At 70.0% G+C, this 55392-nt stretch carries 54 protein-coding genes (1 of these 54 only partly in view); 26 read left to right on the forward strand and 28 right to left on the reverse strand.

The window, feature by feature from the left end; genetic code table 11:
• Positions 1-71 precede the first annotated feature (71 nt).
• The 4 genes from P6F26_RS06920 to P6F26_RS06935 all read right to left on the reverse strand — a co-directional run bounded on the left by P6F26_RS06920 (position 72) and on the right by P6F26_RS06935 (position 3399).
• On the reverse strand, positions 72-956 hold the full coding sequence (locus tag P6F26_RS06920; protein WP_278027934.1) for an EamA family transporter: 885 nt from the start codon (positions 954-956) through the stop codon (positions 72-74).
• Positions 957-1140: 184 nt separating this feature from the next.
• Complete coding sequence (locus P6F26_RS06925) at positions 1141-1779, reverse strand: DsbA family oxidoreductase (protein WP_278027935.1); 639 nt, start codon at positions 1777-1779, stop codon at positions 1141-1143.
• Positions 1779-2402, reverse strand: coding sequence for an NAD(P)H:quinone oxidoreductase (wrbA, locus tag P6F26_RS06930; protein WP_278027936.1), 624 nt, complete (start codon positions 2400-2402; stop codon positions 1779-1781). Before wrbA ends, P6F26_RS06925 begins: the two co-directional genes overlap by 1 nt.
• 109 nt (positions 2403-2511) lie before the next feature.
• Complete coding sequence (locus tag P6F26_RS06935; RefSeq protein ID WP_278027937.1) at positions 2512-3399, reverse strand: LysR family transcriptional regulator; 888 nt, start codon at positions 3397-3399, stop codon at positions 2512-2514.
• 334 nt (positions 3400-3733) lie between these two features.
• Between P6F26_RS06935 and P6F26_RS06940 the strand changes: the two genes are divergently transcribed.
• The gene (locus tag P6F26_RS06940; protein ID WP_278027938.1) at positions 3734-4117 is read left to right on the forward strand and encodes a dihydroneopterin aldolase; all 384 of its coding nucleotides are present in this window, start codon (positions 3734-3736) and stop codon (positions 4115-4117) included.
• A 60-nt stretch (positions 4118-4177) separates the two neighbouring features.
• Here P6F26_RS06940 and P6F26_RS06945 read toward each other — a convergent pair whose 3' ends face one another.
• From P6F26_RS06945 to P6F26_RS06955, 3 genes are all read right to left on the reverse strand, one after another.
• Positions 4178-4366, reverse strand: a complete 189-nt coding sequence (locus P6F26_RS06945; RefSeq protein WP_278027939.1) for a hypothetical protein — start codon at positions 4364-4366, stop codon at positions 4178-4180.
• 29 nt (positions 4367-4395) lie between these two features.
• Positions 4396-4530 carry a hypothetical protein gene (locus tag P6F26_RS06950; protein WP_278027940.1) on the reverse strand — a complete coding sequence of 45 codons (135 nt, stop codon included), beginning with the start codon at positions 4528-4530 and terminating at the stop codon, positions 4396-4398.
• A gap of 299 nt (positions 4531-4829) precedes the next feature.
• Complete coding sequence (locus P6F26_RS06955; RefSeq protein ID WP_278027941.1) at positions 4830-5672, reverse strand: 3-oxoadipate:acetyl-CoA acetyltransferase; 843 nt, start codon at positions 5670-5672, stop codon at positions 4830-4832.
• A gap of 255 nt (positions 5673-5927) precedes the next feature.
• Here P6F26_RS06955 and P6F26_RS06960 point away from each other — a divergent pair, with 255 nt between their 5' ends.
• Positions 5928-6569: a L,D-transpeptidase gene (locus P6F26_RS06960; RefSeq protein WP_278027942.1), complete on the forward strand. Its 642-nt coding sequence runs from the start codon at positions 5928-5930 to the stop codon at positions 6567-6569.
• A 34-nt stretch (positions 6570-6603) separates the two neighbouring features.
• On the opposite strand, the gene P6F26_RS06965 is transcribed toward P6F26_RS06960, so the two are convergent.
• The 4 genes from P6F26_RS06965 to glpD all read right to left on the reverse strand — a co-directional run bounded on the left by P6F26_RS06965 (position 6604) and on the right by glpD (position 11858).
• Positions 6604-7248 (reverse strand): hypothetical protein, encoded by a 645-nt coding sequence (locus P6F26_RS06965; RefSeq protein WP_278027943.1) that lies wholly within the window; start codon positions 7246-7248, stop codon positions 6604-6606.
• 81 nt (positions 7249-7329) lie between these two features.
• A complete protein-coding gene (locus P6F26_RS06970; protein WP_278027944.1) occupies positions 7330-8460 on the reverse strand; it encodes an iron-containing alcohol dehydrogenase in 1131 nt (376 codons plus the stop codon).
• Entirely contained in the window at positions 8457-9941 is a 1485-nt protein-coding gene (glpK, locus tag P6F26_RS06975; protein ID WP_278027945.1) for a glycerol kinase GlpK, read from the reverse strand. Before glpK ends, P6F26_RS06970 begins: the two co-directional genes overlap by 4 nt.
• Positions 9942-10196: 255 nt before the next feature.
• Positions 10197-11858 carry a glycerol-3-phosphate dehydrogenase gene (gene glpD, locus P6F26_RS06980; protein ID WP_278027946.1) on the reverse strand — a complete coding sequence of 554 codons (1662 nt, stop codon included), beginning with the start codon at positions 11856-11858 and terminating at the stop codon, positions 10197-10199.
• A gap of 243 nt (positions 11859-12101) precedes the next feature.
• Between glpD and P6F26_RS06985 the strand changes: the two genes are divergently transcribed.
• Positions 12102-12866, forward strand: a complete 765-nt coding sequence (locus P6F26_RS06985; RefSeq protein ID WP_278027947.1) for a DeoR/GlpR family DNA-binding transcription regulator — start codon at positions 12102-12104, stop codon at positions 12864-12866.
• Positions 12867-12906: 40 nt separating this feature from the next.
• On the opposite strand, the gene P6F26_RS06990 is transcribed toward P6F26_RS06985, so the two are convergent.
• The 6 genes from P6F26_RS06990 to P6F26_RS07015 form a co-directional block, all read right to left on the reverse strand.
• Positions 12907-13554 (reverse strand): Crp/Fnr family transcriptional regulator, encoded by a 648-nt coding sequence (locus P6F26_RS06990; protein WP_278027948.1) that lies wholly within the window; start codon positions 13552-13554, stop codon positions 12907-12909.
• A 58-nt stretch (positions 13555-13612) separates the two neighbouring features.
• On the reverse strand, positions 13613-14620 hold the full coding sequence (locus P6F26_RS06995) for an adenylate/guanylate cyclase domain-containing protein (protein WP_278027949.1): 1008 nt from the start codon (positions 14618-14620) through the stop codon (positions 13613-13615).
• 226 nt (positions 14621-14846) lie between these two features.
• A complete protein-coding gene (locus P6F26_RS07000) occupies positions 14847-15461 on the reverse strand; it encodes a nucleoside/nucleotide kinase family protein (protein WP_278027950.1) in 615 nt (204 codons plus the stop codon).
• Entirely contained in the window at positions 15445-16221 is a 777-nt protein-coding gene (locus P6F26_RS07005) for an ATP-binding cassette domain-containing protein (RefSeq protein ID WP_278027951.1), read from the reverse strand. Before P6F26_RS07005 ends, P6F26_RS07000 begins: the two co-directional genes overlap by 17 nt.
• Positions 16218-17270, reverse strand: a complete 1053-nt coding sequence (locus P6F26_RS07010; RefSeq protein ID WP_278027952.1) for an ABC transporter permease — start codon at positions 17268-17270, stop codon at positions 16218-16220. Before P6F26_RS07010 ends, P6F26_RS07005 begins: the two co-directional genes overlap by 4 nt.
• Positions 17271-17366: 96 nt before the next feature.
• Positions 17367-18395, reverse strand: coding sequence for a substrate-binding domain-containing protein (locus tag P6F26_RS07015; RefSeq protein WP_430736725.1), 1029 nt, complete (start codon positions 18393-18395; stop codon positions 17367-17369).
• 159 nt (positions 18396-18554) lie between these two features.
• Between P6F26_RS07015 and P6F26_RS07020 the strand changes: the two genes are divergently transcribed.
• Positions 18555-19754 carry an ROK family transcriptional regulator gene (locus P6F26_RS07020; RefSeq protein ID WP_278027953.1) on the forward strand — a complete coding sequence of 400 codons (1200 nt, stop codon included), beginning with the start codon at positions 18555-18557 and terminating at the stop codon, positions 19752-19754.
• Positions 19755-19876: 122 nt separating this feature from the next.
• Positions 19877-21373, forward strand: a complete 1497-nt coding sequence (locus tag P6F26_RS07025; RefSeq protein ID WP_278027954.1) for a carboxylesterase/lipase family protein — start codon at positions 19877-19879, stop codon at positions 21371-21373.
• A gap of 258 nt (positions 21374-21631) precedes the next feature.
• Here the strand turns inward: P6F26_RS07025 and P6F26_RS07030 are convergent, their stop codons facing one another.
• Positions 21632-22069 (reverse strand): DUF3775 domain-containing protein, encoded by a 438-nt coding sequence (locus P6F26_RS07030; RefSeq protein ID WP_278027955.1) that lies wholly within the window; start codon positions 22067-22069, stop codon positions 21632-21634.
• A 169-nt stretch (positions 22070-22238) separates the two neighbouring features.
• Between P6F26_RS07030 and P6F26_RS07035 the strand changes: the two genes are divergently transcribed.
• Both P6F26_RS07035 and P6F26_RS07040 read left to right on the forward strand, forming a co-directional pair.
• The gene (locus P6F26_RS07035; protein ID WP_278027956.1) at positions 22239-23075 is read left to right on the forward strand and encodes a universal stress protein; all 837 of its coding nucleotides are present in this window, start codon (positions 22239-22241) and stop codon (positions 23073-23075) included.
• 80 nt (positions 23076-23155) lie between these two features.
• Positions 23156-24430 carry an MFS transporter gene (locus P6F26_RS07040; protein ID WP_278027957.1) on the forward strand — a complete coding sequence of 425 codons (1275 nt, stop codon included), beginning with the start codon at positions 23156-23158 and terminating at the stop codon, positions 24428-24430.
• 16 nt (positions 24431-24446) lie between these two features.
• Here P6F26_RS07040 and P6F26_RS07045 read toward each other — a convergent pair whose 3' ends face one another.
• Complete coding sequence (locus tag P6F26_RS07045; protein ID WP_278027958.1) at positions 24447-25250, reverse strand: CapA family protein; 804 nt, start codon at positions 25248-25250, stop codon at positions 24447-24449.
• 258 nt (positions 25251-25508) lie between these two features.
• On the opposite strand from P6F26_RS07045, the gene P6F26_RS07050 reads away from it, so the two are divergent.
• The 3 genes from P6F26_RS07050 (at position 25509) to P6F26_RS07060 (ending at position 28679) form a co-directional block, all read left to right on the forward strand.
• Positions 25509-26747: an FAD-binding domain-containing protein gene (locus P6F26_RS07050; RefSeq protein ID WP_278027959.1), complete on the forward strand. Its 1239-nt coding sequence runs from the start codon at positions 25509-25511 to the stop codon at positions 26745-26747.
• Complete coding sequence (locus P6F26_RS07055) at positions 26744-27694, forward strand: NAD(P)/FAD-dependent oxidoreductase (protein ID WP_278027960.1); 951 nt, start codon at positions 26744-26746, stop codon at positions 27692-27694. Before P6F26_RS07050 ends, P6F26_RS07055 begins: the two co-directional genes overlap by 4 nt.
• A 94-nt stretch (positions 27695-27788) precedes the next feature.
• The gene (locus P6F26_RS07060) at positions 27789-28679 is read left to right on the forward strand and encodes a homocysteine S-methyltransferase family protein (RefSeq protein ID WP_278027961.1); all 891 of its coding nucleotides are present in this window, start codon (positions 27789-27791) and stop codon (positions 28677-28679) included.
• Between the two features lie 25 nt (positions 28680-28704).
• Here P6F26_RS07060 and arsB read toward each other — a convergent pair whose 3' ends face one another.
• The 4 genes from arsB to P6F26_RS07080 are packed head-to-tail and all read right to left on the reverse strand — an operon-like array spanning position 28705 to position 32820.
• The gene (gene arsB, locus P6F26_RS07065) at positions 28705-29712 is read right to left on the reverse strand and encodes an ACR3 family arsenite efflux transporter (protein WP_278027962.1); all 1008 of its coding nucleotides are present in this window, start codon (positions 29710-29712) and stop codon (positions 28705-28707) included.
• Complete coding sequence (arsJ, locus tag P6F26_RS07070) at positions 29709-30983, reverse strand: organoarsenical effux MFS transporter ArsJ (RefSeq protein WP_278027963.1); 1275 nt, start codon at positions 30981-30983, stop codon at positions 29709-29711. Before arsJ ends, arsB begins: the two co-directional genes overlap by 4 nt.
• A complete protein-coding gene (locus P6F26_RS07075) occupies positions 30980-31978 on the reverse strand; it encodes an ArsJ-associated glyceraldehyde-3-phosphate dehydrogenase (protein ID WP_278027964.1) in 999 nt (332 codons plus the stop codon). Before P6F26_RS07075 ends, arsJ begins: the two co-directional genes overlap by 4 nt.
• A complete protein-coding gene (locus tag P6F26_RS07080; RefSeq protein WP_278027965.1) occupies positions 31975-32820 on the reverse strand; it encodes an arsenate reductase/protein-tyrosine-phosphatase family protein in 846 nt (281 codons plus the stop codon). The genes P6F26_RS07075 and P6F26_RS07080 overlap by 4 nt, the downstream gene beginning before the upstream one ends.
• A 160-nt stretch (positions 32821-32980) precedes the next feature.
• Here P6F26_RS07080 and P6F26_RS07085 point away from each other — a divergent pair, with 160 nt between their 5' ends.
• A complete protein-coding gene (locus P6F26_RS07085; RefSeq protein WP_278027966.1) occupies positions 32981-33445 on the forward strand; it encodes a hypothetical protein in 465 nt (154 codons plus the stop codon).
• A gap of 27 nt (positions 33446-33472) precedes the next feature.
• Here P6F26_RS07085 and P6F26_RS07090 read toward each other — a convergent pair whose 3' ends face one another.
• The 3 genes from P6F26_RS07090 to P6F26_RS07100 all read right to left on the reverse strand — a co-directional run bounded on the left by P6F26_RS07090 (position 33473) and on the right by P6F26_RS07100 (position 40390).
• Positions 33473-35980, reverse strand: coding sequence for a cation:proton antiporter (locus tag P6F26_RS07090; protein WP_278027967.1), 2508 nt, complete (start codon positions 35978-35980; stop codon positions 33473-33475).
• Between the two features lie 100 nt (positions 35981-36080).
• Positions 36081-39206 (reverse strand): efflux RND transporter permease subunit, encoded by a 3126-nt coding sequence (locus P6F26_RS07095; protein ID WP_278027968.1) that lies wholly within the window; start codon positions 39204-39206, stop codon positions 36081-36083.
• A 14-nt stretch (positions 39207-39220) separates the two neighbouring features.
• The gene (locus P6F26_RS07100; RefSeq protein WP_278027969.1) at positions 39221-40390 is read right to left on the reverse strand and encodes an efflux RND transporter periplasmic adaptor subunit; all 1170 of its coding nucleotides are present in this window, start codon (positions 40388-40390) and stop codon (positions 39221-39223) included.
• A gap of 198 nt (positions 40391-40588) precedes the next feature.
• Between P6F26_RS07100 and P6F26_RS07105 the strand changes: the two genes are divergently transcribed.
• Entirely contained in the window at positions 40589-41314 is a 726-nt protein-coding gene (locus P6F26_RS07105) for an FkbM family methyltransferase (protein ID WP_278027970.1), read from the forward strand.
• 65 nt (positions 41315-41379) lie between these two features.
• On the opposite strand, the gene P6F26_RS07110 is transcribed toward P6F26_RS07105, so the two are convergent.
• A complete protein-coding gene (locus tag P6F26_RS07110) occupies positions 41380-42306 on the reverse strand; it encodes an MBL fold metallo-hydrolase (RefSeq protein WP_278027971.1) in 927 nt (308 codons plus the stop codon).
• Between the two features lie 348 nt (positions 42307-42654).
• On the opposite strand from P6F26_RS07110, the gene P6F26_RS07115 reads away from it, so the two are divergent.
• The 6 genes from P6F26_RS07115 (at position 42655) to P6F26_RS07140 (ending at position 48962) form a co-directional block, all read left to right on the forward strand.
• Positions 42655-43647 (forward strand): Hint domain-containing protein, encoded by a 993-nt coding sequence (locus tag P6F26_RS07115; RefSeq protein WP_278027972.1) that lies wholly within the window; start codon positions 42655-42657, stop codon positions 43645-43647.
• Positions 43648-43840: 193 nt separating this feature from the next.
• Positions 43841-44461: a 30S ribosomal protein S4 gene (rpsD, locus tag P6F26_RS07120; RefSeq protein WP_278027973.1), complete on the forward strand. Its 621-nt coding sequence runs from the start codon at positions 43841-43843 to the stop codon at positions 44459-44461.
• Between the two features lie 287 nt (positions 44462-44748).
• Positions 44749-46170, forward strand: a complete 1422-nt coding sequence (locus P6F26_RS07125; protein WP_278027974.1) for a homospermidine synthase — start codon at positions 44749-44751, stop codon at positions 46168-46170.
• 145 nt (positions 46171-46315) lie between these two features.
• Entirely contained in the window at positions 46316-47581 is a 1266-nt protein-coding gene (locus P6F26_RS07130; protein ID WP_430736726.1) for an MFS transporter, read from the forward strand.
• Positions 47582-47588: 7 nt separating this feature from the next.
• Complete coding sequence (locus tag P6F26_RS07135; RefSeq protein WP_278027975.1) at positions 47589-48455, forward strand: 50S ribosomal protein L11 methyltransferase; 867 nt, start codon at positions 47589-47591, stop codon at positions 48453-48455.
• 180 nt (positions 48456-48635) lie between these two features.
• On the forward strand, positions 48636-48962 hold the full coding sequence (locus tag P6F26_RS07140) for a hypothetical protein (RefSeq protein ID WP_278027976.1): 327 nt from the start codon (positions 48636-48638) through the stop codon (positions 48960-48962).
• Positions 48963-49074: 112 nt separating this feature from the next.
• On the opposite strand, the gene P6F26_RS07145 is transcribed toward P6F26_RS07140, so the two are convergent.
• The gene (locus P6F26_RS07145; protein ID WP_430736727.1) at positions 49075-49272 is read right to left on the reverse strand and encodes a DUF1127 domain-containing protein; all 198 of its coding nucleotides are present in this window, start codon (positions 49270-49272) and stop codon (positions 49075-49077) included.
• Between the two features lie 402 nt (positions 49273-49674).
• Here P6F26_RS07145 and ruvC point away from each other — a divergent pair, with 402 nt between their 5' ends.
• From ruvC to P6F26_RS07185, 8 genes are all read left to right on the forward strand, one after another.
• Entirely contained in the window at positions 49675-50187 is a 513-nt protein-coding gene (gene ruvC, locus P6F26_RS07150) for a crossover junction endodeoxyribonuclease RuvC (protein WP_278027977.1), read from the forward strand.
• Positions 50184-50840, forward strand: a complete 657-nt coding sequence (ruvA, locus tag P6F26_RS07155) for a Holliday junction branch migration protein RuvA (protein WP_278027978.1) — start codon at positions 50184-50186, stop codon at positions 50838-50840. The genes ruvC and ruvA overlap by 4 nt, the downstream gene beginning before the upstream one ends.
• A 60-nt stretch (positions 50841-50900) precedes the next feature.
• Complete coding sequence (gene ruvB, locus P6F26_RS07160) at positions 50901-51923, forward strand: Holliday junction branch migration DNA helicase RuvB (protein ID WP_278027979.1); 1023 nt, start codon at positions 50901-50903, stop codon at positions 51921-51923.
• A 107-nt stretch (positions 51924-52030) separates the two neighbouring features.
• On the forward strand, positions 52031-52684 hold the full coding sequence (locus P6F26_RS07165; protein ID WP_278027980.1) for a hypothetical protein: 654 nt from the start codon (positions 52031-52033) through the stop codon (positions 52682-52684).
• A 39-nt stretch (positions 52685-52723) separates the two neighbouring features.
• Complete coding sequence (gene ybgC / locus P6F26_RS07170) at positions 52724-53137, forward strand: tol-pal system-associated acyl-CoA thioesterase (RefSeq protein WP_278027981.1); 414 nt, start codon at positions 52724-52726, stop codon at positions 53135-53137.
• A gap of 108 nt (positions 53138-53245) precedes the next feature.
• Positions 53246-53938, forward strand: a complete 693-nt coding sequence (gene tolQ, locus P6F26_RS07175; RefSeq protein WP_278027982.1) for a protein TolQ — start codon at positions 53246-53248, stop codon at positions 53936-53938.
• Positions 53938-54426, forward strand: a complete 489-nt coding sequence (gene tolR, locus P6F26_RS07180) for a protein TolR (protein WP_278027983.1) — start codon at positions 53938-53940, stop codon at positions 54424-54426. Before tolQ ends, tolR begins: the two co-directional genes overlap by 1 nt.
• A gap of 7 nt (positions 54427-54433) precedes the next feature.
• Positions 54434-55392, forward strand: partial view of a hypothetical protein gene (locus P6F26_RS07185; protein ID WP_278027984.1) — the 5' portion only. The gene runs 157 nt beyond the window's last position; only the first 959 of its 1116 coding nucleotides appear in the window; its start codon is at positions 54434-54436; the stop codon falls past the right edge of the window.

Genomic DNA, 55392 nt, shown 5'->3' on the forward strand with positions numbered 1-55392 from the left:
GGGCGCGCCACTTTCCTTGCGAGCGGTCCGGAACCGGCCGGACCGACACGCAGGGCCTGCATGGCGATCCCTCAGGGGGATGCCGCGCGCGACACGCCCTGCGCCCGCGCGGGGCGGTTCGCCAGCTGGCTTGCCAGGACCGACCCCAGGACGATGGCCGCGCCGAGGATCTGAAGCGGGCTCAGCGCCTGCCCCAGCCAGATCCACCCGAGCACGACGGCGGTGACGGGGCTCATCAGTCCCAGCATGGCGACCGAGCCGGGCTCGATCCGCGCGACGCCGCGGAACCAGATCCAGTAGGTCGCCGCCGCGCCGACAAGGCCCAGCCAGAGCAGTCCGCCGAGGTTCGCCCCCGACAGCGGCGGCAGCGCCGGTTCCAGAAACAGCGACAGCGGCAGCAGGATGAGCCCGCCCGCCGTGAGCTGCCAGGCGGTGAAGCTCAGGGCCGGAACGGACGGTTGCCATTTGCGGCTGAGCACGGTGCCGGCGGCCATGGCGGCGGCCGCGCCGAGGGCGGCTGCGATCCCGGCGGGGTCGGGCGGCGCGCCCGGCCCGAGCAACAGGAGGCCGACGCCTGCGACACCCGTGATGGCCGCAACGACCGCCGCCGCCCGGACGGGCGCGCCCAGCCACCCGCGGGCCAGCCCGATGACCATGAGCGCCTGCAACGAGGTCACGGTCGCGGCCACGCCGCCCGGAAGCTGATGCGCGGCGACGAAGAGAAGCGTCCAGAACGCCGCGAAGTTCAGCGCCCCGAGCAGCATCACGCGTCCCAGCCAGTTCCGGGGCGGCAGGCTGCGCGTGACGGCAAGAAGCAGAAGGCCCGCGGGAAGGGCCCGCAGGACGGCAAGGGTGATCGGATAGCCTTCGGGCAGGAATTCCGTCGTGACGAGGTAGGTGCTGCCCCAGACGGCGGGGGCGAGGGCGGTGAGGAGGATGTCGGCGGTGCGGGACATGGCGATGTCTCCTTGCGGGCGCGCTTACCAGAGGGGGTAAAGGGGAATGCGCGGCCGGTCCGGACGGGGCACGAGGCCGATGTCGCGCTGCATGTGGGGTGATAGCCTGCACGTTGGCCGGGGTGGCCAGCGTGCCGGGGCGCCGAGGCGCCGGAGACTGCGGAGGATCATGGGCATGCTCCGTTCACGCGACGGCGCGCAGCGCGGTGCGGATCTGCGCAGCCAGATCCTCGGCCGTGCCGTTGACGAGCCGTGCGCCTGTCTCGCGGACGACGAGCGCGGGGATCGAGCGGACCTGCAACCTTCGCGCGTGATGCCGGTCGGCCTCGACCGCCGTTCGGGTCGCGGGATCGTCGAAGATGTCCGCGAAGGCCACGGCTTCGAAGCCCGCGTCCCGTGCGGTGGCGAGGACGAGGGCCGGATCGGCCACGTTCCCGGCGCCGGACAGGTGCGCGCGCTGCAGGCGGTCGAACATGTCCCAATGCGCGTCCTGTCCTCCAAGCCGTTCCGCGGCCTTGCATCCAAGCGCGGCCGTCAGCCCGTGCGGATAGTCGAAGGGCGCGGCGCGCATCGCGTCAATGTCGATGCGAAGGGGTTCGTCGCTTGCCTGCCGGCAGGCCGACCAGTGACCGAGGATCGTTTCGCGGGCGCAGTCGGGGCTGCCCCAACGTTCCGCCATCTCGGCCGTGCTCGCCTGAAGGACGAAGGTGCGGTGGCGGATGTCGAGGTCGAACGCGGTCGCGAGCGATCGCATCCGCGAGGAGACGTTGAAGCACCAGCAGCATACGACGTCGTGGAAGAAGTCGATGGTGAGCGCGGGCATCACGCGGCCTCCCCGACGAGGTCCGCGCCGGCGAGCCGGGCGGCGATGCGCGCCACATGCGCGCCCTGGAAGCGCGCGCCGGCGAGGTCGGTCGCGCTTGGCGCGCGGGACCCGTCGGCGCCCGCGATGGTGCCTGCGCCGTAGGGGGCGCCACCGACAATTGCCTTGGCCGTGGTCTGGCCCGCGAAGGTGTAGGGCATTCCCGCGATCAGCATCCCGAAGTGCTGAAGCGGGATCTGCGTGGACAGAAGCGTCGCCTCGTGGCCGCCATGCTGCGAGCCGGTCGAGGCGAAGACCGCCGCGACCTTGCCCACGAGCGCGTTGCGCGCCCAGAGCCCGCCCGCCTGATCGAGGAAGGACTTCATCTGTCCCGCCATCATCCCGAACAGCGTGGGCGTCCCGAAGATCACGGCGTCGTAGGCCTCGAGGTCGGCGGGGGTGGCGAGCGGCGTGTCGTCATGCACGAAACCCGCCTTCCGCCGCACCTCGTCGGGCACCGTCTCGGGGACACGCCTCAGGTCGACATGGGTGCCGGGCACGCCGCGCGCGCCTTCGGCCTCGGCCTCGGCGAGCGCGCGGACGTGGCCATAGCTGGAATAGTAGAGAACGAGAACGCGGGTCATGGTGATCCTCTTGCGGTTTGAGCTTGTCGTCGCCCGTGAGGATCGCGGATGCGGCGGGCCGGAATAACCGTCCGTCCGTCACTTCATTCTTTACGCCCGTTGAAGAATGTCAGGGCCCGAGGGCCGCGCGCAGATGATCGAGGAACGCCGTCACGCGCGCGTCCATCCCGAGACGCGAGCCCGTGACGGCGAAGATCTCGGGCGCGGGAAGCTCCCACTCCGGCAGGATGCGCCTCAACTCGCCCCGTGCCTCGGGGCCGTCGGAGACGAAGTCGGGAAGCGTGCCGATGCCTTCGCCCGCGATCAGCAGGTCGCGCAGCACAAGGCTGTTGCCGACACGTATCGGCGGATCGACCTCGAGGCTCGCGGTGCCGCCCGGTCCGCTCAGGCGCCACGTCGTGAGGTGCTCGGCCAGCAGGAAGCCAATCACGCGATGGCCCGCGATGTCGTCCGGCGTCTTCGGCACGCCCGCCCGCGCGAGGTAGGCCGGCGCGGCGAAGATCCTCTGCCGCATTGTGCCGATGCGCCGCGCCACAAGCGCTGAGTCAGGCATCGCGGGCCGGATGCGGATGGAGACGTCGAAGCCACCTTCGACCATGTCGATCACCCGGTCGTCCATCGAGACGGTCAGCCTGAGGTCGGGATGGGCGCGCAGGAAGTCCGGCAGCATCGGCGCGATCACGGTCTGCCCGAAGGAGCTGGAGGCGTTGACCTTCAGATGGCCGCGAACGGTGCCCGCGCCTTCGCGGATGCGCGCCTCGACCCCCGACACGGCATCGAGGATATGGGCGGTCTCTTCGTAGTAGGTGCGGCCCGCATCGGTCAGCGACATGGAGCGCGTCGTGCGCGTCAGAAGCGCGCTGCCGAGGCTTTCCTCCAGCAGCCTGATCTCGCGGCTGAGAAGGGCGGGGGAGACGCCGAGATCCTCGGCCGCGCGGGCGAAGCTTCCGCGCTCGACGATGCGGCGGAACGCGCGCATGACGGACAGCTTGTCCATGATCTCCGGAACCTCCGTGCTTCATCCCGGCCGCTGGCGGACCTCGGGGCCGAGCGTGGCACGACCGGCATGGATCAACGGGGGCTTCGGGGCAAGCCGCAGATGCGGACCCGCCCGTCCCGCCGTTCGGGGATGCGGCTACAGCCAGCCAGCGACGACCGCCCCAGGCGACGTCCGAGGCAGGCGTCCCGATCCCGCGTTCGTCGCAGGACGTGCCGTCGCGGTCGAGGGTGTCGCGGACCCGGCGCCGCGGCCCTCGGAATTCCGAAGCGCGACGGCGACGCAGGCCCTGCGCGCGCTACCTGTGCCCGGCCCCGACCGCAGGAGACCGACCGTGACCCGCCGAAGCGCCATCGAACTGAACGACCTCGCTCTCGTGACCGATATCGGGACCTATGGCCCCGGCGACGTCGTGCCCGAGGCCCATCTTCTCGACCTCGTCCTGGCGATCGATCCGTCCCTTGTTCTGATCGCGCGGGACGGGATGGCGCATGTGTTCGACTACGACCCCCTGATCGCCGAGATCGACCGTCTCGCCCGCGACGGCCATTACCAGACGCAGGAGCGGCTCATGACGAGGATCGCGGGCGCGTGCGCGCGGCATCCCGAGATCGAGGGCGTGGAGATCAGGTTGCGGAAGTCCCCGGTCCTGGCCGGGTCGGGCAGCCTCGGCGTCCGCCTCGTGCTGGACGGCGAGGGGCTGGCGGCGCTGCGGTAGGGCGGACGCGCGGTTCGGCCGCGCGTGCCGGACGGATGTGCCCGGCACGCGCGCACCCGGTCAGAAGTCGAGTTGCAGCCCCAGCGTGATACCGTAGGTCGTGAAGAGGTTCGACCCGAGGCCATCGAAGAACACGTCCGCCGACGCGGTTATGCCGCCCTCGTTGCTGAACCTGTAGCCAACATCGACGCGTCCGCGTCCGGCCTCGGTCTCGTCGATGAAAGAGGATGCGACCGCGTCGCCGTCCACGCGCGACCAGATCCCCTGCAGGCCCCAGGTCAGAAGGTGCCCGCCCCGCTCGAGGTTCTCGCGGTGCCGGTTTTGCCAGCCGCGTCCGTCGCCTCGTAGGTCACGGTCGCCGTCACGGTCGCGTAGGTGACGACGGCATTCGCCTCGCCGGGGTCGGTGCTCACGGTGATGTCGGCAGGCACGGCTGAACGGGCTCGTCGTCGACTGGCCCGACAGGCCGATCGTGTATTGATTGTCGTTCCGCCGGACGTGCCGTCGAATTCTTACACTCGAACACTGGCAAAGATGAATGAACCGCCATGCGACACGTCGCAGGCCGCCAAGGGTTGACCCAAAGGGAGCCTTGGGGACAACCCTAAGCCCGGAAAAGAAAATCCTGAATGTCCTCAGGGGCCTTCGTGCCACAAGCCCGTGCGCCGCATCGCCCCGGATGCACCCCCGCGTTCGGCAGGCGTGGCAGACGTCACGCCGCGCGGTGCGGTCGCAGCCCGAGGATCCTGCGCGCCTCGGCCCATGTCGCAACGGGCCGGCCGTGCTTGTCGCAGATTTCGGCCGCGCGCCGCACCAGCGCCGCGTTCGACGGGGCGAGCGTGTCGCGGTCGAGGCGCACGTTGTCCTCGAGGCCCGTGCGCGCATGGCCTCCGGCGGCGATGGCCCACTCGTTCAGCACGACCTGGGTCGCGCCGATCCCCGCCGCGCACCACGGCGCGTCCTCGCCGAACAGGCGGCGCACGGTGTGGATGTAGTAGTCGAACACATCGCGATCCGCGGGCATTGCGTTCTTCACGCCCATGACGAACTGGACGTAGGGCGTGCCGGCAAGCTGGCCGCGACCGGCCATCTCGGCCGCCTTCAGGATGTGGCTCAGGTCGAACGCCTCGATCTCGGGCTTCACGTCATGGGCGCGCATCTCGGCGGCGAGCCAGTCCACGAGATCCGGCGGGTTCTCGTAGACGCGCGTGGGAAAGTTGTTGGAGCCGACGGACAGCGAGGCCATGTCGGGCCTCAAGGGCAGCATTCCGCCCCGCTCCCGGCCCGCCCCGGACCGGCCGCCGGTCGAGAACTGGACGATCATGCCGGGGCAGTATCTCTCGACGCCCTCCTTCAGGCGCGCGAACTTCTCGGGGTCGGAGGACGGGGTCTGATCGTCGTTCCGGACATGGGCGTGGACGATGGAGGCGCCGGCCTCGAACGCCTCGTGGGTGCTTTCGACCTGTTCGGAGACCGTGATCGGCACGGCGGGATTGTTGGCCTTCGTGGGCAGGGAGCCCGTGATGGCCACGCAGATGATGCAGGGGTTCGTCATGGTTTCATGCCTCCCGGCCTTGTCTTGCAGGTCGCCGATCGCAGGCCCGTCGGGCGCGCGCCTCCGTCACGCCTATCGAGTAACCGGGGATCGCCCCCGCGTCGAGCGGTCCCCGCGTGGCCATGCGCCGCCGGGCGCGGCAGGCTCGCCATCGGAACGCGCCCGCCGGAACGGAATGCGCGGCCGGATGTTCTTCCTGCGAAGCGGGTGCCGTGCGGGCGGCCCCGGCCGCCATGACCGAGCGGGAGGACGAAGATGCTGACGCGCCGCCATTTCATCGTGACAAGCGCCGCCCTGTTCTCGGGGCCCATCGCCGGCCCCGCGCTGGCCAGCGGTCCGCCAAGCGCCGCGCAGAAGGCTGCGTGGGACGCGCAGGTGACGCCGCCGAACTACGACCCGGCGACCTCGAACCCCTGGGGCCTGCATCCCCGTTTCCTGCCGACCCGCGTCGAGACGCGCGCGGGCCTTGCGCCGGGGGATCTGCACGTCGATGCGGTCGCGCGGTTCCTCTACCACATCGGCCCCGGCCGGACGGCCATGCGCTACGGCGTCGCCATCGGGCGCGGCGGTCTCTACCAGCCGGGAACCTTCAGGATCGGGCGGAAGGCGGAATGGCCAAGCTGGACGCCCACCCGCGCGATGATCGAGCGCGAGCCTGACGTCTACGCGCGCTGGGCCGACGGGATGGAGCCCGGCCCCGAGAACGCGCTCGGCTCGCGGGCGTTCTACCTCTACCAGGGCGGTCGGGACACCTACCTGCGCATTCATGGCACGCCGCAGCCGTGGTCCATCGGCACGCGCGCAAGCTCGGGCTGCGTGCGCATGGTCATGGCGCATATCAACGATCTTTACGACCGTGTGGCTGTCGGCGTGACCGCGCATCTCTACCCGGCCTGACCCGGACCCGCCGCAAGGGGGCGGACGCGCGGCCTCATCCCGCGCCCTGGATCGAGGTCACCCAGCCCGCCGACACGGTAAGCAGCGCCACGAAGGCCGCGAAGGCGGCCAGCGCCAGCACGGTTGGCCCCGAGCGCCCCGGAAAGCGCCTCGCGAGGGGCGCGAGACGCACGGAGCGCCGGATCGCCGAGACGTAGAGGGGCAGGGCGCTGACCAGCGTGGCATGGAGATAGACGCCCGAAATGTTCTCCAGAAACGCGGACCGCGCGAGCGTCGGGGCGACGACGCTCAACGCGGTCGCGGGGTCGCCGCCGAAGGACCCGAACCACCGCGCCGACAGGACGTAGATGACGCCATGAAGCGCCACGAAGACCGCGAGGCGCAAGGCGATGTCGACCGGGATCGCCAACGCCGCGTCCCGCGTCCCGTCACGCGCCTCCCGCGAGGCGTAGAGCACGAAGCCGACCCAGTTCACCGCGAAGACCACGGGCAGCCCGTTTGTCAGGACCTGCCGCAGGAACAGCCACAGTGCCGGTCCGCCCTCGAGAAGCATTCCCGCGAAGCCCGGCCTGAGCGACACGAACAGCGCCAGCAGCGGCACAAGGGCCGCGAGGCTCACGATCAGCGTGTTCCGCGCGAAGCGCAGGAACGGCATGTCGAGCGAGAACAGGTGCTGCATCAGCCTCCGGGGCGGGCGGTGGGGCCGGCCTTGGGCCAAGCCAAACACGCCCCGCCTCCTGTGTCGAGGCGCCGGCGCGCCTCAGGCCTCGGCGAGGATCGCCCTCAGCGACGCGTCATCGAGGTCTACCGGGTTCGCGGAATAGGAAGACGAGGCCTTCGCCTCCTGCGCGACCCGTGCATGGTCGGCGGCGCCGAGGCCCTGGTCGGCAAGCCCTTGCAGGCCATGCGCGGCCGACCATTCCTGGAAGGCGTCCAGGCTTTCGAACTCCTCCCCGATCCGGTCGAGCACCCAGTCGAGGCGTTCGCCGCCCGGTGTGTCTGGGCCTGCCGCGCGCCGGTTCGCCCGCAGGACGTGCGGAAGCAGCGCGCCGCAGATCGCGCCATGCGCGGCGCCCGTAAGGCCGCCGATGACGCCGGCGAAATCGTGGACGGCCCCGAGACCCGCATTCGCCAGCGCGATGCCCCCGGCAAGGCTGGTCAGCGCCATGTCGTCCCACGCCCCGTCGTCGGGCGCGTCCATGATGCGGCGCAGCGCCGACAATCCGCGCGGGATCGCGTCCCGGCAGAGCGCGTCGGTGAACGGGTTCGCGCGCCGGCTGACGAAAGGCTCGACGACCTGCGTGACGGCATCGAGGCCCGACGCGAGCGCGACGTGCCGCGGGCAGGAGGCGGCAAGGCTCGGGTCCACGATGGCGAGCGCGGGATAGAGGCGCGGGTCGCGCAGGCTGACCTTGCGGGCCGCATCGGGGATCTGGATCACGGCGTTGCGCGTGACCTCCGAACCCGTTCCCGCGGTGGTCGGTATCGCGATCACCGGCAGCGGCGCGGTGTCGAGGGGCCGGCCCTCGCCCACCACCTCGAGATAGCGCAGCGGCCCGTGCGGCGCGGGCAGCAGGGCGGCAAGCGCCTTGCCGTGGTCGATCACCGCGCCGCCGCCGATGGCCACGATCATCTCGGGCGCGAAGGGCCGCGCCGTCTCGCAGCCCGCGAGTATGCCCGGCAGGTCGGGCTCGCCCCGCGCCACGATCTCGAGGACATCGCCCCCGGCCCCGAGCGCCCGGACGAGGTCGTCGGCCGCCGCGACAGAGGCGCTGCGCACCACGAGGATGCGCCTCGCGCGCGCCAGTGCCGAGGGTGCGGCCTCGGCCAGCGTGCCGCGTCCGAAGCGGATCGCGCCGGCCGTGGCGAAACCGAAGGCGGCGACGCTCATACGCTCAGTACCGCGGTCACGGCCCGCTTCCAGCGTGTGTAGCGCTGGGCGCGCTGCGCGTCGTCCATCCGGGGCGTGAATTGACGTTCCATGGCCCAGGTCGCCGCGAATTCCTCCATGTCGGGCCATGCGCCGGCGCGCGTCCCCGCGAGCCATGCAGCGCCGAGGGCCGTCGTCTCCAGGACCTCGGGGCGGTCCACCGGGGCGCCGATGATGTCGGACAGGAACTGCATCGCGTAGTCGTTGGCCGCCATGCCGCCATCGACCCGCAGCGAGGGCTGCGCGCCCTCGCGCGCCCAGTCCGCCTGCATCGCCTCCAGCAGGTCGCGGGTCTGGTAGCCCACCGACTCCAGCGCCGCGCGCGCGAATTCGGCCGGGCCCGAATTGCGCGTCATGCCGAAGACCGCGCCGCGCGCCTCGGGGTTCCAGTAGGGCGCGCCGAGGCCCACGAAGGCGGGTACGAGGATCAGGTCCTGCGAAGTCTCCGCCGTCTCGGCGAGGCCCTGCGTCTCGGCTGCGGCCCGGATCACCTTCAGTCCGTCCCGCAGCCACTGGACCACGGCGCCGGCAATGAAGATCGACCCCTCGAGCGCATAGGTCGGCCGCCCGTCGAGCTGGTAGGCGATCGTCGTGAGAAGCTTGTTGGTCGAGGCCACGGGCGTGTCGCCGGTGTTGAGAACGGCGAAGCAGCCGGTTCCGTAGGTCGATTTCAACATGCCGGGCGTGAAGCAGGCCTGCCCGATGGTGGCGGCCTGCTGATCCCCCGCGACGCCGAGGATCGGGATCTCCCGCCCGAAGAGGTCGGCGCGGGTCATGCCGAAATCGGCGGCGCAGTCGAGCACTTCGGGCAGCATCTCGACGGGGATGTCGAAGAGGTCGCAGATCGTCCGGCTCCAGCGGCCCTTGTGGATGTCGTAAAGCATGGTGCGCGCGGCATTCGTCGCATCGGTCACGTGACGCCCGCCGGTGAGGTTCCAGATCAGCCAGCTGTCGACGGTGCCGAACGCAAGCTCGCCGCGGCGCGCGCGGTCGCGGGCGCCTTCGACATTGTCGAGCAGCCACTTGACCTTGGTCGCCGAGAAATAGGGGTCGGCCAGAAGGCCGGTCCGCGCGGTGATCATCGGCTCGTGGCCGTCCTCGCGCAGCTTCGCGCAGAAATCGGCGGTGCGACGGTCCTGCCAGACGATCGCGTTGTGGATCGGGCGGCCCGTGGCGCGGTCCCAGACCAGCGTCGTCTCGCGCTGGTTGGTGATGCCGATCGCGGCGATGTCGGCGGCATGGAGCCCGGCCTTCTCGATCGCCGCCCTCGCGGTGGCGGCCGTGGTGGCCCAGAGGTCCGAGGGATCGTGCTCGACCCAGCCCGAGGCCGGGTAGTGCTGCGGGAATTCCTCCTGCGCGACGGCGGCGATGCGCATGGTTCCGTCGAAGACGATGCCGCGACTGGATGTCGTGCCCTGATCGAGCGCCAGAATGTAGCCCATGACCTTTCTCCTCCAGGCAGGATGCGATGTTGGGTGCGCGGCCGTCCCGCCCGACCGGGCGGCAGTCATGAAAACGGGCGGAGCCGGCCTGCAGCTGCTCCGCCCGTGGAGTGCCGGGGCCGCGTCAGGCGGCCCCGGAGCGTCGGATCATTCCGTCCAGCGGCGGATCAGCTCGTCGTAGGCGACGGTCATGGGCTCGCCACGCTCGTCGTCCAGACGCGGCCAGCATGGATGTGCGTCTTTCCGTCGACGATCTTAGATACGCCGTCCAGCACCAGCGACATGGCCCATCCTCCCTTCGTTCGTCCCCTCTTGCGCCCCGGTGGCGGCGAGGGGCGCTTGTTCGTGCATCCAGTCGTCGAGCGTTCTTGCCTGTGCCTCGCTCAGCCGCAGGCCCAGCTTGCCCCGGCGCCACAGGACGTCCTGCGCCGTGCGCGCGTATTCGCGCCGCATCAGCCAGTCGACCTCGGCCTCGGTCAGCGTCGCGCCGAAGTCGCGCCCCAGATCGGCGGCCTCGCGCGCCGTGCCCAGCACCTCGCGCGCCTCGGTCCCGTAGGCCCGCACGAGGCGCAGCGCCCAGAAGTCGGTCAGGAACGCATAGTCCCGCTTCAGCTCGTCCACGAGGGCGCCGACACGGTCATGGGCGAAATCGCCGCCTGGCAGCGGCACGCCGGCCGTCCAGGCGCCCTTCCCCAGCGTCAGCTGCCCGCCGATCTTCTCGAGCGCGGATTCCGCGAGCCGCCGGTATGTCGTGATCTTGCCGCCGAAGACGTTGAGCACGGGCGCCCCGGACGAGCGGTCGACCTTCAGCGTGTAGTCGCGCGTCGCCGCCGTGGCCGAACTTGCCCCGTCGTCATAGAGCGGGCGCACGCCCGAATAGCTCCAGACGACGTCCTCGGGCGTGACCGGCCGCTTGAAGTAGGCGCTGGCGAAATTGCACAGGTAGTCGCGCTCCGCGTCCGTGCAGACGGGCGCGCGAGCCGGGTCCTCGTGCTCGGCGTCGGTCGTCCCGATCAGGGTGAAGTCGTATTCGTACGGAATCGCGAAGATGATGCGGCCGTCCGTGCCCTGGAAGAAGTAGCACTTGTCGTGGTCGAACAGGCGCTTCGTCACGATGTGGCTGCCCCGCACGAGGCGCACGTTCTCGCGGCTGTTGAGCCTAAGCTTGCCGTGGATCACGTCCCCGACCCAGGGGCCGGCGGCGTTCACGAGCATCTTGGCGCGGATCGTCCGCGCCTCGCCGTCGCGCATGATCGTCACCGACCACATGCCGTCCTGCGCCTCGGCCGAGACGACCTCGCTGCGGGTCAGGATCGTGGCGCCGCGCGCCTCGGCGTCGCGGGCGTTCAGCACCACGAGGCGGCTGTCCTCGACCCAGCAGTCGGAATATTCGTAGGCCTTCTCGAAGCGGTCCTGAAGCGGCGCGCCCTCGGGCGTGCCGACAAGCCTGCGCGTCGATGTCGGCGGCAGGATCTTCCGACCGCCGAGGTGGTCGTAGAGAAACAGGCCGAGCCTGATCAGCCAGGCGGGACGACGCCCCTTCATCCAAGGCATCGCGAAGGACAGAAGCTTCGAGGTCGGCGTGTCGCTCTCGAAGCGCATGTCCTTGTGGTAGGGCAGCACGAAGCGCATCGGCCAGCTGATGTGGGGCATCGCGCGCAGCAGCGTCTCGCGCTCGATCAGGGCCTCGCGCACCAGCCTGAATTCGAAATACTCGAGGTAGCGCAGGCCGCCGTGAAACAGCTTGGTGGAGGCCGACGACGTCGCCCCGGCAAGGTCGCCCTTCTCGGCCAGAACGACCGAAAGCCCCCGTCCGGCCGCGTCACGGGCGATGCCGCAACCGTTGATCCCGCCGCCGATCACGAGCAGGTCGAACGGCGCATCGCCGGCATGAAGCTGGTTGTCCTGCAACGCCATACGCCCTCCCAAGCGCCATGGTCATCTCCTCGGCGTCGACCCTAGTCAAAGCGAACAAGATCGCGCAACAGGATAATCATCGCGAACCCGATATGTTCGCTTTTCGCGCAAAGCGAATGACTCAAAGCGCTTTGTTTCATATATGTTCCATATTGCGTGATCGGACGGGCGAAGGCTAGCATCAAAACGAAACCAACATGGCTGGCGGGTCTGCGAATCGTCGACCGTGGCCGGAACGACCGGATGTCCCAAAGCCTTCGCATTCCCGAAATCCTGAACATCGCGCGCCGCGACGGGCGCGTGTCGGTCGAAGGCCTGGCGGAGCATTTCGGCGTCACCCTCCAGACCATCCGCCGCGACCTCGCCGAGATGGCCGCGCAGGGCAAGCTGGAGCGCGTGCACGGCGGGGCGGTGCTTCAGTCGAACATCACGAACATCGGCTACGAGGACCGGCGCGGCTTGAACGACGAGGCCAAGACGGCCATCGCCCTGCGCATCGTGCGCGACATTCCCAACGGCTGTTCGCTCTTTCTCAACATCGGGACCACGACCGAGGCGGTGGCCCACGCCCTGATGAAGCACCGCGACATCATGGTTCTGACCAACAACATCAACGTGGCCAACATCCTGGTCGAGAACCCGGCCTGCGAAATCATCGTCGCGGGCGGGCTCCTGCGCCGGTCGGACGGCGGGCTCGTGGGGACGGTGACGACGCAGGCGATCCAGCAGTTCAAGTTCGATCTCGCGGTGATCAGCTGCTCCGCGCTCGACGTCGACGGCGACATGCTCGATTACGACATCCAGGAGGTCGGCGTGAGTCAGACGATCCTGCGGCAGGCGCGCCGGAGCTTCCTCGTCGCGGACAGGTCGAAGTTCCAGCGGCGCGCCCCGGCGCGCATCGGCTCCCTGTCGCAGATCGACAGGTTCTACACCGACGCCGCCCCGCCCCCCTCGCTGGCGGCCGACTGCCATGACTGGGGCACGGAAATCGTGGTCTGCCGCGGCTGAAACCGGCGGCCCCGGCAAGGCGCGCACGCCGGGCGAAGCCTCAGGCGCGTGTCTTCCGGGCCTCGGAGCTGGCCAGTTGTTCGTAGAGCTGGGCCTGGTTTTCCACCATGCGGTCGGTGATGAGCCGGGTCAGCATCAACCCGAACTCCGGATGCTCCTGGTAGATCCTGAGCACCGTCGGCCGGTCGATCGCGCAGAGCGTCGCGCGTCCCGCGGCGCGCACCGTCGCCGTGCGCAGCTTGCCGTCAGAGAACAGCCCGATCTCGCCGAAGATCTCGCCCGCATCGAGGAACTTGCCGAATTCGACGATCTCCACGCGGCCCTCCTGAACGTAATAGAGCGTGTCGGCCTCGTCGCCCCGGCGGAAGACGACCGCCCCGTCCGCGACGTGCATCTCGGTCATGAAGGGCAGCAGCACCTCGGCCGAGCTTGGCCCCTGCGTGGCCTTCCGGACGCGCCGGATCAGCGCGACCTGCTCGCCGAGGCGGAACAGGTTCATCGGCAACAGCGCGCTGTGCAGCAGCAGGATGGGAAACAGCTGTCCGCCGACTCCGTAGACGATGAAGGCGATGTTCGAGACGACCGCGGCCACCCGCAGCCAGACCAGGGTCTTCATGCAGAACGTGATGAAGACGAGGACCGAGGCCAGGTAGCCTACGAGCTCGATGGGGTCTGGAAGCATGTCCATGATGCCGTCAAATCCCGTTCTGCTGGATCGGCAGGTCGCCGCGGGCAATTGGCACGGGTCAGGCTCCCGTCAAGGCATCCGGTGCGCGACCGGACTTGCGGGCCACTCCGATGCGGCCGCCTTCGATCGTATGGAGTATCGTCGGACGGCCCCCCTTGAGGCACACACGCGCTTGACGCTGGTCAACGAACTCGTCACCGATCCGGCCGATCACAGTGTGGCTCACGCTGATCTTCCCGGTCTTGCCTGCCTCCTCGATACGCCGGGCGATGTTCACGGTCATTCCCCGCACGTCGTGGATGAAGCGCAGCTCGCCCACCACGCCCGCAACCAGCGGTCCGCTGTGGATTGCGACCCGCGCCTGCAGATCACGGCTGGTCTGGCGACCAGCCTGCCTTGTCTCGAACAGGAACTCCTGCACCCCGTCAACTGCAATCGCGCCGTGATCCCAGACGTTGCGGCCGGTGGTCTCCACATGCCGCGTCAGCGCGCCGAAGCCCGACAGGGCGACCGCAACCAGCACCCGGAGCCCCGCCATGAAATGGAGCCGCACCGCCCGAACCATGTCGTCGATGCGAAGCCGTTCATGCAGGCGGTCGCCGAACAGCGCGATGCAGCCCGCGACGACGCCGATCACCATCGCCACGCGCAGGCCGACGAGACCGCCAGCCGCCGTCACGACGACAAGGACGGCAAGGCCGCCGTTCATGCCGTGGAATATGCTCGCCTCGCGGTCGATCGCCCAGGCAAGGTCAAGTCCCGTCAGAACGCCGCCCGCCCCGCTGACGACGGTGTTCAGCGACAACTCCAGCACCGCGTCCGTCATTCCCAGCGCGCTGCCGCCGCCCACGGCATGGACGACGTCCGACCCCGCCCCGAACATCAGCCCGTAGCCGAGGACGCAGAACAGGATCACCGAAAGCGCGAAGTCCGGGATGTTCTTCATGGCGACGCTGATGTTGTCCTTGGCGCGGATGATCCCGGCTTCGATGCACGCGAACCTCGCCCGCATCACGAAGACGAGGATCGAGCACAGCAGCACCCAAGCAAGATCGACCTGGCCCATCCGGTGGTTGTCCCTTCGATGCCCATGGCAAGTCCGATAACGGCCGGGACTTGCGAAAACCCGCGTCACGACCGCGCAAACTCTTCAACGCATGGATTATGGGACGAAAAGTATGCCAAGCTGACCCAAGGTAACAACCGCTAAACGCAACAGGCGCATCCGGGGCGCATCCGGAGCTTGGCGGGCATGGTGCGCGAGCTGGGGCGCAAGGTCGCGCGGCGCCGGCTCAGACCCTCAGATCCGGCACGATGCTGTTGGCCAGGACGAAGTCGGCGTTCGGCATGTCGTTGCCGTCGCGGCGGCGGATGGCGTCCTGTTCGGAAAGCCCCTGATCCCGCCAGCGCTGCAGAAGCCGCCGGGCGATGACGTCGCGCCCGGGGTCCACGAAGACCGTGAAGGACCACAGCGGCAGAAGCCCGTCCCACGGCGGCACGTCGCACAGCAGGTAGTTGCCCTCGAACAGGACGTAATCCGTGTCGGGCGACAGTTCGGCCGCGCCCGCGATGCTGATGTCCCGGTCGCGGTCGAACACGGGGTAGTAGACGCGCTCGCCCGCCCCGATCCTGCGCACGAGGTTGGCGAAGCCGTCGCCGTCGAAGGTCTGCGGGGCGCCCTTGCGGGCCAGAAGGCCCTTTTCCGAAAGCACCCGGTTGTCGAGGTGGAAGCCGTCCATCGGCACCACCGCCGCGGTCTCGCCCCTGTGGCGCAACTCGGCGTACAGGTCGTGGGCCAGCGTCGACTTGCCCGCGCCAGGCGGCCCGGCGATGGCGACCAGCCGCCGCCTGCCGTCCGCCGCCGCGAGACCGTCGAGGGCGCGCGCGAGCTCAGGCCGCGACGACATCTTCGGGCTTCACCGCCCCCGTCATCAGTGCCACGGCGTCCGACATCGCGATCTGCCGGGGATCGGCGATGCACAGGCGCTGGCCGAGGCGATGGATGTGGATGCGGTCGGCCAGTTCGAAGACGTGGGGCATGTTGTGGCTGATCAGGATGATCGGGATGCCGCGCGCCTTCACGTCCTGGATCAGCTCCAGCACCCTGCGGCTTTCCTTGACGCCGAGGGCCGCCGTCGGTTCGTCGAGGATGATCACCTTCGAGCCAAAGGCCGCGGCACGCGCGACGGCCACGCCCTGACGCTGCCCGCCCGACAGGGTCTCGACCGCCTGGTTGATGTTCTGGATGGTCATGAGCCCCAGTTCCGAAAGCCTGTCGCGGGCGAACTTCTCCATCGCCGCGCGGTCGAGCTGGCGCAGGATGGTGCCGCGGATGCCGGGCTTTCGCAGTTCGCGGCCCATGAACATGTTGTCCGCGATCGACAGGGCGGGAGACATCGCGAGGGTCTGGTAGACCGTCTCGATGCCGGCCTCGCGCGCCTCGATGGGCGAGCTGAAGCGGTAGGGCTTGCCGTCGAGGAACATCTCGCCCTCGTCGACCTGGATCGCGCCGGAGAGCGCCTTGATCATGACCGACTTGCCGGCGCCGTTGTCGCCGATGACGGCGAGGATCTCGCCCGGCATGAGGTCGAAGTCGCAATGGTTGAGCGCCGTCACCTTGCCGAAACGCTTCACCATGCCGCGCGCCTTGAGAATGGGCTGTGTCATGCGGAAATCCTCCGGATCCACTGGTCGACCGCGACGGCCGCGATGATGAGGATGCCGATCAGCAGGTTCGTCCATTGCGGATCGGCCCCCGCCAGCCGCAGCCCGAGGGTGAACACCCCCACGATGAGCGCCCCGAAGAGCGCGCCTAGGATCGAGCCGCGCCCGCCGAAAAGCGAGATCCCCCCGATCACCACGGCGGTGATGCTTTCGATGTTGGCCATCTGGCCCGAGGTGGGCGACACCGATCCGATCCGCCCGATCAGCGCCCAGCCGGCGAAGGCGCAGATCAGCCCGGCCAGGACGTAGACCGAGATCAGCGTTCCGCGCACGTTGACGCCCGCGAGGCCCGCGGCCTCGGGGTCGTCGCCGACGGCATAGACGTGGCGGCCCCACGCGGTGTGGCGCAGCGCGTAGGCCAGCACGAAGGCAAGCGCCAGCATGAAGATGACGCCGTAGGTGAAGATCGCGCCACCGAGCTCCACCCGCGTTCCGAAGAACTGCAACAACGGCGCGTCCGCCTGTATGTCCTGGCTTCGGATGGTCTCGTTGCGCGAATATAGGAAGTTCGTCGCCAGCACGATCTGCCACATGCCGAGCGTCACGATAAAGGGCGGCAGTCTGACGTAGGCCACGAGGATGCCGCTGATGAGCCCGCAGGTCGCGCCGCAGATCAGCCCGCAGAAGACCGCGACTTCGGCCGGCAGGCCGTAGCGGAAGGTGAACTGTCCCATCACGACCGACGACAGGACCATGACCGCGCCGACCGACAAATCGATGCCCGCCGTCAGGATGACGATCGACTGCGCCAGCGCCACGATCCCGACGATCTGCACCTGCTGCAGGATCAGCGTCAGCGCGAAGGGCGACAGGAAGCGCTCGCCCAGCGTGATCCCGAACACGATGACCGCGCCGATCAGCACCAGAAGCGGCACCAGCGATGGGGTCAGGTGCAGACGGTTCTGGACCCGGTAGGCGAAGGTCGGGGCCGGCTGCTGGAATTCGGCGAGCGTGGTGTCGCGGCTTGCGGCGGCTTCGTAGTTGTCGGTCATGTGCGGGCGCCCGGTTCGAATGCTGGAACGAAGGTCCCGCCCTCCGACAGACCGGAGGGCGGGATCGCGGTTATGACATCTTGCGTGCCGGAGCGATCAGCCCCAGCAGAGCTCGAGGCCCTCTTCGGACGAGATCGAGGGCACGCCCTCGACCGGCTCGTCGGTGATCAGCGAAACGCCGGTGTTGAAGAAGTCGAGGCCGGGCGAGGTCTCGGGCAGGGTGCCGTCGGCCGCATACTGCACGATGGCCTCGATGCCGAGACGCGCCATGTCCAGCGGATACTGCTGCGACGTCGCGCCGATCACGCCTTCGGCGACGTTCTGCACGCCGGGGCAGCCGCCGTCGACCGACACGATCAGGACGTCGTTCTCGCGGCCGATGGCCCGGATCGCCTCGTAGGCGCCGGCGGCGGCGGGCTCGTTGATCGTGTAGACGACGTTGATCATCGGATCGATGGCCAGCAGGTTCTCCATGCCCTCGCGGCCGCCCTGCTCGGCGCCGCTCGAGACGTCGTGGCCGACGATGCGCGGATCGTCCTCGTCACCCCAGCGGTTGGGATCGCCAAGGTCGATGCCGAAGCCCTCGAGGAAGCCCTGGTTGCGCAGGACGCCGACCGTCGGCTGGCTCTCGTTGATGTTCAGCAGGCCGATGCGCGCGTCTGCGGCGGCATCGCCAAGCTGGCCCGCGGCCCATGCGCCGATCAGGCGCCCGGCCTCGTAGTTGTCCGTCGCGAAGGTCGCGTCGGCGGCATCGGCCGGCGACAGCGGCGTGTCGAGCGCGATCACGATAAGGCCCGCCTCGCGCGCCTGCGTCACTGCGGGCGTGATGGAGGACGTGTCGGACGCCGTCAGCAGGATGCCCGAGGCGCCGCTTGCGATGCAGGTCTCGATCGCTGCGACCTGCGTTTCGTGATCTCCGTCGAACTGCCCGGCGAAGGTCATCAGCTCGACGCCGAGCTCTTCCGCGGCCGCGGTCGCGCCTTCGCGCATCTTGACGAAGAACGGATTGGTGTCGGTCTTGGTGATCAGGCACGCCGAGACGTCGCCGTGGGCATCGGCAAGGGCCGTGCCGCCGGTCGTCAGCGCCAGCGCCCCGCCCATGAGTGCGAGTTTGGCGAATTTCATGGTTGTTTCCTCCTCTGAGTGCGGCCCTCCCGGCCGGACCATCGCACTGTCCACCTAGGGGACGGGACTGTCAATATATAACTTCCAGAGAGTTATTTATTGACAGCGCGATCCCTTCCGCGCGATTTTTCCTGCAGAAACGGGTTATGCGGGATGCCAATGACCAAGCTTGATCGCCGCGACGTCAAAAGCCCTGCCCAGCATGGTGCGAACCAGCAGGGCATGCGCGAGCGCAACGAGAGGCTGGCCCTCACTCTCCTGCGCCGTTCGCCCGGACTGGCGAAGGCCGAGCTTGCGCGGCGCACCGGCCTTTCGGCGCAAACCGTCTCGAGGCTGATCGGGGCGCTCGAGGCGGACGGCCTGATCCTGCGCGGGGACCCGCAGCGGGGGCGCGTCGGACAGCCGTCGATCCCGCTCGCTCTCGATCCTGAGGGCGCGTTCTTCCTGGGGCTGAAGGTGGGACGCCGCTCGGTCGAGCTGGTGGCCACCGATTTCCTCGGCCGGATCGTGGATCGTGAGAAGCGTATCTACGAATACCCCGCCTTCGACGACGTCCTGCAATTCTCGCGGCAGGCCATCGACACGATTCGCGCGCGTCTCGGGCCGGATCGGTCCGGGCGCATCTCGGGCCTCGGCATCGCGATGCCCTTTCACCTCTGGGGCTGGGCGCAGCGCATCGGGGTGTCGCCCGACCGCATGGCCGACTGGAAGGTCCGCGACCTCGAGGCCGAGCTAGCGAAGCATGTCGCGCTTCCGATCTTCCTGCAAAACGACGCCACCGCCGCCTGCAGCGCCGAACTGGTGTTCGGAGGGGTTGCTCTTCCGGCCAATTTCGCAAGCTTCTACGTCGCCTTCTTCATCGGCGGCGGCCTCGTGCTGCGTGGCTCGCTGTTCACCGGGCCGCATGGCAACGCGGCCGGCCTCGGTCCGCTTACCGTGCCGGACCGGAACGGCACGGTGCGCCACCTCATCGACCTCGCCTCGCTGTCCACGCTGGAGGCGAGCCTGATCGCGCAAGGCATCGACCCACAGCAGATCTGGATCGAGCCCGAAGGCTGGGACATCCCCGAGGACGTGATCGAGGATTGGTTGGCCGAAGCCGCCCACGCGCTGGCGCAGGCGGTCCGTTCGGCGCAGACGATCCTCGACCTCGACGCATTCCTGATCGACGGCTGGCTTCCCGCGCGCCTGCGGGCCGATCTTGTGACGCGGATACGCGCCGAGCTGGAAAGTCTCGACATGACGGGCATCTACACGCCCGAGATCCTCGTGGGCACGACCGGCGCGGACGCCCGGTCGCTTGGCGCGGCCAGCCTGCCACTCAGCGCCCGTTTCCTCGTCGAGGCCTCCAAGCAGTAGATCGCCGAAGCCGTCCGCGCGCGCGGGCTTGCGGCGGGCCTGCAATTGCGCGTCGTCAATGCGGTGGGCGCAGCGCCCGCTAGGGTGGCCTTCGAGGACCGAACCCACCTGCCGGAGCCCGCATGGAGACCGTAACCGTCGAGATCGCATCGGGACGGGTGAGGGGCGAAAGCTCGGGCGGGATGATCGTGTTCCGGGGCATTCCCTACGCCGCGCCGCCGGTGGGCGAGGCCCGCCTCCGCCCGCCGCGCCCGGTGCGGCGCTGGGAGGGGACGCGCGACGCGCTCGCGTTCGGCCCGAAGCCGCCGCAGACCGACTACCCCGATTTCGTCCGGATGCTCCTTCCGGAATTCGTCGGGCCGGGGGACGACTGCCTGACGCTGAACGTATTCACCTCGGGCCTCGAGCCTGCGCGACGGCCCGTCATGGTCTGGGTGCCCGGCGGCCTGTTCGAGTTCCACGGCACCGGCGCATCGCCGCTCTACGACGGCAGCGCTTTCGCCGAGGACGGCATCGTCTGCGTCACGATCAACTACCGCGTCGGGGCCGAGGGGTTCCTCCATCTCGGCGACGGGCAGTCGAACATCGGCCTTCTCGACCAGATCGCCGCGCTGGCGTGGGTCCGCGACAACATCGCGGCCTTCGGCGGCGATCCCGGCTGCGTCACGGTGTTCGGCGAATCCGCGGGCGCGCTGGCCATCGGGACGCTTCTCGCGATGCCGCGGGCGAAGGGGCTTTTCCGGCGCGCGATCATCCAGAGCGGCGGGGGCCATCACGTCAGCGCGCCCGAGACGGCGCTGCGCATCGGCAGGCGGCTCGCCGGGAAGATGGGCGTCGCGCCGACGCGCGAGGCCATCGCCGCCGCCCCACGCGAGGCGCTTCTCGCCGCGCAGGCCGAGCTCCGGCAGGACCTCGAGGCCGCGCCTGATCCGGCCGTCTGGGGCGAGGCCGCCCTGACCATGCTGCCCTGGCAGCCGGTCCTCGACGGCGACACGCTGCCCCGGCGCCCGGTGGACGCGGTTCGGGACGGCAGCGCCTCGGAGATCGACCTGATGGTGGGCACGAACCTTGACGAGACGCGCCTGTTCCTCGCCGAAGGGGACGCGCTTGGACGGATCACGGACGAGGCCGCGGCGGGCATGGCCGCCGCCTACGGCCTGCCGCCTCAGGAGGCGCTCGCGGCTTACCGCCGGCTTCTGCCCGGCGCGTCGCCGGGCGACCTGTTCTCTGCGCTGCAGACGGATTGGTACTGGCGCCTCCCCGCGCTGCGCCTCTCCGAGGCCCATGCGGGCGGCGGCCCCGGCCGCACCTACTTCTACGAATTCGGCTGGCGCGGGTCGCCGGCGTTCGGCGGCAGGCTCGGGGCCGCGCACTCGATGGAAATCCCCTTCGTCTTCAAGTCCTTCGGCCCGGCGACGGAGGCGGTTCTGGGCCCCGAGCCGCCGCAGGGCCTCGCGGATGCGATGCACCGTGCGTGGACGGCCTTCGCGTGGTCGGGCGATCCGGGATGGCCGGAGTTCGACCCTCTCGCGCGGTCGACCATGCATTTCGACGAGACGCCGCGCGTCCTGGACGATCCCATGGGCGGGATCCGGCGGATCTGGCACGGGATCAGGTAGGCGCGGCGGCGCGCGGGCCGAGGCACGCGGCTAGGCCGGATCCGCCGCGCCCAGCTTCCACCGCCAAGGTCTCCCCGGGGGCGCTCAGCCGGTTCGCGACGGACCCGCCCGACGGGACTCCACGCAGGTCCGGTCCGTAGAGTGGCCGCTCCGCGCCCAAGGACGCTCCCGCGGCCGTCCGTCTCCGTTCCCGCTCCTCCTGCCGGGCCTCGATCATGAGCCGTTCGCCCCGCCGCGTCATTGACGGGTCGCAACGGTTCAGATCGACCGCCCCTCCCAATCGGTGCAATCCCGTCCGATGGCCTCCAGCCCGGACGCGAGGTAATCGGCGAGCATAGGCGTGCCGAGAAGGTAGCGGTGCGTCTCGCCCGTCCTTTCCTCGCTCGCCAGCGCGCGCAGCGCGTCAAGGTCCTCGTCGTCGCCGCGTCCGAGCCACATCAGCGCGACGAGGTCGGTCTGCGCGTCCTCCGACAGGTCCGAGACAAGCGTCTCGAACTCCAGCGCGGCGGGATCCGACCCCCGGTCCTCGAAGATGTCCGCCTCCAGCTCGTCCGGGTCGGCGCGCTCGTCGTCGTAAAGCGTGCTCTCCGACTTGCCCTGCAGATCTCGGGCAAGCTCGATGATGGCGCATACCGTATCGAGCGGCACCGACAGCTCGATCTCCGCCCCGGGCGCGTTCGCGTTTTCGTCTGCCATGGTCGTGTCCCCCCGGGCCTGTCTGGGTCGCCCTCGGATGACGGCATGGTTCCGCGCCGCCAGCGTCGGCGCATTGACGGCTGTCATCGGATCTTGACCGCCGTCAATGACGTGCCGGCCGCGCGGCGGACAGAAGAGGGCATCCATGGTCCGGCCGGGAGCGCCAGCAATGAACGCAAGAAGCCTTTGCCTCGTCATCTTCGACGCCTCCGAGGCGCGGTGGCTGGTGCCGCGCGCCTCGGAACTCGCCGCAGGGCTCGATGCGCATCTGACGGCGATCCACCCCTTCACGCCGATCCTCTTCGCCAATGCCGTGGGATCGGAGCCGATGCTTTTCTCCAGCATGATCGAATGGGAAGAAACCGAATCCGCACGCATCCGCGCCCTCCTCGAGGAGACGTTGCGCCGCGACGGCATCCAGGGGGAATACCGCGCGCAAGCCGGGCTTCACGGGACCGATGCCTTCCTGCTTGCGGGCGGCCGCGGCGCGGACCTGGTAATCGTGGGCACGAACGGCACCGAGGCCCGCTCTCCCGACGACCGCGTGACGGTCCATCGCATGATCCGCGATCTCGGCCGTCCCGTCCTCGTGCTGCCCGAGGAGGCGGGCGGCCTTCGCGGCCCGGCCAGCCGCATCGTCATCGGCTGGACCGAGACGCGGGAGGCGGCGCGCGCCGCCCATGACGCGAGGCTTCTCGCCGCGCCGGGCGCGGAGATCGAACTGGTTTCGGTGCTCCGCCGCGCCGAGGAGGCGGCGCCGGGCATCTCGTCGCGCGAGGATCTCGCCGCCGCGCTGGACCGGCACGGGTTCCGGGTCACGCTGAGCGACCGCAGCGGCACGGCGGACGACCGGGCCGAGACCCTCCTGCGCGCCGCCCGCGAGGCGGGTGCCGACCTTCTGGTCACCGGCGCCTTCGGGCATTCGCAGGTCTACGACATGCTCATCGGCGCCGTGACGCGCGACCTGCTGGAGAACGCGAAGCTGCCCGTGCTCCTGTCACGCTGAGGCCGGACCCGCGGCGGTCGGGGGCACGAACCCGGCGCGCGCGGCGTCCCGGCGGGTCCCGCCGAACACTGGAAACCGTCATGCAGCAACGGCAGACACCCGGCCGGTTCCACGACTCCACCCTCAGCCTCATGGCGGCGGTGTTCCTGTTGGAGATCGGAAGCGGCCTGCAAGGCGTGCTCCTGCCAGTGCGGGCCGAGATCGTCGGCTTCGAGACCGAGGCGATCGGGCTTCTGGGGACGATGTATTACGCGGGCTTCGTGCTGGGGTGCCTGCGGTTGCCCGGCACGGTCAGGCGCATCGGGCACGTCCGGTGCTACGCGTCGCTTTCGGCGGCGGCCGCGAGCCTCGCGCTCGTCCATGCGCTGACCGCGGCGCCGGTCGTGTGGATGGGCCTGAGGCTTCTGGCGGGCTTCTGCTTCGCGGGTCTTTTCATGGTCGCGGAAAGCTGGATCAACGACCGGGCCACGCCGCAGACGCGGGGCAGCATCCTCGGGCAATACATGCTTGCGACGTGGATCGGCGTGATCGTGGGCAAACTGGTCTACCCGCTCGCGGCCCCAGACACGTTCGAGCTCTTCGCGCTCGCCTCCATCGCGATCGCCCTGTCCATGATCCCGCTCACCGTCACGAACGGCGCCGTGCCAACGATCCCGCGCCCCGCGCGGCTGGGGCTGCGGGATGTCTACGCGACCGCGCCGCTGGCCGTCATCGGCTGTCTCGCGGCCGGACTTGCCAACAGCGCATTCTGGACCTTCGCGCCCCTCTATGCGCGCAACGAGATCGGCCCGGGCGCCCCGGTGGCGCTGTTCGTGGCCGTCTGCGTCCTTGGCGGGGCGCTGGCGCAATGGCCGCTCGGCCGGTTCTCGGACCGGATCGACCGGCGCTGGGTGATCGGCGGGCTTTCCGTCTCGGCCGCGGCGGCGGGCTCGGGCCTCGCCGTCGCGCCCTCGCTTTCGATGCCGCAGGTCTACGCCCTCGGGGCCACGTTCGGCGCGTCGGCGCTGACGCTCTATTCCATCTGCATCGCCTACGCCAACGACCGCGCGCAGCCCGAGGGATACGTCGACGTGAGCAGCCATCTTCTGATGGTCTTCGGCGCAGGTGCGATCGCGGGGCCGTTCCTGTGCGGTCTCCTGATCTCGGCCGTCGACTACGGGGGCCTCTTCCTGTTCGCGGCCGCCATCGAGCTTGGGCTCGCCTGTCTCGTGGCGGTGGTCGGCCTGAAACGGTCCCCGGCGCCAGCGGCCGAGCGCGTGGCATTCGCGGTCCAGCCGCCAGTCAGTCACGGGACGCAGGCCGTCATACCGCTCCAGCAGGGGCCGGAAGAAGAAGGCGCCGGGGGCAGGGCGTGACCGGGGCCGCGCGCGTTCAACTGCTGCGCGGATCGTCCCATTCGAGCCGCAGCGGCCCCTGCGGCGTCTCCGCCACCCGTCCGCCGAAGCGGCCCGCCTCGCGGTCCATCCGCCACGCGAGCCGGCCGCGTGCCTCGTCGTTGGCGCGCTGCAGGCGGAACCGGCGGAGCTCCGCGAGAAGCGAGGCCGCGCGGGCCGCCGCCTCGCCCGGCGGGGTCCGGGCCAAGCCCGGCCGGTCCGGACCCTCGGCCCATGACGGCGGCACGCCGCTGTCGCCAAGCGCGAGGCCCACCAGCAGGAGCCGCCCGCCATCCGCGAGCGGCAGCTCGCGCGGGGCGAAGGCCCGGGCCTGGTTCCGGCCCGCCCCGCAGACGGCGATCCCGGCAGCCTCGAGTGTGGTGAGCGTCTCTGCCAGCCCGTCCGCACCCCAGTCGAGCGCATGGTTGTTGGCCAGCGACACCGCGTCGATCCGCGCGGCCCCAAGCAGCGCCACGTTGCCGGGGTGCATCCGGTAATGGGTCCCCCTGGAAGGATCGTGCGCGCCGTGCGAGGTGATCGCGGTCTGGAGGTTCACCAGCCGCAGGTCGACCTCCCGCCGGGCGATGTCCTCCAGAAGATCGCCCCAGACGTAGTCCGGCCCGACCGCGCGCGGGATCGCTCCGCTCACCCGCTCGGAGAGCGCGACGTAGCCGCGGGCGGACGTCATGCAGTCCTCGAAAAGCGCCGGGTCGCAGGACTGCGGGAGGATCTGGTCGATGCCCCGGCCCGTCATGACGTCGCCGCCGAGAAACAGCCGCAGACGGTCGCCGGGGCGCGTCACCGCGCGCACCCGCACGGCGCGCCGCGCAAGGCCGCGGCCCTGATCGTCACGGAATGCCCGATGCTCACACGGCATGCCTGCCACGATGGCCCGGCCGCCGTGATGATCGCGGTCAATCCCGAGCGCGCGCCCCCCAAGCCTTGGGCGCGGATCGAGAAGGCGCCCTGAGCGGTCGGCGAACTGCATCCCTCGCCAAGGGTGTCGACGCGGCGTCCGGCCCGATTATCTTTGGTTCCCGAAGACAAGCCGGAGCGCACCATGTCCCTCGACGACGCCAGGACCTTCAAGCCCGACCCGACCCGACAGGAGGGTGAGGCGCGGCTTGCGGCGTTCATCCCGGGCATGGGCAGGCGCTACGCGAACGGTCGCAACTTCGACCGCGGACCGGGGCGGCATGGCGACGTCTCGCAGCTTTCGCCCTATCTGCGCAGGCGGCTGGTCCTCGAGAGCGAGGCCGTGGCCGCGGCGCTCGGGACCCATGGGCCCGAGGCGTCCGAGAAGTTCGTGCAGGAGGTCGTCTGGCGCGGCTATTTCAAGGGCTGGCTGGAGCGGCGGCCGCAGGTCTGGACCGCATTCCGCGACGGCCTCGCGCGCGATCTCGACGCGATGGAGCGCGACCGCCGGCTGAGGCGCGCGGTCGAGGCCGCCGAGGCCGGGGCGACCGGAATCGAATGCTTCGACGCGTGGGCGGCCGAGCTGGTCGAGACGGGCTACCTGCACAATCATGCCCGGATGTGGTTCGCCTCGATCTGGATCTTCACGCTCGAGCTTCCGTGGCGTCTGGGGGCCGATTTCTTCTACAGGCATCTGCTGGACGGCGATCCGGCCTCGAACACGCTGGGCTGGCGCTGGGTGGCGGGCCTGCACACGCGCGGCAGGCCCTACCATGCGCAGGCGTGGAACATCGCCAAGTTCACCGAGCGCCGCTTCGAGCCGCGCGACGCCGATCTCGCCGAGGTGGTCGGCGGCCTCGAGGCCGAGGAGCCCGAGGGCCTGCCGCCCGTCCAGCCCCTGCGCGCGCCGCGCCCGCCCGATCCCGCCGCGCCGTCCGTCCTTCTGATCACCGAGGAGGATTGCAGGCCCGAGGACTTCGATCCCGGCCGCCATGACATCAGGGGCGCGGCGCGGCTTTCGGCAAGCCACCTGCGCTCGCCCCGCCCGGTCTCCGAGGCCGTCGCGGCCTTCGAGGCGGGCGCGCTCGAGGATGCCGCGAGGCGTTCGGGCCTCGAAACCGAGCCGATGCGGGCCGGCGTTCCCTCGGACCTCGCGCGCTGGGCGGTCCGGGCGGGGGCCACGCAGATCCTGACGCCCTACGTCCCCGAGGGCCCCTTGCGCGACTGGCTGGCCGAGGCCGGACCCGCGCTGGGGGAGGCGGGCGTCACGCTGTGCGAATGGCGGCGCGACTGGGACGCGCTGATCTGGCCCCATGCCACGGCGGGGTTCTTCAAGGTGAAGAAGAAGATCCCCGACATCCTCCAAGACGCGGGCCTGTCGTGACACGTGTCCTGATCGTCGGCGCGGGACTGGCAGGGATCGCCTGCGCCCGCCGCCTGCGCGCGGCGGGCATTGGCGTGACTCTGATCGACAAGGGCCGCGGCATCGGCGGCCGGATGGCGTCGCGGCGGGTGGAATTGGGAACAGGCCGGGTTTATTTCGATCACGGTGCGCAATACCTGCCCGACGCGCCGGAGATCGACGCGATGGCCGCCGCCGCGCCGGAGGCGGTGGCGTCGTGGGACGTCGGTGACGGGCAGACGTGCCGTGTCGGCGTGCCGCGCATGTCGGCCCTGCCGGGCGCGCTGGCGGCCGGTCTCGACGTCCGCCAGCAGATCCGCGTCACGGGGCTTGTCCATGACGGCGCAGGCTTCGCTGTCGAGACGGACGGCGGGGCCTATTCGGCCACACATGTGGTGCTGACCGTGCCCGCACCGCAGGTCGCTGCGCTGGTCGGCGCGGCGAGCGCGGTGGCGCAAGCGGCCGCCGCGGCCGAGATGCGGCCCTGCCTCACGCTGATGGCGGCCTTTCCGCGGTCCTCGCCCGCGCCCTTCGTCACGCGGCGCGACGCGGGCCGCCCGCTTGCGTGGATCGCGCAGGACGCAACCAAGCCGGGACGCACGGCTGCCCTGCGCACATGGGTCGCGCAGGCCGGCCCGGACTGGAGCGCGGCGCGCATCGACATGGACCGGGCGCGGGCCCGCGACGCGATGCTCGGCCTGCTCTGCGAGGAGATCGGCGCGGACCCCGCCGACGCGCTTCATGCCGACGTGCAGGGCTGGCGCTACGGACTTGTCGCGACGCCGCTCGGCCACCCGTTCGTCCGCGACGGTGCGCTCTATGCGGGAGGCGACTGGTGCCTCGGCGCAAGGGCGTCGGACGCGTGGCGCTCGGGCGAGGCGATTGCGGACGACATGCTCGCGCGCGGACTGGCACGGGCCGGGGCGTGATGGCGCAGGCCCCGGCCCGTGCCGGCCGCCCGACACCGCTGGACACGCCGGGACGCGAGGCTACCCTCGCCGTCTGCGGCACGGGAGCATTGCCTTGAACATCACGATACTCGACGGCGGCATGGGGCAGGAACTTGTGCGCCGGGCGGGGCGTGCGACCCCGCTCTGGGCGATGCAGGCCCTTCTCGACCAGCCCGGCCTCGTGGCGGAGGTGCACCGCGACTTCTTCGCAGCGGGCGCTGAGGTCGCGACCGCGAACACCTACGCGGTCCTGCCCGACCGGCTGGAGACCTTCGGGCTGTCGGACCGTCTGGAGGAGCTGATCGGGGCGGCCTGCGCGATCGCGGCGCGGGCGCGCGACGAGGCGGGCGGCGGCATCGTGGCGGGCTCGCTCGGGCCGCTCGGTTTCTCCTACCAGCCGCAGAACGCGCCCCCCGCCGACGAGGCGGCCGAGGTCTACGACCGCGTGGCCCGGCTGCAGGCCCGGACCGTCGATGTCCTGCTCCTCGAGACGATGTCCTCGGTCGATCAGGCCTGCGGCGCCTTGATGGGGGCCGCGGGGGCGGGCAAGCCCGTCTGGCTGGCGCTGAGCGTGGACGATGCGGACGGCACGCGCCTGCGCTCGGGCGAGGCACTGGACGCGGTCGTGCCGCTTCTGCGCGCCTTCGGCCCCGAGCGCGTCCTGTTGAACTGCTCGCGTCCCGAGGCGGTGTCGCAGGGTCTGCCGATCCTTGCGGGGCTGCACCCGCATGTCGGCGCCTACGCAAACGGTTTCGCCGCGATCGACCCGCGCTTCGACCGGATCGGCGCGACCACGGATCTACTGAGCGCGCGCAAGGACATCACGCCCGCGGTCTATGCGGAGTTCGCCCTTGCGTGGGTGGCGGCGGGCGCGCGCACTGTCGGCGGCTGCTGCGAGGTGGGCCCGGCCCATATCGCCGAACTTGCCCGGCATGTCGCCGAACGGGACGTTCCCGCAGGCTGACGCGCGGCGGCCGCCGGGGCGCCGCTCAGGCGAAGCGCGCCCTCGTGCGGTTGGCGAAGGCCACCAGCGACAGCATCACCGGAACCTCCACCAGCACGCCCACGACCGTCGCCAGCGCCGCGCCGGAATTCAGGCCGAACAGGCTGATGGCGACGGCCACGGCCAGCTCGAAGAAGTTCGACGTGCCGATCAGCGCGCAGGGCGCGGCGATGCGGTGCGGCACCCGAAGGGCATAGGCCGCCGCGTAGGCCAGCGCGAAGATGCCGTAGGACTGGAGCAGGATCGGCACCGCGATCAGGACGATCACCAGCGGCCGGTCGAGGATGACCTGCCCCTGAAGGCCGAACAGGATCACGACGGTCGCGATCAGGCCCACCACGGACCATGGCTTCACACGGTCGCGGAACGCCTCGATCCGCGCCACGGTCTTCAGCCGGGACCTTGTCCATAGCCCCGCGAGCAGCGGCAGCGCCACGAACAGGACGACCGACAGCACCAGCGTCTCCCATGGCACGACGATGTCGGTGACGCCGAGGAGGAAGGCCACGATGGGCGCGAATGCGAAGACCATCACGACGTCGTTCACGGAGACCTGCAGCAAGGTGTAGCTTTCGTCGCCACGCGTCAGTTGCGACCAGACGAAGACCATCGCCGTGCAGGGCGCGGCGCCCAGCAGGATGAGGCCCGCGATGTATTGCTGCGCGTCCTGCGGCGTGATCAGGTCGGCGAAGACCACCTCGAAGAACAGGACGCCGAGGGCGGCCATGGTGAAGGGCTTGATCAGCCAGTTCACCACCAGCGTGATGGCCAGCCCCTTGGGCTGCTTCAGGACGCCGCGCAGGCTGCCGGGATCGACGCCCACCATCATCGGGTAGACCATTGCCCAGATCAGGACCGCGACCACCAGGTTCACGCGCGCCACCTCGGCCGCCGCGATCGCGTCGACCAGCGCGGGAACGGCGGCGCCCAGAACGATGCCGCCGGCCATCGCCAGCGCGATCCAGACCGAGAGGTAGCGTTCGAAGATGCTCATGCCGGTGTCACCTGTGCTTCGTCCGCCTCCAGCCTGCCCGAGGCGAGCGCCGAGGCGGCGACCATCGCCGTCGCCGTCCCGAGCATCAGGGCGAGGCCGCCGGCCTGGTAGGTCAGACCCGAGAGGACGGTGCCCGCGAGACGCCCGCCGGCATTCGCCATGTAATAGAAACCGACGTCCATCGTCACCCGCTCGGCCCTCGTGAACGCGAGGATCAGGTAGGAATGGAGCGACGAGTTGACCGCGAAGATCGCACCGAAGACGAGCAGTCCGGCCACCAGCGTCGCGGTCAGCCACGGCTGCGGCCCGGACGGCACGAGGGCGGCGAGCGTCAGGGCGGCTGGCACCGCGGCCAGCGCCCAGGCCCAGCGGCGCGCCGCGCCGACCAGCTCGGCCTCGGGGCGGGTCGCGGCGCGCAGGATCCGCGGCGCGAAGGCCTGCACCGCGCCGTAGAGGATGATCCACGCCGCCATGAACGTGCCGATCATGAAGAACGCCGCGCGGTTGCCTTCGGTCGTGCCGTCCGAGAGGACGGCGTAGAAATAGATCGGGATGCCCACGACGAACCACACGTCACGCGCCCCGAACAGGAACACCCGCGCGGCGCTGAGCCGGTTCACGTTCGCCGACTTCGAGAAGACCTCGGAGAATTTCGCGCCCTTGCGCCCCTTCGGAAGACCCGCAGGCATCGCCACCAGCACCGCCGCGAGGATCATGGCGAGGACGGCCGCCATCGACAGGACGGCGGTCGTGAAACCCGCCGTCGCCAGAAGCCCCGCGCCAAGCAGGAAGCCCAGGCCCTTCACCGCGTTCTTCGACCCCGTCAGCAGCGCGACCCAGCGAAAGAGGCCGCCCTTCGCGGTCGGCGCGAGCACCTTGACGGCCGATTTCGCGGACATCTTGGCAAGGTCCTTGGCGACGCCCGACGCGCCCTGCACGAGCATGACGAAGGCCACCGACAGCCCGACCGTCCAGCCGGGGTCCAGCTGCGCCAGCGCGACCAGCGCCGCCACCTGGATCGCAAGCCCGGCGTGAAGCGTCGCCGTCAGCCCGAAGCGCGCGGCGATCCAGCCCGCGCAAAGGTTCGTGGCCATCCCCGCGATCTCGTAGAGGACGAACAGATAGGCAAGCTGCACCGGCGTGAAGCCGAGCGTGTGGAAGTGCAGCAGGACCAGCATCCTCAGCGCGCCGTCGGTCAGCATGAACGCCCAGTAGGCGGCGGTCACGGCGGCATAGGCCGCAAGACCCTCGGGACGCGGGGACGCGCTCACGGCGACGCCCCGACCATCAGCGCCACATCCACGAGGCGGTGGGCATAGCCCATCTCGTTGTCGTACCAGGCGTAGACCTTCAGCTGGGTCCCGTTGACGACCATCGTCGAGGGGGCGTCCACGATCGCGGACCGCGTGTCGTCGGTATAGTCGGCCGAGACGAGCGGGCGCTCTTCGTAGCCGAGGATGCCCTTCAGCGGGCCTTCGGCGGCCGCCCTGAACAGGGCGTTGACCTCCTCGACGCTGGTGGCGCGCTCCAGCTCGAAGACGCAGTCGGTGAGCGAGGCGTTCAGAAGCGGCACCCGAACGGCGTGGCCGTTCAACCGGCCTGCGAGCTCGGGATAGATCAGCGTGATCGCCGTGGCGCTGCCCGTCGTCGTGGGGATAAGCGAGTTCAGCGCCGAGCGCGCGCGGCGCAGGTCCTTCGCCGGGCGGTCCACGATGGTCTGCGTGTTCGTCACGTCATGGATCGTGGTGATCGAGCCGTGGCGGATGCCGATGGCCTCGTGCACGACCTTCACCACCGGGGCGAGGCAGTTCGTGGTGCACGATGCCGCCGTGACGATGCGGTGCCGGGCGGGGTCGTAGACGTCGTGGTTTACGCCGTAGACGATGTTCGCGGCCCCGCCGTCCTTGACCGGGGCCGAGACCACGACCTTCCTGACGCCCGCCTCGAAGTACGGGGCGAGCGCGGCCTCGGACTTGAAGGCGCCGGTGCAGTCGATGACCACGTCCACGCCCTCGAGCGGAAGCGACGCGAGGTCCCGCGCCCCCGCGAAGCGAATGCGGCGGCCGTCGATGGTCACGCTATCCGCGTCATGTGTGATGTCCGCGTCCCAACGTCCGTGCACGGTATCGAATTCAAGGAGATGCGCGTGCATCGCCGGGCCGCCCACGGCGTCGTTGATCCAGGCGATCCGAGCCCCGCGCTCGAGCAGAGGCTTCAGCGCAAGCTTGCCGATCCGGCCAAGTCCGTTCAGCGCGTAGACGGTCATGCGGGCTCTCCCCTGGTGGCGCGGCCGATGTCGTCCACCGCCTGTTGCAGCGAAATCCGGTCAAGCGCGTCGAGCGGCAGGGCCGCGAAGGACAGGATGCGGTTGCGCATCGCGCCGTAGGCCTGCCGGAAGGCCAGGGCCTTCTCGGCGTCGGTGCCTTCGGCTTTCACCGGGTCGGGCAATCCCCAATGCGCGCTGACGGGCTGTCCGGTCCATGTCGGACATTCCTCGTTCGCGGCCTGGTTGCAGACCGTGAACACGAAGTCGAACGCGGGCGCGCCGGGCGTCTGGAACTCCGCCACCGTCTTGGTGCGCAGCGCCGAGGTGTCGTGGCCCTGCCGTTCCAGCACCGCGAGGGCGAAGGGGTTCACCTCGGGCGCGGGGCGGGTGCCCGCCGAGAAGGCCTCGAACCGCGCGCCCGCCTCCGTGCGCAGGATGGCCTCGGCAAAGATCGAGCGGGCGGAGTTGCCGGTGCAGATGAACAGGACCCTGAACTTCCCGCGCGGCGCGATGCGCGGCTCCGGCCTGCGGGGCGTGGCAAGGGGCGAACACAGCTCGGGCCGGCCGCGGCAGCAGTCGTTGAGGAGGTAGTCGAAGGTGCGTCGCACCTCCGGCATCGCGATGGAGTATCGCAGCGAGGTGCCCGCCCGCTCCTGCGTGACGAGCCCTGCCTGCATCAGCGCGGAGAGGTAGGCCGAGAGCGTGGAGGCCTTGATGCCGAGCGCATCGGACAACTCCCCGGCGGGAACGCGGTCTGGAAACCGGCGCATCAGCAGGCGGAAGACCGCCAGTCTCTGCGGATGGCCAAGCGCGACGAGGCGGGAGGGAATCTCATTTTCCATATTTCACGAATATACGAATAATGTCGGATGGAAAAGGGTTTTTCGCATCCCCAGCGATACGGGAAGCGCGCAAGAAGGTGTGCGGCGTGGTGCCCGCCTCCCGCCGGGCGTGGCGGTGCCCGGACTTGAAACGGGGGCCCGCTTGGATAAGTGTCCCCTCATGACGATTGCCTGCGCCATAAACGGCCCGCGTCCCGTCCTGCGGCCCGCCCCCCTTGCCGTCTGGGCGCGCCGCGCGATCGACCGTCTGCCTGCGCGTGGCGGCGTGCTGGCAGCCGCGATCGTCCTGATGGCGACCGTCACCGTCCGCGCCGAAGAGCACATACAGGACTGGATACCGGACGCGCTCACGTTCCCCGAAGACACCGAGGTGATCTCGGACCGCGTCATCGGATCGACCGTGCGGATGTTCTCGATCGCGACCGGGGCGGATGTCGATGCGCTTTTCGCGGACTGGCAGGACAGCCTCGAGACCAGCGGCTACCCGGTGTCGGCGGGTGGCCCCGAGCTCCTTGAGCGGTCGATCGAATTCTCCGGTCCCGGCATCGCGAACGCGAAGATCATCCTCGCCCCCGCGACGGAGGACGGCCGGAGCCTGATCGAGTTCGACGCGACGCTCGACTGATCGCCTCGCCGCCGCGAACGCCGCCGTCTATCGGGCCCGCTCGGGCAGAAGGCCCTCCGAGGCGATGCCGCGTTTCTCGGCGCTCGCCCGCACCGCCTCGCGAAGCGTCGCGCTGCGCTTCAGAAGGCGGCGGAACCGCGCCTCGTCGAGGACCAGCAGCGTCGAAGGCGCGATCGCGCGCACCTCGGCCCGGCGCGGCCGCCGCATGAGGATCGCGAGCTGCCCGAACATCTCGCCCCGGCCCAACCGCCACGTCTGGCCCGCGCTTTCCAGCTCCACCGCGCCCGAGGCGATGAAGAACACGCTGGAGGCGGGGGCATCCCTGTCGATGACCAACTCGCCCGCATTGACGTAGCGGGTCTGAAGCGTGCGCCCCAGCCGCCTCAGGGCGGAGGCGTCGAGATCGGCGAACAGCGGGAACTGGCGCACCAGCTCGGCCCGCTGAATCGCGATGTCGAGGCGCGGGCGACCCTCGGCGATGGCGCGGCGCAGGGCGATGTCCTGCATCAGCGCGGTGTGAACCTCGGCGCCGATCAGGCCATCCTCGCGCATCGCGGCGTATTCGCGCTCCTCCAGCCGCAGGGCGGTGCGCCGGATGAAGCGCCGCTCCAGCTCCTCGGCATAGCCCGGATACTGCAGCCGGAGCCCCTCCAGCGCGGTCTCCAGCGCCTCGACCCTCCGCGCGAGCAGGTCGCGCAGAAGCTCGGCCACGCGCCGCCCGTGGATGCGCCTTATGCGTCCATCGATGAAGGCGCCGAGGTCACGCAGGATCAACCGCTGCGACAGCAGAAGCTCGAACCGGTCCGCCGTCATCCTCGCAAGCGGCGCGGACAGGCCGAGCCGCCGTTGCAGGACGACCGCCGCCTGGAAGGGGCTGCCATAGGCGATGCTGCGCCGCGCCGCGCGCTGATAGCCGCTGCGCCCGTTCGACCGCGCGCCCTCGATCAGGCGGTCGGCGTCCGACAGGATCCGCTCCGCCATCCTCGCCGAGATCGTCCGGTCGCGCACGCGGGCGAGGATCTGGTCGCGTTCGTGACCCGCCAGGGCGATCAGGCCCAGTGTGATGCGATCGCGGTCGAGGATGTCGGCGCTGGCCTCGGCCGTCTTGACCGCGGCGTCCAGCCGCTCGCCGAAGTCCTTGGCCTCGGAGCGGACGATGTCGTGGGTCAGCTCGTAGTTCTCGTTGGTGCGGGCGAGGTCCTCGCGCACCGTCTGCAGGGACACCGCCACCACCTGCCGCGACAGCGCCTCGTCGATGGGCGACAGGCGGTCGAGGCCAAGCCGCGCGATGACCCAGCGCAGCGTGGTGCCCTGCACGATCAGCGTGAACAGCGTGAAGCCGGTGGCGAGGATGCCGACGATGCGCTTGGTTTCGGCGGGAACCCTGAAGCTTTCGGTCACGGCCAGCGCCAGCGCGAGCGTGACGGCGCCGCGCAGCCCGCCCCACAGGATCGCGGCGCGGTACGGCGTCTCGACCGGAGGCGACAGGCGCAGCGCCGTCAGCAGCGGCAGAAGCCCGAAGAGCATCACGGCGCGCGCGGCGACCGCGGCCACGATCACCACGACGATCAGGCCGAAATCGCCCGGCCGCGCGCCTTCCAGCAGACGCGGGATCAGCAGCGCCGCCAGGATGAAGATCAGCGCCCCGGCCCAGTAGGCCAGCAGGTCCCAGACCTCGCGCAGATTGGCCCATGCCTGCGGCGGAAGGCGTCCGGGCCCGCCGAGGTTCAGCGTCAGGCCCGCCGCGACCACGGCGATGACGCCCGACGCCCCCACCAGCTGCTCGGCGCCGATGTAGGCGAGGTAGGGCAGGGCGACCGAGATCGAGATCTGCGCCCGTTCGTGCCGCGAGAACATGGCCATGACCCAGACCGCGAGCCGGGCCGAAAGCCAGCCGGTCAGCGCACCCCCGGCCACGAGGACGGGAAAGCGCGCGATCGCCTCGCCAAGGTCGGGATCCGGCACGCCCAGCATCACGAAGCCCATGAACAGGCCGAAGAGCGCGATGGCGGCGGCGTCGTTGAGAAGGCTCTCGCCCTCGATGATGCGCGCCAGCCTGCGCGGCGCCGAGATCGAGCGGAAGATCGAGACCACGGCCGAGGGATCCGTGGTCGAGACGATGGCGCCGATCAGAAGACAGGCGACGAGGGGCAGGGCGCTGGCCCATGACAGCGCGACGCCGACGGCCATCGTCGCCACGAAGACCGCGACGATGGCCAGCACGAGGATCGGCACCCAGTCGTCGAGCATCCGGCGCAGGTTCATCCCGAGCGTCGCCTGAAACAGGAGCGTCGGAAGGAAGACGTAGAGAAACACGTTGGAGCGGATCGGAAGCCCGAGGATCGCCTCGGCCACGGGGTTCAGCGCGTCGGTCAGTTCGGTGCGCAGGAAGAAGATCGCGCCGACCCCGATCAGGACTCCGAGGACGGCGAGGATCACGCTGTGCGGCAGCCGCAGCCGCGCCGCGAGCGGCTCGGCCGCGCCGATCACGAGGAACAGGCAGGCGATCACGGTGGTCAGAAGAACGATGTCCATGACCCGGTCATAGCATCCGCGCGGTGCCGCGCGCATGTCGAATACGCTGCCCGAAAGCTCCCTGCGCGCCGCGCGGGGGCATGGGGCGCCGGATGGCCCCTCAGGCCTTGGCGGCGCCGTCCTGCGAGGAGGCCGCGTCGAGCTCGCGGGCGAGGCGCGATTCCTCCTCGGCCTTGGGCGTCGAGAACCGCGCCAGCAGGAGGTAGGCCACCGGCGTGAGGTAGAGCGTCGAGACCGTGGCGAGGCCGAGGCCGCCCACGATCACCCAGCCAAGCGCCTCGCGCGCCTCGGCGCCCGCGCCGAAGGACAGGATCAGGGGCACGCCGCCTAGCACCGTTGAGATCATCGTCATCATCACCGGGCGCAGGCGGATCGTGCTGGCGTTCAGGATCGCCTCGCCGATCTCTTCGCCCCGATCGCGGAGCTGGTTGGCGAATTCCACGATCAGGATGCCGTTCTTGGCCATGATCCCGATCAGCATCACGAGGCCGATCTGGCTGTAGATGTTGAGGCTGAGGCCGGTCAGCACCAGCGCGAAGACCGCGCAGGCCAGCCCCAGGGGCACCGTCGCCATGACGACGACCGCCGAGACGAAGCTTTCGAATTGGGCCGACAGGACGAGGAACACGACGAGGATTGCGAAGCCGAAGGTCAGAAGCAGGCCCGACGACGTCTCGTCGAGCGTCGCGGCCTCGGCGAGGGGGACGATGCGGTTCTGCGGCGCGAGGATCTCGTCCGCGATCTCCTCGACCTGCTGGAGCGCCGAGCCAAGCGGCAGGGCGGGGGTGAGGCCCGCCGAGATCTCGACCGACCGGTTCTGGCCCTCGCGTTCCAGCTCGGGCGCGACGGCGCGTTCCTGCCGCGTCACGAAGGTCGACATGGGGATCATCTCTCCGTCGCCGGCCTGCACGAAGACGTTTTCGAGGTCGCCGGGATCGTTCACCGGGTCGGACGTCGAAAGCATCTGGATGTCGTAGCTGGTGTCGTTGACGAAGACGCTTCCCACGCTGCGCCCGTCCAGGACGGCGCGCAACGCCTCCCCCAGGCCCGCGATCTCGATGCCCAGATCCGACGCGCGGGTCCGGTCGATCTCGATGAAGAGCTGCGGCTGCGTCGTTTCGTATTCCAGCCGGACCTGTCCGAAGGCCGGGTTTTCCTGCATGCGGGCGACCAGCGCGCCGGCCACCTCCTCGAGCTGGGCGTAGTCGTTTCCGGTCACGGCGAAGGTCAGCCCCCGCCCGGCGCCCCGTATGCCCAGCGAATTGGGCTGGATGGCGAAGGCGCGCACGCCCACGACGCCGCGCAAGGCGCCGTTGATCTGGCCCACGATCTCCTGCTGGCTGCGCTCGCGCGCGTCCCACGCTGCCAGGGTCATCACCATGAAGCCGCGCGAATTCGATCCGATGCCCGAGATCGAGAACAGGTTGGTGATCTCGCCGCTGTCGCGCAGCGGCTGCATCAGCGCCTCGATCTCGCGCATCTTCGACACGGTGTAGTCGAGGGACACGCCCTGCGGCGCGGAGACCGACAAAAGCGCCACGGCCCGGTCCTCGGGCGGGGTCAGCTCCTGCCGGAGGCCCGTCCCCATCATCGCCGCCGTCGCCGCGAAAAGCCCCGCAACGAGGACGACGACGAAGGGATTGGCAAGCGCGCCGCGCAGCGTCCAGGCATAGAAGGCGGCCAGCTTGTCGCCCAGCCAGCCGAAGAACCCGCCCGAGCCGCGTCCGGTGTCCTCGGCCGTCAGCAGGCGGCTTGCCAGAACCGGGCAGAGCGACAGGGCGACCACCGACGACAGCGCGACGGCCATGGCCAGCGTGAAGCCGAATTCCCGGAACAGCCCCCCCGCCTGACCCGGCAGGAACGACAGCGGCACGAAGACGGCGGCAAGCGTTGCGGTGGTCGTGACGACGGCAAAGAAGACCTGCTGCGTGCCCAGAACGGCGGCCGCCCTCGGGCCCATCCCCTCGGACCTGCGCCGCACGATGTTCTCCAGCACGACGATGGCGTCGTCCACGACCATGCCCGTGGCCAGCACCAGCGCCAGCAGCGTCAGGATGTTGACCGAGAAGCCGACGAGGTAGATCGCGGCCAGCGTCCCGATGAGGGCCACGGGCATCGTCAGCGCGGGGATCATCGTGGCGCGGAGGTCGCGCAGGAACAGGAAGATCACGACGACCACGATCGCGACCGCGAGGGCGAGCGTTTTCAGAACCTCCTCGATCGAGCCGCGGATGAAGATCGCGTCGTCGGAGGTGACGAAGATGTTGACGTCGTCGGGCAGCGACTGCTGCAGCTCGGCCACCGCGGCGCGCACGCCGTCCGAGATCGCCAGCGTGTTGCTCGTGGCCTGCCGCAGGACGCCGAGGCCGAGGCCGGTCTCGCCGTTGGCGCGCAGCACCGTCTCGTCGGGCGCGGGGCCCAGCGACACGCGGGCCACGTCGCGCACGCGCACGTTCTCGCGGATCACGAGGTCCTCGAACGCGTCCGGGGAGGCCACGGTGGCGGTCGTGCGCACGTTGATCGACTGGCGGTCCCCGCTGAGGTCGCCCGCCGGCGCGTCGTAGGCGACGTCGGCCAGCGTCCGGCGCAGGTCGGCCAGCGTCAGGCCCCGGCTCGCAAGCTCCATCAGGTCGATGTCGATGCGGAAGATCGGCTCGCGGTCGCCGTAGACCTGCAGGTCGGCGACCCCGTCGATCGAGATCAGGCGGTCGGACACTTCCTCGTCCACCAGCCGCGTCAGGTCCTGCGCGCTGCGCGTGGCCGACGTGACGGCGATGCGCACCACGGGCTGCGCGTCGGCGTCCGCCTTCACGATGCGCGGCGTTTCCGCGTCGTCGGGAAGCGCGTTCGCGATGCGCGCCACCGCGTCGCGGGTGTCGGTGGCGGCCACGTCGATGTCTGCGTCCTCGGCGAATTCCAGCGTCACGCGGCTGCGCCCGAAGCGGGAATTGGACGAGATCGACCTGACGCCCGCGACGCGTCCCACCGCGCCCTCGATCCGGCTCGTCACTTCCTGATCGACGGTCTCGGGCGCGGCGCCGGGGAACTGGGTGGTCACGGTGATGACGGGGCGGTCGACGTTGGGCAGCTCGCGCACCTCGACGCCCAGAAGGCTCGCCAGCCCCGCGATCACGATCAGCGCGCTCAGCACGAGGGCGAGGATGGGGCGGCGCACGAACAGCGCGGTTCCCGAGGCCGAGGCCGCCTTGGCCGTTTTCTGCGTCATGCCCGGCCCCGCCTTCAGATGTCGCTGGACGCCGCGACGGCGGCGGTGTCGCCCTCGGCCGCCGACGCGCCGGTGACGATCTCGATCGCGCCGCCCGAACGCAGGGTCTGCACCCCCTCGATCACGACGAGGTCGCCCGCGCTCAATGCCGCCTCGACGAGGACGCTGTCGCTGTTGCGCTGGCGGATCACGACCGGGACACGCACCGCCTCTCCGTCCCGGGCGGCCCAGACGAACGCGCCGTCGCCGGACCACTGGATCGCCAGCGGATCGACGGACGGCAGGCTGTCGCCGGGAAACGACAGCGCCACCTCGAAGGCCTGTCCCGCACGCAGCGTGTCGTCCGCGTTCTCGACCCGGCCCTGGACGCGCAGGGTGCGGCTCGCGCGTTCCACCACGTTGTCGAGGGCCACGATCTCGCCCTGCAGCACCTCGTCCGGCCGCGCGAGCGGGATCACCTCCAGCGGCATCCCCACGGACAGTTGGGCGATGTGGCGCTCGGGGACGCGAAAGTCGATCTGGATGGTCGAGCGGTCGGTGATGACGGCGATGGCGTCCTGCGCGCCGATGCGGTCGCCCTCCTCGACCTCGAGCAGGCCGACCCATCCCGAGATGGGCGCGACGATGCGGCGCTGCGCGAGGTCGAACTCGGCCTGCGCCACCTCCAGCTCTGCCGAGCGGAACGCGAGCTCGGCCGAGCGCAGCTGCACCGCCGACACCGCGCCGGACGCGCTGAGCTGTTGCAGGCGCTCCACGTCGCCCTCGGTGTCGGCAACGCTCAGACGCGCGCGCTCCAGCGCGATCCGCTCGGCGTCGTCGTCGAGAAGCGCGATCACCGCGCCCTCCTCGACGTAGCGTCCCGGCATCACGGACAGCTCGCGGATCAGGCCCGTCGCCTCCGAGCGCACCGTGACGGACCGCGCCGCGCGCCCGTCGCCGATGGCCGAGACGCGGGCGTTGACCTGCCCGGTCGCGACCTCGGCCACGACCACCTGCGAAGCGCCGCCTCCGAACCGGCGTCCGCCGCCTTCGTCGCCGGCGCCGGCGGGGGCGTCTATGCCCATAATGTCGTAGATGCCCGCCCGTTCCAGGTAGGGGGCGGCGGAAGGAACATAGAACGCCCAGATGGCGACAGCGGCGGCGACGGCCAGAAGTCCGAGGAAGGTCTGCCTGAGGAAGTTCATGTGCCTGTCCGATGCGGTGGCGGCGCGCAAACGCGGGCCATTGCTGCGTTAAACTAGCATTGCGGCGGCAATGCCCAACAAAGAATTCGTGAGGTCCATGGGCGCCGGACCGGGCGGTTGCCCGGCGGCGGCGCATGGCAAGGATGGAAAGCCGCGCCGTCGATCTATCTGATGGGCGAAATGAAGGGGAGTGGCGTCATGGATCGATGGCTGGGGCTTCTGCGCTCGGTGGTGATCTACCATAACCCCGCGACGCTGCGTGCGTGGCGGCGGTTCTATCGCGGGATCCTCGGGGAAGGCACGCTGGCCTTCGACGTGGGTGCGCATGTCGGCACGCGGGCGCGGGCCATGCGCGCGGCCGGTGCGACCGTCGTGGCGCTGGAGCCGCAGGCGATGTTCGCGGGGTTCCTGCGCCGCACGATGCCGCGCGACGTGGTCCTGATCGAGGCCGCCGCCGGCCGCTCCGAGGCCGTGGCCGAGATGGCGGTCTCGTCCCGCCACCCCACGGTATCGTCGCTTCAGGCCGAATTCGTCTCGGGCGCGGCCTCGGCGCCGGGCTTCGATCATGTCCGCTGGGAAAGCCGCCAGAGCGTGCGCGTGGTGACGCTGGATGGGCTGATCGCGCGCTTCGGGACGCCCGATTACGTCAAGATCGACGTGGAGGGCTACGAGCTGGAGGTGCTGGGCGGGCTGTCGGTGCCGGTCCCAATGGTCTCGGTCGAGTATCTGCCGGGGTTTCCGCAACTGACGCGCGATGTCGTTCGGCGGCTGGCGGAGCTTGGGTCCTACCGCTTCAACGTCATCGTGGGCGAGGACGCGCGCTTCCTCTGGTCCGACTGGCGCGACGGGGACGAGGCGCTGTCGTGGCTGGCCGCGCTTCCGCCCGATGCGAAGTCCGGCGACCTCTTCGCGCGGCTTTCCTGAGCTCGCGCGGACTGCCGCGAGGGGGCCGCGCGGGCGTTGCCGCGCGGCCAAAACTCGTCTCGGCCTCAGCCCATCAGCTGCCCGGCCTCGGGCACCCAGCGGAACTCGGCGCCGTCCGAGGAGGCAGTATCGACGTAGCCCACGGCCGGAAACGGCATGTGGTAGCCGATGGCGGGGATCCTGTCGGCGGCGATCATGCCCAGGACGTTGCGCCGGCTTGCGGCCGCCTGCGCCTTGTCCGCGTCGAAGCGCACCTCCCAGTCGGGGCGGGCCAGCGACCAGACCGGGTGGTTGGCGAGGTCGGCGAAGATCACGAGGCCCTGTCCCTCGCTTTCGAGGCGGAAGACCATGTGGCCGGGCGTGTGGCCGAAGGCGGCCATGCCGGTGATGCCGGGAACCACGTCGTCGCCATCCCCCAGGAAGCTGGTCATGTCGGCCATCGGGCGCACGTTGGCGTCGAACCCCTCGTTGCCGGCTGCGGCCCAGTGGTCCCATTCGACCTGGCCGGCCGCGTAGCGCGCGTTGGCGAAGGTCGGCGCGCCCTCGTTCATCATGCCGCCGATATGATCGCCGTGCATGTGCGTCAGGACGACGACATCGACCTGATCGGCCGTGTAGCCCGCGCTTTCCAGCGCGCCGACGGTCGCGGCGGCGTTCAGGCCGGTGTCGAACAGGACCAGCTCTGCGCCGGTGTTGACGAGCGTGGGCGTGAAGAAGAACTGGGAGGTCTCGCTCGAGAGGAAGTTCTCGCGGCTGACCTCGGCGAAGGTCTCGGCCGACACGTTCATGCCGAAGATGCCCTGTGGCTCGTCGCGCGGGGTCGTGCCCGCAAGGATCGTCGTGACCTCGAAGCCGCCGATCATGAAGCGGCGGTGACGCGCGAAGCTTGCCCCCATCATCTGCGCCTCGGCGCGGGCCGATCCGGCCGCAAGCCCCGTGAGGGGCAAGGCGGCTCCGGCGGACAGAAGGTTGCGGCGTGTGAGCTGCGTCATCTCTTACTCCCGTTGGATTAAAACCGGGACAAAGGTAAGGCTGCTGTGGCGGGCGCCCGTCACGCCTGCGTGATCGGGCGTGCTCCGGCGAACAGGACGCCTGCGAAAATGCGCGGAGCCGCGCAACGGGTGCGGGGGCCGGGCCAAACGTGCCGCCTCGGCGAATCACTGTCTTCACAGGGCGAATCACCCGTGGTAGCCTTGGCGGATAACGCCGGTTAACGGCGATGTCTTGCAACCTGAGGCGGGGCAATGGGTACGTGCGATCGGGGGGCGTTCATGATTTCATGGGCGCAGACCCTGCTGGAGGGATCACCGGCAGAACCAGAAACAGAACTGGCGGAAGGGATGAGCTGGAGCTGGCATGGCCGCGCGCTCGCCCTCGAGACGCGCGGCCCCGCGTCCGCCCCGACCGCCAGCCGGGATCACGACGAACTGCGCGCCCGTGCGGCGCGGGCCGTGCGCAGCCTGCTGCAGCGACCCGCGACCTGCCCCGCCGGCCTTCCCCAGGACCGGCCCTTGCCGGAAGACGGCGGCCCGACCCTGACGGGCGGTTTCGTGGTGTCGGACGGCGCGCGCTTTCACACGGTCGTGCCGATCGCGGTGGAGGAGGGAGCGCCGCCCGTCCTGCTTTTCCCCGACAGCCTGCCGCGCGCGCGGCAGCGTCACACCGTCGTCGCCTGTTCCGACCGCCCGCCCGCCCGCGCCGTCCGCGAGCGTCCGGCGGTCATCTGCTTCACGCCGGGCACGCGCCTGAGCACCCTTCGCGGCGAGGTCGCGATCGAGGACCTCGACGCCGGCGATCGCCTGCTGACGCGCGACGACGGCCCGCAGAAGGTGCTGTGGCGCGGGCACCGGCGCATGTCGGGCGCGCGGCTTTTCGCGTTGCCCGACCAGAGGCCGGTGCGGCTGAGGGCCGGGTCGCTGGGCGTAAACCGTCCCGGCGGCGACCTTGTCGTCAGCCCTGAACACCGCGTCCTCGTCACCGGCCGCGCCCCGCGTGAGCTGTGGGGCGAGGCCGAGGTCTTCGTGCGCGCGGGCGACCTTGTCGGGGGGGCCGGCGTCACGGTCGACCATTCGCTGCGCGAGACGGTCTACATCCACCTGATGCTCGAGCGCCACCAGGTGATCCGGGCCAACGGCCTCGAGGTCGAAAGCTTCCATCCCGGCTTCATGGGTCTCGACACGCTCTCGCACGAGCAGCGCGAGGCGCTGGCGGGCGCGCGGCCCGATCTCGCCGCCGACCCGTTCTCCTACGGCGCGCCGGCGCGGCGGATGCTCGACCGCGCCGAGGCCGCGATCCTGTTCGGCGGCCCCGCCGCGCCGCCCCGCGCCGCCTGAGGCCGGGCCCGACGCGCCATTGACAGCGGGGCGACATCGTGTAGAAGCCGCCCATCCCGGCGGTCTGCGCCGGTTTTTCATTTGGTGTTGGCGGACCCCGCAAGGGGAAGCCTGTCGCCCCGAAGCGGTCCCGAGGGACCGGGGAGGGGAAAGGACAACGCCCTCTTGACCACGCTGAAGAGGAGATCAGACGGTGACCAAACGCACCTCTGCCAAGTACAAGATCGACCGCCGCATGGGCGAGAACATCTGGGGCCGCCCCAAGTCGCCCGTGAACAAGCGCGAATACGGCCCCGGCCAGCACGGCCAGCGCCGCAAGGGCAAGCTCAGCGACTTCGGCCTGCAGCTTCGCGCCAAGCAGAAGCTCAAGGGCTATTACGGCGACCTGACGGAAAAGCAGTTCCGCCGCATCTACGCCGACGCCGAGCGTCAGCGCGGCGATACCGGTGAGCTTCTCATCGGCCTGCTGGAGCGCCGTCTCGACGCGGTGGTCTACCGCGCCAAGTTCGTTCCGACCGTCTTCGCAGCCCGCCAGTTCGTCAATCACGGCCACGTGCTGGTGAACGGCAAGCGCGTCAACATCCCCTCCTACCGGGTGAAGGAAGGCGACGTGATCGAGGTGCGCGAGAAGTCCAAGCAACTCGCCATCGTGCTCGAGGCCGTCCAGCTGGCCGAGCGTGACGTCCCCGACTACCTCGAGGTCGACCACTCCAAGATGACCGCGACCTTCGTGCGCACGCCCGGCCTGTCGGACGTGCCCTACGCGGTGCAGATGGAACCGAACCTCGTCATCGAATACTACGCGCAGAACTGACGCGAGCCGCGCCGTCACGGCGCAGCGTTCCGACTTCGAAAGGCCGCGCACCTCGCGCGGCCTTTTGGCGTTTCGGGCCGGGATCAACGCGAGGTCGCCACCCGTCCGTCCGCAGGAACTCGCGCCGGAGCTTCCGAGGGTTCGGGAACCCTCGGTCGCACCCGACGATCGCCCCGAGGACGCCTGGCCGCGCCCGGCCCCGGGGCGGCGCGTGCCCCGCCCAAGGTTCACATGCGCGGCGCGGTGGTCTACTGAGGGCCTTCAGCTGACTTGAAGGAACCCGCGTCTTGACCACGACCCACCCAGTCTACGGCCGCATCGACGGCCCAATCGTGATCATCGGCTTCGGATCGATCGGCAAGGGAACATGGCCCCTGATCGAGCGGCACTTCGACTACGACGCCGAGAAGCTCGTCGTGATCGAGCCCGACCCGGCCAAGGCGAACTTCCTGCGCCAGCACCGGATCGCCCACGTGCAGGAAAGGCTGACGCCCGAGAACCACCGCGAGGTCTTGGGCCGGTTGCTGGAACCGGGCAAGGGTTTTTGCGTGAACCTTTCGGTCGATACATCCTCGCTCGACCTGATGAGGTTCTGCCGCGAGCTGGGCGTGCCCTACATCGACACCGTGGTGGAGCCATGGGCGGGCTACTATTTCGGCACGACAGATAACGCCGCGCGCACCAACTACGCGCTGCGGCAGGCGGTGCGCGACGAGAAGGCGCGAAATCCGGGCGGCTCGACGGCGGTGTCGTGCTGCGGCGCGAACCCCGGCATGGTGTCGTGGTTCGTGAAGGAGGCGCTTCTGACGCTGGCGCGCGACACCGGCCGCGAGGTGCCGTCGCCCGCGGACCGCGAGGGTTGGGCGCGTCTGATGCAGGGTCTGGGCGTCAAGGGCGTCCACATCGCCGAGCGCGACACGCAGGCCCGGCGCCAGCCGCGTCCGCGCGGTGTCTTCGTCAACACGTGGTCGGTCGAGGGCTTCATCGCCGAGGGCTTCCAGCCCGCCGAGCTGGGCTGGGGCACGCACGAGCCCTGGTTCCCCGAGAATGGCCACCGCCACGCGACAGGATGCCAGGCGGGCATCTGGCTGGAGCGGCCGGGCGCGATCACGCGCGTGCATACCTGGTGCCCGACGCCGGGTCCGCAGTTCGGGTTCCTCGTGACCCACAACGAGGCGATCTCGGTGTCGGACTACTACACCGTGGGGCAGGGCGCGGAGCCCGACTACCGTCCGACCTGCCACTATGCCTATCACCCCTGCGACGACGCGGTGCTGTCGCTGCACGAGATGTTCGGCTCGGGGAGACAGCAGGAGAAGCACCACATCCTGGGCGAGGACGAGATCGTCGAGGGGATCGACGAGCTGGGCGTGCTTCTTTACGGCCACGAGAAGAACGCGCTCTGGTACGGCTCGCGGCTGTCGAACGCCGAGGCGATGGAGCTGGCGCCGTTCCAGAACGCCACGGGCCTTCAGGTGACGTCGGCGGTTCTGGCCGGCATGGTCTGGGCGCTGGAGAACCCGGGCGCGGGCATCGTGGAGACCGACGAGATGGACCACGCGCGGTGCCTCGAGGTGCAGCGGCCCTACCTCGGTCCGGTCGAGGCGCACTACACGGACTGGACCCCGCTGCAGGACCGGTGGGAGCACTTCCCCGAGGACATCGACCCCGAGGAGCCCTGGGCCTTCCGCAACGTGCTGGCGAGCTGAGGCCGCCCGGGCCGCGCGACCCGGGGCGGCGGCGCGCGCCGGGGGCGCCGCCCCCGGACCCCCGGGCGTATTTGGGGAAAGATGAAGGGCAGGCCTGTGCGGATCCGCACGTTCGGTGCGATGGACGCCGCGCGGAAAGCGTCGTATGGGCAAGCGGATGGCACTTGGCGACACCCTGAGGACGATCCCCCTCGCGGAGGCGGAACGGCTGCCGCTCTGGCGGCGGCCGGTGGCGCTTCTGGCGCTGATGGCGTTCGGGATGCCGATCGCCTTCGCCACCTGGTCGGCGCTTCTGAACAACTTCGTCATCGAGATGGCGGGCTTCGACGGAGCCGACATCGGCTGGCTTCACACCGTGCGCGAGATCCCGGGCTTCCTCGCCGTCGGGGTCATCTTGCTGATCATGTTCATCCGCGAGCAGGTGCTGGCGCTGGTGTCGCTGGTCCTTCTGGGGGTGGCGACGGCGCTCACGGCGCAGTTCCCGTCGCTGGGCGGGCTTCTGTTCGTGACGCTGCTGAGTTCTATCGGATTCCACTATTACGAGACGGTGAACCAGTCGCTCCAGCTGCAGTGGATCGACAAGAAGCGCGCGCCGCAGACGCTGGGATGGCTCTTGTCGGTGGGCTCGGGCGCGACGCTTCTGGCCTACCTGCTGATCGTCCTGACGTGGCGCGCCTACGATCTGAGCTACGACCTCGTCTACTGGGTGGCGGGCGGCGCGACGGCGGCCATCGCGCTGGCCTGCTTCGCCGTCTTCCCCCAGTTCGAGAGCCCGAACCCGCAGACCCGCAGGATGGTGCTGCGGCGGCGCTACTGGCTTTACTACGCGCTGCAGTTCATGTCGGGCGCCCGCCGGCAGATCTTCGTGGTCTTCGCGGGCTTCATGATGGTGGAGCGCTACGGCTTCGAGGTGCACCAGATCACCGCGCTGTTCATGGGGACGCTTCTGGCGAACATGATCGCGGCGCCGCTTCTGGGCAGGGTCGTCGCGCGGTTCGGCGAAAGGCTCGCGCTGATCGTCGAATATGCCGGGCTCGGGGCGATCTTCGTGCTCTATGCCGGCCTCTACGTCTACGACTGGGGCGCGGGGATGGCGGCGGCGCTTTACGTGCTGAACCACATCTTCTTCGCGCTGGCGCTGGCGATAAAGACCTATTTCCAGAAGATCGCGATGCCGGGCGACATCGCGCCGACCGCCGCCGTCGCCTTCACGATCAACCATGTCGCGGCCGTGTTCCTGCCTGCGGGGCTGGGCTATCTGTGGCTGACCTCGCCGGTGTCGGTGTTCCTGCTGGCGGCGGGGATGGCGGCGGTCTCGCTGGCGCTGTCGTGCCTGGTCCCACGCCACCCCGAGCCCGGCCGCGAGACGGTGCTGGCGCGGGTCGGCGTCGCGCCCACCCCTGCGGAGTGATCCCCCGATGCCGACCTGGACCGCCCTGACGACACTGCGAGAGAGGGACAGCGCCGAGGCGCTGGGCGAGGCGCTTGAGGAGATCGACCTCGCGCCCGTGGGCGTCGGCGTCTTCGAGATGGAGGACGGCTCGGGGCTTTGGGAGGTGGGAGCCTACTTCACCGAGGCGCCCGACGAGATCGCGCTGGCGCTTCTGGCCGCGGCCTACGGCGCCCAGCCCTTTGCGGTGTCGCTGCTGCCCGAGACGGACTGGGTCGCGCATGTCCGCCGCGAGCTTCACCCCGTCGAGGCCGGACGCTTCTTCCTCTACGGGTCCCACGACGCGGACAAGGTTCCGGAGGGATGCGTGCCGCTTCTGATCGAGGCGGCGATGGCCTTCGGCACGGGGCACCACGGCACGACAAAGGGTTGCCTCGAAGCCTACGACCTGGTTCTGGCCGAGGGCATGGTGCCGCAGCGCGTCGCCGATATCGGGGCCGGCACCGCGGTCCTTGCGATCGCGGCGGCGCTGACGTCGCCGAACCCGGTCCTCGCTTCCGACATCGATCCCGTGGCCGTCGAGGTGGCCGAGGCCAACGCCGCGGCGAATGGCGTGTCGGGACGGGTGCGCTGCATCGAGGCGGCGGGGTTCGACCATCCCGAGATCGCGGCAGGAGCCCCCTACGACCTGATCTTCGCCAACATCCTGAAGGGGCCGCTTCTGGACCTCGCGGCGCCCATGAAGGCCCATGTCGCGCCCGGGGGCCGCATCATCCTTTCGGGGATCCTGAACGAGCAGGCCGACGAGGTGATCGCCGCCTACGCGGGCGAGGGCCTGCGCTGTCTGCGGCGGGCCGAGATCGGCGAATGGACGACCCTCACAATTTCAACATAATTTTGTCCAAATGCGCCGCGAACTGTGGTAAAAGAGTGTTCGGTGGGGGCGCCTGGTTTGAAGTAGGTTGCCCTAATGGCACAGGATCATACGTCTTTTTCGGATCGCTTGCAGCGAATCGAAGGCGCGCGGCGTGGCGGTAATTTCGGCCGTCGTCGCACTCGTGTCGAAGAGCCTTTCGTGGTCGTGCACCCGGACGGCTTCGCCCGACCCTTCGCAACCCGGTCCAGGAGGCTCCGCTTCGGGTTCCCGATCAAGGGCCTCATTCTCGCGACCGTCGTCACCATCCTGGTCAAGGCCTACCTGATCTGGACGCTCGGCGACGACGTCTACGGCGCGGCCGTGTCGCAGCTTCTGGCCGGAAACCAGTTCGAGCGGGCGGCGGGCCTCGTCCTTGCGCCCGACCAGGTCTCGGTCCTTGTCGTGGACCTTTTCCAGTACGTGTACCGCCTGCTTGGCGTGGTCGCGACCGCCCTTATGGAGGGCACGCTTCCCGACCTCGCCTGAACGTCGCAATTTCCGCGATCGGCTTGTGTTTTCATGAAGAAAAGGGCGCTCCGGGGTTTCCCGCGAGCGCCCTCATTCATTCCGGAGGCCTGTGCCTTCGCTGCGCGGCGTCTCAGTGACGGCCCTGCGCGATGTCCTCGATGTCGCCGCGGGTCAGGCCCAGATCGTCAAGCTCACGGTCCGAAAGCTGCCAAAGCGCCCTGCGGGTCACGCGGGCGTCGTTCCAGGCGACGATCCGGCCGACGACGGCGGCAAGGAGGCGGGTGGCGCGAAACCCTGCGCCAAGGGGGCGGTTGGTCATGACGGCCATTGATGCAATCCTTCCAGGCGTCGGTGGCGGTGGTCGAGTGGGTGGTGTCGGTGGTGGCGGTGTCGCGCAACGTCGTGTTGCCCGTGAGGCGCACTTAGTCGTGCGGCGGGTCGCGCACAAATGTCATTTTTGCATGGGTTCCTTGCTTCGGCGGCATAGCTCGTGGTCCGTGTAACTTTATGAAAATAAGGCGAAAATCCGCTCATCAGAGGTCGCTTTCAGGCGCTCGGATGACGCATTTCGCCGACCTCGAAGCCGGTAGGCGTCTGCGGGCGGGCATCGGCGTGCGTCCGGTGCCGGACTTGGCAGATGTTCGCGTTTCGTGCTAATGACGCGAAAACGCCGCTGCGGACCGGCGGACGGGCAGAGAACGCCGCGCGGGCGGCCGGGACGGGCAGGGACATGCGCATCATCGGGATCGATCCGGGCCTCAGGTGTCTCGGCTGGGGCATCATCGACGCCGAGGCGGGGCGCCTGCGCCATGTCGCCAACGGCCAGTGCCGCTCAGAGGGGGAAGATCTCGCCGGCCGCCTTCTGTCGCTCTTCCGCCAGTTGACCGGGGTGATCGCCGATCACGCACCGCAATCGGCCGCGGTCGAGATGACCTTCGTGAACCGCGACGGGGCGGGCACGCTGAAGCTGGGGCAGGCGCGCGGCGTGGCGATGCTGGTGCCGGCGGTGGCGGGCATCCCGGTGGCGGAATATGCGCCGAACGCGGTCAAGAAGGCCGTCGTGGGCGCGGGCCATGCCGAGAAGCGGCAGATCGACCACATGGTGCGGATGCAGCTGCCCGGCTGCGATCCCGCGGGCCCGGATGCCGCCGACGCGCTGGCGATCGCGCTGTGCCACGCATTCCACGCCCGCGCGACCGACCGGCTGGCGCGCGCCATGGCCGCGGGGAGCGCGGCGCGATGATCGGCAAGCTGTCCGGCCGCCTCGACTACGCGGGACCCGACCATGTGATGATCGACGTGGGCGGTGTGGGGTATGTCGTCCATTGTTCCGACCGCACCCGGATGTCGCTGCCGCCGGCGGGCGAGGCCGTCTCGCTATATACCGAGCTTCTGGTGCGCGAGGATCTTCTGCAGCTTTTCGGCTTTCTCAGCCCCTACGAGCGCGAGTGGCACCGGCTTCTGGTGTCGGTGCAGGGGGTGGGTGCGAAGGCTTCGATGGCGATCCTCGGCACGCTGGGACCCGAGGGCGTCGCGCGGGCCGTGGCGCTTGCGGACTGGGGCGCGGTGCGCGCCGCGCCGGGCGTCGGGCCGAAGCTTGCGCAGCGCGTGGTGAACGAGCTGAAGGACAAGGCGCCTGCCGCGATGGCGCTGGCGGGCGCGGGTGCCGGACCCCGTGTCGGTCCCGACGAGGGGGGTGCGTCCGCGGCCGCGCCGACGCCGGCCGCGCCCATGCGCGGCGCCGCCGAGGCCGAGGCGCTTTCGGCGCTTCAGAACCTCGGCTACGCGCCGGGCGACGCCGCGCGCGCCGTGGCCGAGGCCGCGGGAGCCACCCCCGAGGCCGACACGCCCGCGCTGATCCGCGCGGCGCTGCGGCTGCTTGCTCCGCGTGACTGAGCTGCGGCTGGCCGCGCCGGCGCCGCCGCGCCATAAGGGGCGTGCGCAGAAGGAACCGAGATGACCGATCCCGACCCCACGCTCAGGCCCGACCGCCTGCCCGAGGACACCGACCGCGCCCTGCGGCCGCAAACCCTCGACGACTTCATCGGCCAGGAAGAGGCGCGCGCGAACCTTCGGGTTTTCACCGAAAGCGCCAAGCGCAGGGGCGAGGCGATGGACCACGTCCTGTTCCACGGGCCGCCCGGACTGGGCAAGACGACGCTGGCGCAGATCATGGCGCGCGAACTGGGCGTGAACTTCCGCATGACGAGCGGGCCGGTGCTGGCCAAGGCGGGCGATCTCGCCGCGATCCTGACCAACCTCGACGCGCGCGACGTCCTGTTCATCGACGAGATCCACCGCCTGAACCCGGTGGTGGAAGAGGTCCTTTATCCCGCGCTCGAGGATTTCGAGCTGGACCTCGTGATCGGCGAGGGGCCGGCCGCGCGCACCGTTCGCATCGAGTTGCAGCCCTTTACGCTGATCGGCGCGACGACGCGGCTGGGCCTTCTGACGACGCCGCTGCGGGACCGGTTCGGCATTCCCACGCGGCTGAATTTCTACACCGTGGACGAGCTTGACCATATCGTGGGGCGGGGCGCGCGCCTTGCCGGGATCGAGGCCGAGCCCGAGGGCACGCGCGAGATCGCCGGGCGCGCGCGGGGCACCCCGCGGATCGCCGGGCGGCTTCTGCGCCGGGTGATCGACTTCGCGCTGGTCGAGGGCGACGGGCGGCTCACGCGCATGGTCGCCGACGGCGCCCTGACGCGGCTGGGCGTGGACAAGCTGGGCCTCGACGCGGCGGACCGGCGCTATCTGACGCTGATCGCCGAGAATTACGGCGGCGGGCCCGTCGGGATCGAGACGATCGCCGCGGCCCTCGCCGAGCCCCGCGACGCGCTGGAGGAGGTGATCGAGCCCTATCTCCTTCAACAGGGGTTGATCGCGCGCACGCCGCGGGGCCGAATGCTCGCGCAGAAGGGTTGGGCGCATCTGGGCCTGCCGGCGCCGGGGCAACCCGAGCAGGGCGGCCTGTTCTGACACGGCGCGCGACCGGTCCGGCAGGGCGGGCCCATGCGGCTGGCCGGCCTGTCTCCGCGCCAAGGTGCCCTTGACCGTCGTGCCGCCGCGGGCCAGATGAGCGGCCCATGACCGATAGCTCCCTCGCCCCGCTCGACGCCGACCAGATCGCAGCACTTTTCACGCGTGCCGACGGACAGGTCCTGTTCGCGCGCTGGGGCCGGCCGATCGCGCCCGTCGTCTTCGGCGTCGAGGACGCCACGGTTTCCGTCCTGAAGGGGGCGATCGAGGCGGTGGTCGCGCTGGCCGGCCACACGATGACCGAGACGGATCCCGAACTTGGCGCGAACCTGATGGTCTTCTTCATCCGCGACTGGGAAGAACTGGCGCAGACGCCGGGCCTCGACCGGCTCTTGCCCGATCTGCCCGACACGGTGGCGCGGCTGCGGAAGGCCGACGCGAACCAGTATCGCGCGTTCCGGTTCGACGCGCAGGGCGGGATCAAGGCGGCCTTCGTCTTCGTGCGCATGGACGACGACCTCGCGGCCGTCTCCGCCGAGACGATCGCGCTGAGCCAGGCGGTGCAGACGATCCTGCTGTGGTCGGACACCGCGTTTCTTGGCTCCTCGCCGCTGGCGGTCCTGTCCGAGGGCGGTCCCGCGATCCTCAAGCCGCAGATCGCCGACCTCATCCGCGCGGCCTACGACCCGGTGCTTCCCGTCGCGGCCACCGACCGCGCGCACGCGCTGCGCCTCGCTGCGCGCCTGCCGCGCCCGCAGTAGCGCCTTGACGCCCGGCGGGGGCGCCCCGATGGTCCAGTCATGACCCTCCATCGCCATCCCGTCCGCGTCTACTACGAGGACACCGACCTCGCCGGCATCGTCTATTACGCGAACTACCTTCGGTTTCTCGAACGGGGCCGCTCGGAGATGGTGCGGACGGCGGGCATCAGCCAGCTCGACATGAAGGCGCGCGGCTTCGTCTTCGCGGTGCGCAGGGTCGAGGCGGACTACCTCGGGCCCGCCCGCTTCGAGGATGAGCTGATCGTCGAGACGCGGGCATCAGTCCTCAAGGGCGCGAGCTTCGACATGGCCCAGCGGGTCCTGCGCGGCGACGAGGTGCTTCTCGAGGCGCTGGTGCGGATCGTGGTGCTGAACGATCAGGGCCGCGCCACGCGGCTTCCGGCGGATATTCGCGCAAAACTCGCGGCGATCACGTCAGATGTCTGCATGTGACGGAGAAGTGTTCGCCAAGCCCATTGGAAGCTGATATTCTTCCGCATAATGAGGCGCGACGAACAAGCGCCCGTCACCGAGGCCGGGCCAGAGGACTGCAGTAAAAGTATGGAAACCGAAACGCTCGCGTTGGCGCAGGAGGCGGATTACACCGTCATTGCGCTTTTCTTCCGTGCGTCGTTCATCGTGCAGCTCGTGATGATCGCCCTGATCGTCGCGTCCGTGTATGTCTGGGCGATCACCTTCTCGAAATACGCCATGTACCGCAGGGCCCGCGCCAACGCGCAGGCCTTCGACGCCGCGTTCTGGTCGGGCGAGCCGCTGGACGAGCTCTACGATCAGGTGGCGGCCGCGCCGTCCAGCGCGTCCGAGCGCGTGTTCGTGGCCGGCATGACGGAATGGCGGCGGTCGCTGCGCGACGACGGCGTGCTGATCCCCGGCGTGCAGCAGCGCGTCGACCGTTCGATGGACGTGGCGATCGCGCGCGAGAGCGAGCGGCTGACCAAGGGACTGAACTTCCTCGCGACCACCGGCGCCACGGCGCCCTTCGTGGGGCTTTTCGGCACGGTCTGGGGCATCATGCGCTCCTTCCAGGAGATCGCGATCTCGGGCAACACCTCGCTCGCCGTGGTCGCGCCCGGCATCGCCGAGGCGCTTCTGGCGACGGGGCTGGGCCTTCTGGCGGCAATCCCGGCCGTCATATTCTACAACAAGCTGTCGAGCGACTCCGACAGCCTCGTGGCAAATTATGAAGGCTTCGCCGACGAGTTCTCGACGCTTCTGTCGCGGCAGCTGGACTGATGGGGGCTTCCGTCGCTCAGAAGGGCGGCCCGCGCCGCCGCAGGGGGCGGGGGACGCGCGGCGCCCGGCCGATGTCGGAGATTAACGTCACGCCCTTCGTGGACGTGATGCTGTGTCTTCTGATCATCTTCATGGTGGCCGCGCCCCTGATGACGGTCGGCGTTCCCATCGACCTGCCCGACACCTCGGCCGAGGCGCTGCCCTCGGAGGAGGAAGAACCGCTTACCGTGACGCTCGCGCCCGACGGGCGGATCCTCGTGCAGACCTCGGAAGTGCCCGCCGACCAGCTGGTCGCGCGGCTTCAGGCCGTGGCGGCCGAGCGTGACAGCACGCGCATCTTCCTGCGCGCGGACGGATCCATTCCCTACGAGCGCGTGATGACCGTGATGGGCGCGCTGAACGCCGGGGGGTTCCGCGAGATCGGGCTCGTCACCGACTCGGGCGGGCCGCGGCTCGACGGATCGGACCCCGACAGGCCCGGAGAGTGAGGGCGGGATGCGCCGGTCGCTCTACGCATCCACGGCGATCCATGCCGCGATCCTGCTTTGGGTCGCGGTGGGCGACTTCCTTTGGCGCGACAGTCCCGAGACGGAATTCCAGGTGACCGGCGTCACCATCCTGTCGGTCGCCGAGTTCGAGGCGATGACATCGGGGGTGGAAACGACGCCCGCGGTGATGGAAACGCCCGTCGCGCCGCCGCCGGTCGAGGAAAGCGCGGCGCCCGCGCCGCCCTCGGCCGAGGAGGCGCCGCCGCCGGCCGAGCGTCCCGAGCCGACGCCCGAGCCCGAGGCCGACGCCCGGCCCGAGCCGGTTCCGCCCGCTCCGCAGGCCGAGGTCACGGACCAGATCGCCGCACTTCCGACGCCCGCGGGCGCGCCCGACCTGCCCCCGTCAGAACGCCCCACGCCGCGCGAGGCGCCGCGCGTCGCCCCGGTTCCCGCGCCCGCGCCCGAGCCAGACATGGAGACCGCGCCAGAAGTGCTGGATCAGCCGGTCAGCCCCGAGATCAGCGATGCGCCCGCGGAAGAGGCGCCGCAGACCGCGCCCGAGGAAGCCAGCACCGAGATCGTGACCGAGGCCGAGACGCCGTCTGGCGGGCCGGTCACGGCGTCGATGCGCCCGCCGGCCCGGCCCGCCCGGCCGGCCCCGGCAGAGACCGCCGCCGCGACGCCCGATCCGGCGCCCGAGCCCGAACCCGAACCCGCGCCCGAGAACGATGTCGCCGACGCCATCGCCAGCGCCGTCGCCGAAGCGGTCACGGCCGCGCCCCCTGCCGCGCCTTCCGGGCCGCCGCTGGGTCAGGGTGCGCGCGACGGCTTCCGCATCGCGGTGCAGGCGTGCTGGAACGTGGGCGCGCTGTCCACCGAGGCACTGCAGACCACGGTTGTCGTCGCCTTCGACATGGCCCGCGACGGCCGCCCCGAGGCGGGGTCCCTGCGTCTTCTGGAGTTCAC

The organism is Roseicyclus salinarum (genome assembly GCF_029624655.1).
In the GTDB taxonomy this organism is placed as follows: domain Bacteria; phylum Pseudomonadota; class Alphaproteobacteria; order Rhodobacterales; family Rhodobacteraceae; genus Roseibacterium; species Roseibacterium salinarum.

Excerpts from the sequence above, each read along its gene's own strand:
- P6F26_RS06920 (WP_278027934.1), bottom strand. The coding sequence starts at position 956 with ATGTCCCGCACCGCCGACATCCTCCTCACCGCCCTCGCCCCCGCCGTC.
- P6F26_RS06925 (WP_278027935.1), bottom strand. The coding sequence starts at position 1,779 with ATGCCCGCGCTCACCATCGACTTCTTCCACGACGTCGTATGCTGCTGG.
- wrbA (WP_278027936.1), bottom strand. The coding sequence starts at position 2,402 with ATGACCCGCGTTCTCGTTCTCTACTATTCCAGCTATGGCCACGTCCGC.
- P6F26_RS06935 (WP_278027937.1), bottom strand. The coding sequence starts at position 3,399 with ATGGACAAGCTGTCCGTCATGCGCGCGTTCCGCCGCATCGTCGAGCGC.
- P6F26_RS06955 (WP_278027941.1), bottom strand. The coding sequence starts at position 5,672 with ATGACGAACCCCTGCATCATCTGCGTGGCCATCACGGGCTCCCTGCCC.
- P6F26_RS06960 (WP_278027942.1), top strand. The coding sequence starts at position 5,928 with ATGCTGACGCGCCGCCATTTCATCGTGACAAGCGCCGCCCTGTTCTCG.
- P6F26_RS06965 (WP_278027943.1), bottom strand. The coding sequence starts at position 7,248 with ATGCAGCACCTGTTCTCGCTCGACATGCCGTTCCTGCGCTTCGCGCGG.
- P6F26_RS06970 (WP_278027944.1), bottom strand. The coding sequence starts at position 8,460 with ATGAGCGTCGCCGCCTTCGGTTTCGCCACGGCCGGCGCGATCCGCTTC.
- glpK (WP_278027945.1), bottom strand. The coding sequence starts at position 9,941 with ATGGGCTACATTCTGGCGCTCGATCAGGGCACGACATCCAGTCGCGGC.
- glpD (WP_278027946.1), bottom strand. The coding sequence starts at position 11,858 with ATGGCGTTGCAGGACAACCAGCTTCATGCCGGCGATGCGCCGTTCGAC.
- P6F26_RS06985 (WP_278027947.1), top strand. The coding sequence starts at position 12,102 with ATGTCCCAAAGCCTTCGCATTCCCGAAATCCTGAACATCGCGCGCCGC.
- P6F26_RS06990 (WP_278027948.1), bottom strand. The coding sequence starts at position 13,554 with ATGGACATGCTTCCAGACCCCATCGAGCTCGTAGGCTACCTGGCCTCG.
- P6F26_RS06995 (WP_278027949.1), bottom strand. The coding sequence starts at position 14,620 with ATGGGCCAGGTCGATCTTGCTTGGGTGCTGCTGTGCTCGATCCTCGTC.
- P6F26_RS07000 (WP_278027950.1), bottom strand. The coding sequence starts at position 15,461 with ATGTCGTCGCGGCCTGAGCTCGCGCGCGCCCTCGACGGTCTCGCGGCG.
- P6F26_RS07005 (WP_278027951.1), bottom strand. The coding sequence starts at position 16,221 with ATGACACAGCCCATTCTCAAGGCGCGCGGCATGGTGAAGCGTTTCGGC.
- P6F26_RS07010 (WP_278027952.1), bottom strand. The coding sequence starts at position 17,270 with ATGACCGACAACTACGAAGCCGCCGCAAGCCGCGACACCACGCTCGCC.
- P6F26_RS07015 (WP_430736725.1), bottom strand. The coding sequence starts at position 18,395 with ATGAAATTCGCCAAACTCGCACTCATGGGCGGGGCGCTGGCGCTGACG.
- P6F26_RS07020 (WP_278027953.1), top strand. The coding sequence starts at position 18,555 with ATGACCAAGCTTGATCGCCGCGACGTCAAAAGCCCTGCCCAGCATGGT.
- P6F26_RS07025 (WP_278027954.1), top strand. The coding sequence starts at position 19,877 with ATGGAGACCGTAACCGTCGAGATCGCATCGGGACGGGTGAGGGGCGAA.
- P6F26_RS07030 (WP_278027955.1), bottom strand. The coding sequence starts at position 22,069 with ATGGCAGACGAAAACGCGAACGCGCCCGGGGCGGAGATCGAGCTGTCG.
- P6F26_RS07035 (WP_278027956.1), top strand. The coding sequence starts at position 22,239 with ATGAACGCAAGAAGCCTTTGCCTCGTCATCTTCGACGCCTCCGAGGCG.
- P6F26_RS07040 (WP_278027957.1), top strand. The coding sequence starts at position 23,156 with ATGCAGCAACGGCAGACACCCGGCCGGTTCCACGACTCCACCCTCAGC.
- P6F26_RS07050 (WP_278027959.1), top strand. The coding sequence starts at position 25,509 with ATGTCCCTCGACGACGCCAGGACCTTCAAGCCCGACCCGACCCGACAG.
- arsB (WP_278027962.1), bottom strand. The coding sequence starts at position 29,712 with ATGAGCATCTTCGAACGCTACCTCTCGGTCTGGATCGCGCTGGCGATG.
- P6F26_RS07075 (WP_278027964.1), bottom strand. The coding sequence starts at position 31,978 with ATGACCGTCTACGCGCTGAACGGACTTGGCCGGATCGGCAAGCTTGCG.
- P6F26_RS07080 (WP_278027965.1), bottom strand. The coding sequence starts at position 32,820 with ATGGAAAATGAGATTCCCTCCCGCCTCGTCGCGCTTGGCCATCCGCAG.
- P6F26_RS07085 (WP_278027966.1), top strand. The coding sequence starts at position 32,981 with ATGACGATTGCCTGCGCCATAAACGGCCCGCGTCCCGTCCTGCGGCCC.
- P6F26_RS07090 (WP_278027967.1), bottom strand. The coding sequence starts at position 35,980 with ATGGACATCGTTCTTCTGACCACCGTGATCGCCTGCCTGTTCCTCGTG.
- P6F26_RS07095 (WP_278027968.1), bottom strand. The coding sequence starts at position 39,206 with ATGACGCAGAAAACGGCCAAGGCGGCCTCGGCCTCGGGAACCGCGCTG.
- P6F26_RS07100 (WP_278027969.1), bottom strand. The coding sequence starts at position 40,390 with ATGAACTTCCTCAGGCAGACCTTCCTCGGACTTCTGGCCGTCGCCGCC.
- P6F26_RS07105 (WP_278027970.1), top strand. The coding sequence starts at position 40,589 with ATGGATCGATGGCTGGGGCTTCTGCGCTCGGTGGTGATCTACCATAAC.
- P6F26_RS07110 (WP_278027971.1), bottom strand. The coding sequence starts at position 42,306 with ATGACGCAGCTCACACGCCGCAACCTTCTGTCCGCCGGAGCCGCCTTG.
- P6F26_RS07115 (WP_278027972.1), top strand. The coding sequence starts at position 42,655 with ATGAGCTGGAGCTGGCATGGCCGCGCGCTCGCCCTCGAGACGCGCGGC.
- P6F26_RS07130 (WP_430736726.1), top strand. The coding sequence starts at position 46,316 with ATGGGCAAGCGGATGGCACTTGGCGACACCCTGAGGACGATCCCCCTC.
- P6F26_RS07135 (WP_278027975.1), top strand. The coding sequence starts at position 47,589 with ATGCCGACCTGGACCGCCCTGACGACACTGCGAGAGAGGGACAGCGCC.
- P6F26_RS07145 (WP_430736727.1), bottom strand. The coding sequence starts at position 49,272 with ATGGCCGTCATGACCAACCGCCCCCTTGGCGCAGGGTTTCGCGCCACC.
- ruvC (WP_278027977.1), top strand. The coding sequence starts at position 49,675 with ATGCGCATCATCGGGATCGATCCGGGCCTCAGGTGTCTCGGCTGGGGC.
- ruvA (WP_278027978.1), top strand. The coding sequence starts at position 50,184 with ATGATCGGCAAGCTGTCCGGCCGCCTCGACTACGCGGGACCCGACCAT.
- ruvB (WP_278027979.1), top strand. The coding sequence starts at position 50,901 with ATGACCGATCCCGACCCCACGCTCAGGCCCGACCGCCTGCCCGAGGAC.
- P6F26_RS07165 (WP_278027980.1), top strand. The coding sequence starts at position 52,031 with ATGACCGATAGCTCCCTCGCCCCGCTCGACGCCGACCAGATCGCAGCA.
- ybgC (WP_278027981.1), top strand. The coding sequence starts at position 52,724 with ATGACCCTCCATCGCCATCCCGTCCGCGTCTACTACGAGGACACCGAC.
- tolQ (WP_278027982.1), top strand. The coding sequence starts at position 53,246 with ATGGAAACCGAAACGCTCGCGTTGGCGCAGGAGGCGGATTACACCGTC.
- tolR (WP_278027983.1), top strand. The coding sequence starts at position 53,938 with ATGGGGGCTTCCGTCGCTCAGAAGGGCGGCCCGCGCCGCCGCAGGGGG.